General features: G+C 75.4%; 49 protein-coding genes. 26 read left to right on the top strand and 23 right to left on the bottom strand.

Annotated features, from left to right (window positions below):
- Window positions 1-64: 64 nt before the first annotated feature.
- Both H505_RS0127755 and H505_RS52015 read right to left on the bottom strand, forming a co-directional pair.
- The gene (locus H505_RS0127755) at window positions 65-1,069 is read right to left on the bottom strand and encodes a mechanosensitive ion channel family protein (protein WP_026404593.1); all 1,005 of its coding nucleotides are present in this window, start codon (window positions 1,067-1,069) and stop codon (window positions 65-67) included.
- Window positions 1,070-1,297: 228 nt separating this feature from the next.
- A complete protein-coding gene (locus H505_RS52015) occupies window positions 1,298-1,744 on the bottom strand; it encodes a hypothetical protein (protein ID WP_245592643.1) in 447 nt (148 codons plus the stop codon).
- Between the two features lie 410 nt (window positions 1,745-2,154).
- On the opposite strand from H505_RS52015, the gene H505_RS0127745 reads away from it, so the two are divergent.
- Entirely contained in the window at window positions 2,155-3,816 is a 1,662-nt protein-coding gene (locus tag H505_RS0127745; protein WP_026404592.1) for an NsdA family TPR-like regulatory protein, read from the top strand.
- A 7-nt stretch (window positions 3,817-3,823) separates the two neighbouring features.
- Window positions 3,824-4,429: a GNAT family N-acetyltransferase gene (locus tag H505_RS0127740; RefSeq protein WP_026404591.1), complete on the top strand. Its 606-nt coding sequence runs from the start codon at window positions 3,824-3,826 to the stop codon at window positions 4,427-4,429.
- On the opposite strand, the gene H505_RS0127735 is transcribed toward H505_RS0127740, so the two are convergent.
- Complete coding sequence (locus H505_RS0127735) at window positions 4,405-4,965, bottom strand: DUF488 domain-containing protein (RefSeq protein WP_026404590.1); 561 nt, start codon at window positions 4,963-4,965, stop codon at window positions 4,405-4,407. The genes H505_RS0127740 and H505_RS0127735 overlap by 25 nt on opposite strands.
- Window positions 4,966-4,995: 30 nt before the next feature.
- Window positions 4,996-7,083 (bottom strand): prolyl oligopeptidase family serine peptidase, encoded by a 2,088-nt coding sequence (locus H505_RS0127730; RefSeq protein ID WP_034520123.1) that lies wholly within the window; start codon window positions 7,081-7,083, stop codon window positions 4,996-4,998.
- Between the two features lie 268 nt (window positions 7,084-7,351).
- On the opposite strand from H505_RS0127730, the gene H505_RS0127725 reads away from it, so the two are divergent.
- A complete protein-coding gene (locus H505_RS0127725) occupies window positions 7,352-7,861 on the top strand; it encodes an HNH endonuclease (RefSeq protein WP_026404588.1) in 510 nt (169 codons plus the stop codon).
- Window positions 7,862-7,908: 47 nt separating this feature from the next.
- Window positions 7,909-8,133: an FmdB family zinc ribbon protein gene (locus H505_RS49315; RefSeq protein ID WP_084550902.1), complete on the top strand. Its 225-nt coding sequence runs from the start codon at window positions 7,909-7,911 to the stop codon at window positions 8,131-8,133.
- A gap of 31 nt (window positions 8,134-8,164) precedes the next feature.
- On the opposite strand, the gene H505_RS0127715 is transcribed toward H505_RS49315, so the two are convergent.
- From H505_RS0127715 to H505_RS44695, 3 genes are all read right to left on the bottom strand, one after another.
- Window positions 8,165-8,512, bottom strand: a complete 348-nt coding sequence (locus H505_RS0127715) for a DUF1330 domain-containing protein (RefSeq protein ID WP_026404587.1) — start codon at window positions 8,510-8,512, stop codon at window positions 8,165-8,167.
- A gap of 103 nt (window positions 8,513-8,615) precedes the next feature.
- Window positions 8,616-10,475, bottom strand: coding sequence for a dihydroxy-acid dehydratase (gene ilvD / locus H505_RS0127710; RefSeq protein ID WP_026404586.1), 1,860 nt, complete (start codon window positions 10,473-10,475; stop codon window positions 8,616-8,618).
- A 306-nt stretch (window positions 10,476-10,781) separates the two neighbouring features.
- Complete coding sequence (locus H505_RS44695) at window positions 10,782-11,687, bottom strand: nuclease-related domain-containing protein (protein ID WP_084550900.1); 906 nt, start codon at window positions 11,685-11,687, stop codon at window positions 10,782-10,784.
- Window positions 11,688-11,928: 241 nt separating this feature from the next.
- On the opposite strand from H505_RS44695, the gene H505_RS0127700 reads away from it, so the two are divergent.
- Window positions 11,929-13,353, top strand: coding sequence for an amidase (locus tag H505_RS0127700; RefSeq protein WP_026404585.1), 1,425 nt, complete (start codon window positions 11,929-11,931; stop codon window positions 13,351-13,353).
- A gap of 51 nt (window positions 13,354-13,404) precedes the next feature.
- Entirely contained in the window at window positions 13,405-15,495 is a 2,091-nt protein-coding gene (gene malQ / locus H505_RS0127695) for a 4-alpha-glucanotransferase (RefSeq protein WP_026404584.1), read from the top strand.
- Here the strand turns inward: malQ and H505_RS0127690 are convergent.
- Together H505_RS0127690 and pepN are read right to left on the bottom strand one after the other, a co-directional pair.
- The gene (locus H505_RS0127690) at window positions 15,476-16,474 is read right to left on the bottom strand and encodes a hypothetical protein (RefSeq protein ID WP_026404583.1); all 999 of its coding nucleotides are present in this window, start codon (window positions 16,472-16,474) and stop codon (window positions 15,476-15,478) included. The two genes, malQ and H505_RS0127690, sit on opposite strands and share 20 nt — an antisense overlap.
- Before the next feature lie 72 nt (window positions 16,475-16,546).
- Window positions 16,547-19,084, bottom strand: a complete 2,538-nt coding sequence (gene pepN / locus H505_RS0127685; RefSeq protein WP_026404582.1) for an aminopeptidase N — start codon at window positions 19,082-19,084, stop codon at window positions 16,547-16,549.
- 171 nt (window positions 19,085-19,255) lie between these two features.
- Between pepN and H505_RS0127680 the strand changes: the two genes are divergently transcribed.
- The 8 genes from H505_RS0127680 to H505_RS0127645 all read left to right on the top strand — a co-directional run bounded on the left by H505_RS0127680 (window position 19,256) and on the right by H505_RS0127645 (window position 25,312).
- Window positions 19,256-19,870 carry a DsbA family oxidoreductase gene (locus H505_RS0127680; RefSeq protein WP_026404581.1) on the top strand — a complete coding sequence of 205 codons (615 nt, stop codon included), beginning with the start codon at window positions 19,256-19,258 and terminating at the stop codon, window positions 19,868-19,870.
- 89 nt (window positions 19,871-19,959) lie between these two features.
- Window positions 19,960-20,673: an energy-coupling factor ABC transporter permease gene (locus H505_RS44690; protein WP_051301238.1), complete on the top strand. Its 714-nt coding sequence runs from the start codon at window positions 19,960-19,962 to the stop codon at window positions 20,671-20,673.
- An 11-nt stretch (window positions 20,674-20,684) separates the two neighbouring features.
- Complete coding sequence (locus tag H505_RS51200) at window positions 20,685-21,032, top strand: PDGLE domain-containing protein (RefSeq protein ID WP_026404580.1); 348 nt, start codon at window positions 20,685-20,687, stop codon at window positions 21,030-21,032.
- A complete protein-coding gene (cbiQ, locus tag H505_RS0127665; protein WP_026404579.1) occupies window positions 21,032-21,796 on the top strand; it encodes a cobalt ECF transporter T component CbiQ in 765 nt (254 codons plus the stop codon). Before H505_RS51200 ends, cbiQ begins: the two co-directional genes overlap by 1 nt.
- A complete protein-coding gene (locus H505_RS0127660) occupies window positions 21,793-22,545 on the top strand; it encodes an energy-coupling factor ABC transporter ATP-binding protein (protein WP_026404578.1) in 753 nt (250 codons plus the stop codon). The genes cbiQ and H505_RS0127660 overlap by 4 nt, the downstream gene beginning before the upstream one ends.
- Window positions 22,546-22,698: 153 nt before the next feature.
- Window positions 22,699-23,673: an ATP-binding protein gene (locus H505_RS0127655; protein ID WP_026404577.1), complete on the top strand. Its 975-nt coding sequence runs from the start codon at window positions 22,699-22,701 to the stop codon at window positions 23,671-23,673.
- 90 nt (window positions 23,674-23,763) lie between these two features.
- Complete coding sequence (locus H505_RS0127650; protein ID WP_157433150.1) at window positions 23,764-24,777, top strand: hypothetical protein; 1,014 nt, start codon at window positions 23,764-23,766, stop codon at window positions 24,775-24,777.
- A 70-nt stretch (window positions 24,778-24,847) separates the two neighbouring features.
- Window positions 24,848-25,312, top strand: coding sequence for a ribose-5-phosphate isomerase (locus tag H505_RS0127645; protein WP_026404575.1), 465 nt, complete (start codon window positions 24,848-24,850; stop codon window positions 25,310-25,312).
- Between the two features lie 18 nt (window positions 25,313-25,330).
- On the opposite strand, the gene H505_RS50120 is transcribed toward H505_RS0127645, so the two are convergent.
- Window positions 25,331-25,501 (bottom strand): hypothetical protein, encoded by a 171-nt coding sequence (locus H505_RS50120; RefSeq protein WP_157433149.1) that lies wholly within the window; start codon window positions 25,499-25,501, stop codon window positions 25,331-25,333.
- A 160-nt stretch (window positions 25,502-25,661) separates the two neighbouring features.
- Between H505_RS50120 and H505_RS0127635 the strand changes: the two genes are divergently transcribed.
- Window positions 25,662-26,780: a PP2C family protein-serine/threonine phosphatase gene (locus tag H505_RS0127635; RefSeq protein ID WP_026404574.1), complete on the top strand. Its 1,119-nt coding sequence runs from the start codon at window positions 25,662-25,664 to the stop codon at window positions 26,778-26,780.
- A 32-nt stretch (window positions 26,781-26,812) separates the two neighbouring features.
- On the opposite strand, the gene H505_RS48125 is transcribed toward H505_RS0127635, so the two are convergent.
- Window positions 26,813-28,120: a serine/threonine-protein kinase gene (locus H505_RS48125; protein ID WP_051301237.1), complete on the bottom strand. Its 1,308-nt coding sequence runs from the start codon at window positions 28,118-28,120 to the stop codon at window positions 26,813-26,815.
- A 272-nt stretch (window positions 28,121-28,392) separates the two neighbouring features.
- Between H505_RS48125 and H505_RS44680 the strand changes: the two genes are divergently transcribed.
- Both H505_RS44680 and H505_RS0127620 read left to right on the top strand, forming a co-directional pair.
- Window positions 28,393-29,772 carry a sensor histidine kinase gene (locus tag H505_RS44680; RefSeq protein WP_051301236.1) on the top strand — a complete coding sequence of 460 codons (1,380 nt, stop codon included), beginning with the start codon at window positions 28,393-28,395 and terminating at the stop codon, window positions 29,770-29,772.
- Window positions 29,773-29,796: 24 nt separating this feature from the next.
- Window positions 29,797-31,347 carry a carboxyl transferase domain-containing protein gene (locus H505_RS0127620; RefSeq protein WP_026404573.1) on the top strand — a complete coding sequence of 517 codons (1,551 nt, stop codon included), beginning with the start codon at window positions 29,797-29,799 and terminating at the stop codon, window positions 31,345-31,347.
- Window positions 31,348-31,358: 11 nt separating this feature from the next.
- On the opposite strand, the gene H505_RS0127615 is transcribed toward H505_RS0127620, so the two are convergent.
- Both H505_RS0127615 and H505_RS44675 read right to left on the bottom strand, forming a co-directional pair.
- The gene (locus H505_RS0127615; RefSeq protein WP_026404572.1) at window positions 31,359-31,997 is read right to left on the bottom strand and encodes a response regulator; all 639 of its coding nucleotides are present in this window, start codon (window positions 31,995-31,997) and stop codon (window positions 31,359-31,361) included.
- Window positions 31,994-33,121: a sensor histidine kinase gene (locus H505_RS44675; protein WP_051301235.1), complete on the bottom strand. Its 1,128-nt coding sequence runs from the start codon at window positions 33,119-33,121 to the stop codon at window positions 31,994-31,996. Before H505_RS44675 ends, H505_RS0127615 begins: the two co-directional genes overlap by 4 nt.
- Window positions 33,122-33,253: 132 nt before the next feature.
- Between H505_RS44675 and H505_RS48120 the strand changes: the two genes are divergently transcribed.
- Entirely contained in the window at window positions 33,254-34,126 is an 873-nt protein-coding gene (locus H505_RS48120; RefSeq protein WP_157433148.1) for a hypothetical protein, read from the top strand.
- Here the strand turns inward: H505_RS48120 and H505_RS0127600 are convergent.
- Together H505_RS0127600 and H505_RS0127595 are read right to left on the bottom strand one after the other, a co-directional pair.
- Window positions 34,119-35,054: a hypothetical protein gene (locus H505_RS0127600; protein ID WP_026404571.1), complete on the bottom strand. Its 936-nt coding sequence runs from the start codon at window positions 35,052-35,054 to the stop codon at window positions 34,119-34,121. The genes H505_RS48120 and H505_RS0127600 overlap by 8 nt on opposite strands.
- Before the next feature lie 45 nt (window positions 35,055-35,099).
- Window positions 35,100-37,187 (bottom strand): methylenetetrahydrofolate reductase, encoded by a 2,088-nt coding sequence (locus H505_RS0127595; protein ID WP_026404570.1) that lies wholly within the window; start codon window positions 37,185-37,187, stop codon window positions 35,100-35,102.
- 122 nt (window positions 37,188-37,309) lie between these two features.
- On the opposite strand from H505_RS0127595, the gene H505_RS0127590 reads away from it, so the two are divergent.
- A complete protein-coding gene (locus H505_RS0127590; protein WP_026404569.1) occupies window positions 37,310-38,353 on the top strand; it encodes an alpha/beta hydrolase in 1,044 nt (347 codons plus the stop codon).
- Between the two features lie 37 nt (window positions 38,354-38,390).
- On the opposite strand, the gene H505_RS0127585 is transcribed toward H505_RS0127590, so the two are convergent.
- The 5 genes from H505_RS0127585 to H505_RS0127565 form a co-directional block, all read right to left on the bottom strand.
- Window positions 38,391-39,818 (bottom strand): aldehyde dehydrogenase family protein, encoded by a 1,428-nt coding sequence (locus H505_RS0127585; protein ID WP_026404568.1) that lies wholly within the window; start codon window positions 39,816-39,818, stop codon window positions 38,391-38,393.
- A 4-nt stretch (window positions 39,819-39,822) separates the two neighbouring features.
- On the bottom strand, window positions 39,823-41,343 hold the full coding sequence (locus H505_RS44665; protein WP_051301233.1) for a PucR family transcriptional regulator: 1,521 nt from the start codon (window positions 41,341-41,343) through the stop codon (window positions 39,823-39,825).
- 307 nt (window positions 41,344-41,650) lie between these two features.
- The gene (locus H505_RS0127575; protein ID WP_026404567.1) at window positions 41,651-42,637 is read right to left on the bottom strand and encodes a hypothetical protein; all 987 of its coding nucleotides are present in this window, start codon (window positions 42,635-42,637) and stop codon (window positions 41,651-41,653) included.
- A 46-nt stretch (window positions 42,638-42,683) separates the two neighbouring features.
- A complete protein-coding gene (locus tag H505_RS0127570; RefSeq protein ID WP_233617417.1) occupies window positions 42,684-43,661 on the bottom strand; it encodes an LLM class flavin-dependent oxidoreductase in 978 nt (325 codons plus the stop codon).
- A 63-nt stretch (window positions 43,662-43,724) separates the two neighbouring features.
- The gene (locus tag H505_RS0127565; RefSeq protein WP_026404565.1) at window positions 43,725-44,048 is read right to left on the bottom strand and encodes a hypothetical protein; all 324 of its coding nucleotides are present in this window, start codon (window positions 44,046-44,048) and stop codon (window positions 43,725-43,727) included.
- Between the two features lie 185 nt (window positions 44,049-44,233).
- Here H505_RS0127565 and H505_RS48115 point away from each other — a divergent pair, with 185 nt between their 5' ends.
- Complete coding sequence (locus H505_RS48115) at window positions 44,234-45,046, top strand: IPT/TIG domain-containing protein (RefSeq protein WP_051301232.1); 813 nt, start codon at window positions 44,234-44,236, stop codon at window positions 45,044-45,046.
- 78 nt (window positions 45,047-45,124) lie between these two features.
- Here H505_RS48115 and H505_RS0127555 read toward each other — a convergent pair whose 3' ends face one another.
- Window positions 45,125-46,576 (bottom strand): carbon-nitrogen hydrolase family protein, encoded by a 1,452-nt coding sequence (locus tag H505_RS0127555; RefSeq protein WP_157433146.1) that lies wholly within the window; start codon window positions 46,574-46,576, stop codon window positions 45,125-45,127.
- A 101-nt stretch (window positions 46,577-46,677) separates the two neighbouring features.
- On the opposite strand from H505_RS0127555, the gene H505_RS0127550 reads away from it, so the two are divergent.
- Window positions 46,678-47,481, top strand: a complete 804-nt coding sequence (locus tag H505_RS0127550; RefSeq protein ID WP_125614684.1) for a helix-turn-helix domain-containing protein — start codon at window positions 46,678-46,680, stop codon at window positions 47,479-47,481.
- On the opposite strand, the gene H505_RS0127545 is transcribed toward H505_RS0127550, so the two are convergent.
- Complete coding sequence (locus tag H505_RS0127545) at window positions 47,482-48,642, bottom strand: MFS transporter (protein ID WP_051301231.1); 1,161 nt, start codon at window positions 48,640-48,642, stop codon at window positions 47,482-47,484.
- 186 nt (window positions 48,643-48,828) lie between these two features.
- On the opposite strand from H505_RS0127545, the gene H505_RS0127540 reads away from it, so the two are divergent.
- The 3 genes from H505_RS0127540 to H505_RS0127530 all read left to right on the top strand — a co-directional run bounded on the left by H505_RS0127540 (window position 48,829) and on the right by H505_RS0127530 (window position 52,956).
- Window positions 48,829-50,103, top strand: coding sequence for a lipase family protein (locus H505_RS0127540; RefSeq protein ID WP_026404561.1), 1,275 nt, complete (start codon window positions 48,829-48,831; stop codon window positions 50,101-50,103).
- Window positions 50,104-50,180: 77 nt separating this feature from the next.
- Entirely contained in the window at window positions 50,181-51,128 is a 948-nt protein-coding gene (locus tag H505_RS0127535; RefSeq protein ID WP_026404560.1) for an acyl-CoA desaturase, read from the top strand.
- Window positions 51,129-51,210: 82 nt separating this feature from the next.
- Entirely contained in the window at window positions 51,211-52,956 is a 1,746-nt protein-coding gene (locus H505_RS0127530) for a fatty acyl-AMP ligase (RefSeq protein WP_026404559.1), read from the top strand.
- A 44-nt stretch (window positions 52,957-53,000) separates the two neighbouring features.
- On the opposite strand, the gene H505_RS0127525 is transcribed toward H505_RS0127530, so the two are convergent.
- Window positions 53,001-54,233, bottom strand: coding sequence for a PucR-like N-terminal domain-containing protein (locus H505_RS0127525; protein ID WP_051301230.1), 1,233 nt, complete (start codon window positions 54,231-54,233; stop codon window positions 53,001-53,003).
- Between the two features lie 239 nt (window positions 54,234-54,472).
- Between H505_RS0127525 and selA the strand changes: the two genes are divergently transcribed.
- Together selA and H505_RS0127515 are read left to right on the top strand one after the other, a co-directional pair.
- The gene (gene selA, locus H505_RS44655; RefSeq protein ID WP_034520117.1) at window positions 54,473-55,774 is read left to right on the top strand and encodes an L-seryl-tRNA(Sec) selenium transferase; all 1,302 of its coding nucleotides are present in this window, start codon (window positions 54,473-54,475) and stop codon (window positions 55,772-55,774) included.
- A partial coding sequence (locus H505_RS0127515) for a GTP-binding protein (RefSeq protein ID WP_026404557.1) occupies window positions 55,774-56,922 on the top strand: 1,149 nt, incomplete at its 3' end. The genes selA and H505_RS0127515, both read left to right, overlap by 1 nt.

The raw sequence follows: 56,922 nt of genomic DNA, 5'->3' as shown, positions 1-56,922 counted from the left end.
CCGTCATAGCGCGTCCCACCCTATGCGAGAGATCGCCTTTCCCGGCGCCGGTCCGGCACCGCGGTCACGGGGAGGCGGGGGTCGCGACGGCGACGCCCGCCTCGTCGAACGAGCGCTTGACGCGTTCCCGCAGCTCGCGGGCGACGTCGCCCTGCCGTCCGGGGGCGGTCTTGAGGACGACGCGGATGACGACGGCGTCCCCGGCGAGGGCCTGCACGCCCCAGACCGACGGCTCCTCCAGGACGAGGTCGCACCACGACGCGTCCGCCGCCAGCTCGTCCGCGGCGCCCTTCAGCAGCGCCTTCACCTTGTCGGTGTCCTCGTGGACGTCGACCGGGACGTCCAGGACGGCGCGGCCCCAGTTCTGCGACTCGTTGCCGACCTTCTTGATCTCGCCGTTCGGGACGTACCAGACGACGCCGTTGACGTCGCGCATCCGGGTGACCCGCAGCGTGACCGCCTCGACCGTCCCCTTGGCGGTGCCGACGTCGATGACGTCGCCGACGCCGTACTGGTCCTCGAGCAGCATGAACAGCCCGGCGAGGAGGTCCTTGACGATGTTCTGCGCGCCGAACCCGACGGCGACGCCGATGACGCTCGCGCTCGCCAGCACGGGCGTCAGGTCGAGCCCGAGCGAGCCGAGGATGCTGAACGCGGCCGTCCCGATGATGACGACGGACGCGATGGAGCGCAGCACCGACCCGAGCGTCTGCGCGCGCTGGGAGCGGCGCCGGTTGAGCAGGACCGGGCTGCCGGCGAACGCGGACCGCGACCGCTCCCGGGCGCGCTCCGTCATCGTGCCCTCCGCCATCCGGAGGGTCACCCGGGTGATCGCCCGGTGGGCGAGGTTCCGCAGGACGAGCGCGGCGGCGAACGTCACGACGACCCAGAACAGGGTGGTGAGCGGGCCGTCGAGCCAGGTCGCGTAGAAGCGGGTGAAGTCGGGGTTGTGGGAGACGTTCCAGACGATCCGGCACGCGGCGGACGGCGACCGGTCGCCGCACGCCGTCTCGGGGGACCCGGCCTGCGCCCAGGGAGGCGCGGCGGACGCGATCGAGGCGAGCGGCATGACGAACCCTCCCCGGCCAGTGTGGGTGTCGTGACACCTCGCCGTGGACGCGCGGCGGGCTCGATCTTGATCGTAGGGGACGGTCACGATCGGATCGCGCGCCGCGCCCGAAGTGTCACGGCAGGGGAAGCATCACGTCCTGGCCGGGGAGGGCCGGCTCGGCGAACGCGCCCCGCGTTCCGCGGCCACCGCGCCGTTCCGGCCGCGGCCCGCGGGGCGCGCCCGGTCTCAGCAGCGGCTCGGCGGCCGCTCTCCCGCGGGCACCGGCGCGCGGCGCTCGCACGCCGCCGGCTCCCGGTGCTCGCGGACGTCGGGGTGCTCGCGGACCGGCTCCCGGCCGGGCCCGCGGGCGTCGAGTGCGCGGTCGAGGGAGGTGTCGACGGGGAGGTCGCAGGCGGGGGCCAGCGGCTGCAGGACGTGCGCGAGTTTGCGCGCGGCGGCGTCCGGGTCGCCCACGCGGACCATCCGCTCGCCCCACGACCACCAGTAGTAGTGGTCGCGGCCGTCGGGGACCGGCGCGCAGGTGACGTCCTCGGCGAGGCTCGCGGCCGCCGGGTTCACCACCCGCAGGAACGCCGGCCCGGAGCGGGTCCGGACCACGCGCGCGACGAGTCCGCGCGTGCCGAGCTCGCGCTCCAGCTCCTGCAGGTAGCCGACGCGTTCGTCGCTGCCCACCTTCGCACCCCTTCCTCCATCGCGGCGCCGCGGGGGTTCCCGCGCCGCGCCCCGGCCGCGCCCGTCGATGATCGACTCAGCGGATCCGGTCCGTTACTCCCGGCGAGAATTGCAATTCTCACACTGCCGGGTCAAGGGCCCGCGCGCACGCCGAAGTACAGAGGTTTCACCCGGTGGGAGAAGCTTCCCCTCCCTCGGAGGAAGAATCTCTACCCTGGGTGGCGAGGATCACCCCGAAGCCCTTCCTCTCGACGGGAAAAGCTTGGCCGGCCTTGCCCCCGGGGTTACGCTGCGTGCGCGAGAGATTATCTCTCGTGGCCAATTGGTAACCGGTCGCTGTGGCAGGGACGATCACCTCTCCCCGGGGTGACGACGAACGTGTCGGCAGGACGGTGAGGAGGCCGGAGGCGATGTCGGAACCCCCCCGGAAAGAGACGGACGTCGCGCGCCGGATCCGCGCGCACGGGCTCGCCCGCGGGCGCGGCCCCGCGCAGATCGCACGCGAGATCCACGAACAGTGCGCCCCGCTGTTCGGCACGAGCCGGATCAAGTCGCACCGGCTCTCCCACGGCGTCGCGCTCTCCGACATCGTCGCCCAGGTCAAAGCGCTGTACGAGATCGACGGCAAGCCGCTGCCCCGGCTGGGGGAGACGCTGCTGTCGGCCTACGAGAGCGGCTACAAACGACCCGGCCCCGAGTACCTCCACTACCTCTGCGCCGTCTACCGGGTGGAGCCCCACGAGCTGGACTACCAGGGTCCCTGCATCTGCGGCCGCGGCCACGCGGCCCGTGCCGGCGCCGCCGCCGCGGCGCCCCCGCCGCGCGCGCCCGAGCGGCCCGCGGCGGTCCGGGAACCCGACGGACGTCCGCTCGTCGGGGCGATCGTGCCCCGGGCCGGGGACGGTCCCCGGCCCGCCGCCAACGACCTCCGGGGCCCCGACCGCGCCGACGGCCCCCTGACCATTGATGTGGGAGAGGAGGACATCGTGCTCCGCAGAACCCTTCTGCAGTTGCTGGCCGGAGCGGGCGTCACGCTCGACGGCCAGATCCTCGGGACGGTCGACAGCCTGCGACGCAAGATGGACGACACCCTCGTCGGCGCGACCGTTTCGCCGACCATGCTCGACCAGTGGGAGGAGACCACCTACGGCTACGGCCGCCAGTACCAGGCGACGCCGTCCCTGCGGATGCTGTGCGACGTGCTGCTGGACTTCAGCGAGGTGCGGCGCATGTGCGACCAGCGGCAGCCCGTGGAGCTCCAGGAACGGCTGTGCCGGATCGCGGCGCAGCTGTCCGGGCTGTCCGGGCTGATCATGATCAACCTGGGCGACCACCGGCTGGCCCGCTCGTTCTTCCGGACGGCGCGGACCGCCGCCGACGAGACCGGCGACCGGCAGCTCCGCGCCTGGGTGACGGTCCGGGAGTCGCTCGTCCCGATGTACTACGGCGACCCCCGCGAGGCCCTGCACCTCGCGCGCAAGGCGCAGGACCTCGCCGGCCGCACCCCGGGGGTGGCCGCCGCGATGGCGCCCGCCGTGGAGGCCCGCGCGCTGGGCATGCTGGCGATGCGCGGCCGGGGCGACGCCGCGCCGAGCGCCCGCCGCGCCCTGGTGCGCGGACGCTCGGTGTTCGACCAGCTGTCCAAGTCCGACACCGGCGACCTGGTGTTCGGCTTCACCGACCGGCAGATGGCGTTCTACGAGGGCGACACCTTCACCAGCCTCGGCGACCACAAGAGCGGCGACGAGGTGCTCAGCCACGCCCTCACCCTGTACGAGCCCACCGACCGCGTCGACCGGACGCTCGTCCGCCTCGACCGCGCCACCTGCAGGCTGCACGCGGGCGAGCCGGAGGCGGCCCTCGCCGCCGGGCAGGAAGCCATCCTCGACCTGCCCGCCGACCACCGGTCCGACATCCTCGTGCACCGCGCGCGGCAGATCGGCGCGGCCGTCGCCGCCAAGCACGGCTCCGACGCCCCCGGGCTGCAGGACTTCTACGAGGCGCTGTCCGGCCCGTGGGTGACGAGCCCCGCGCAGGAGACCCCGTCCGTCCCGCCGGCCGAACAGGTCTGACGCCGGCATGACGACCTCGGAAGACGCCCCCTGGCAGGGCGCCCGCACCCTCGTCCGCCTCGCGGACGAGCCCCCCGAATGGCGGTTCGGCGAACTGCGCCTGCGCCGCTACCGCGCCGCCGACCACGGCGTCGTCCTCGCGCTGCACCGCGAAGGGCTCGCCCAGGTCGGGCTGCGCCCCGGCGACGGCGTGTACTACGACCACGACTTCTTCCGGATGGAGGACATCTACCTCCGCAACGACGGCGAGTTCCTCGTCGGCGAGGCCGGCGGCGGCATCGTCGCCATGGGCGGCCTGCGCCGCGCCGACCTCGTCCCCGGCGGGCACGCGCGTGCCTTCGGCGGCTTCTCGCTCGGCGGCGCCGGCCTCGACGCCGTGGAGATGGTGCGGCTGCGGGTGCTGCCCGCGGTGCAGCGCCGCGGCTACGGCGCCGCCGTCGTCACCGCCCTCGAGCAGCGCGCCGCCGAACTCGGCTACCGGGTCCTGCGCGCCGACACGACCGAACTCCAGGAACCCGCGCTCGCCCTCTACCGCCGCTTCGGCTGGACGGAGAAGCGCCGCGAGATGATCGGCGGCATCGTCAACATCTACATCGAGAAACCGCTGCGCTGAGCGGACGGGTCGCCGTCGTAGACGAGCAGGCCGTCGCCGCGCAGCCGCGCGCCCGGCGTGGGCGGATGCTCGGTGAGGCGCCCGTCGTGCGCGAGATGCAGGACGGGACGGCCGCGCGCCAGGACCGCGAAGTCGGCGATGAGGCGCCGGTGGCACCGCCACCACACCGACTCGCCGCACATGACGGCCGTCCGGTCCCGCTCCGCCTCGCGCAGCAGGCCGTCCATGGCGGCGAGGAAGTCCGGGTCGCGGGTGTGCCCGGCGTAGCCGCGGAAGGAGGCGTTGCGCCAGAACGTGTCGGGGGAGTCGGGCGCGGCCCGGCGGAAGCCGCCGAGCCGCTTCTCCCAGCGGTACCGGACGCCCGCGTCCGGGAGCCACGCGGACAGCGCGTCGCGCCGCACGTCCGGGTTGCGGCGGCTGCCCGGCGCCGTCCGCACGTCCACGACGGCGCGCACGCCCGCGCCGTCCAGGAGCCGGGCCAGCTCGTCGCGCCCGGCCGTCCCGTGCCCGAACGTCAGGAGGGGTGGTGCCGCCATCACCGGCCGTTTACCCGGTGAGGGCGGCTCCTACCGCCCGAGATCGAGTCCGGTCTGGGCCGCCATGAACGACAGGGTGTCGGTCGTCAGGTCCACCGAGCGGGACACCGACCGGGCGGAGTGCCCGACCTCCGACTCGTTCCGCAGCAGGATCGGGGCGTCGGACGCGGTCGCGTGCTGCAGGGCCGCGCACAGCTTGCGGGCGTGCAGCGGGTCGACGCGGGTGTCGCTGCCGAACGTCGTGAACAGCGTCGCCGGGTAGGCGGTGCCCGGACGGACGCGGTGGTACGGCGAGTAGCCGATCAGCCAGCCGAACTCCTCCGGGTCGTCCGCCGTCCCGTACTCGTCGTTCCACGTCTGGCCGAGGCCGAACCGCTCGTACCGCACCATGTCGAGGAGGGGCGCCGAGCACACGACGGCGCGGTAGAGGTCCGGACGCTGCGTGAGCGCGGCCCCGACGAGCAGGCCGCCGTTCGACCCGCCGGAGATCGCCAGCCGGTCGCTCGCGGTGAGCCCGTCGGCGATGAGCTTCTCGGCGGCGGCGTGGAAGTCGTCGAAGACGTTCTGCTTGTGCTCCCGCATGCCCGCGCGGTGCCACTCCTCGCCCTCCTCGGAGCCGCCGCGCAGGTTCGCGATCGCGTAGACGCCGCCCGCCTCCACCCAGGCCAGGATGCTCGCCGAGTACGCCGGGGTGAGCGAGATGTTGAACCCGCCGTACCCGTACAGGATCGCCGGGCGCGGCCCCGGCGCGTCCGGGCCCGACCCGGGCCCCGACATGACGAGCATCCGTACGTCCGTGCCGTCCCGCGACGTGTAGACGACCTGGCGGGTCTCGATCTCCGGCACCTCGACGCGGCCGGGCGCGCTCGCCCACGTGGTCGTCTCGCCGGTGCGCGCGTCGTAGCGCAGGACGGAGGAGGGGGTGACGTTGTCGGTGTAGCCGAACCACGCCTCGTGCCCGCCCTCGGGCCGCTCGACGATCCCGCCGATCGAGCCGAGGCCCGGCACGGGCACCTCCCCGAGCCGCTCCCCGGTCTCCAGGTCGTGCACGGTGATCTCGCTGATCGCGTGCCGCGTCCAGCCGACGAGGAGCCGGGGGCGCTCCAGCCCGTCGAGGATCGCGAAGTCGCTCAGGACGGCCTCGGGGTCCTCGGGGACCAGGTCCGTCCACGTGTCGGGCGACGGGTCCGCCGGGTCGGCGACGCACAGCCGCCCGCGCGGCGCGTCCCGGTCCGTGAAGACGTACGCGCGCCCGTCCCGCCCGACGTGCAGGCCCGTCTCGGCGTCCACGCCCTCCTGGACGGCGCGCAGCTCGGGCCGCTCGGGCGCGGACGCGGACAGGTCGGCGATCCACAGGTCGTTGCGGGGCGCGGTGCCCTGCGAGGACGAGATCGTGAGCCAGCGGCCGTCGCGGCTGACGCCGACGCCGTAGTAGTTCGTCTTGTCGCGGCCCTCACCGAAGATCAGGACGTCGTCGGTGTCGGGCTCCGTGCCGACGCGGTGCAGGTAGACACGCCGGTGGTACTGCTCCTCGCCCTCGGGGACGTCCCGGGCGTGCAGCCGCCGCGTGTAGTAGTACGCCTCGCCGCCGGGCAGCCACGCGACGGCCGAGTAGCGGGCGCGGTCGATCGGCCCCTCGATCGTCTCGCCGGTCGCGACGTCCATCACGTACAGCAGCGACTCCTCGTCGCCGCCGTGGGAGATCTTGTAGGCGAGGCGGCGGCCCTCCTTGTCGGGCTGCCAGCCGTCGAGGGTGGTGGTGCCGTCCGGGTCGAGCGCGATCGGGTCGACGAGGACCCGCTCGGCGCCGTCCGGGTCCACCGTGTAGAGGACGGGGTGCTCCTGGTCGGCGGTGCGCCGGGTGAAGAACCGCCGGTCGCCGCGCCAGACCGGGGCGCCGACGCTGCCGGCGCCGAGCAGCTCGCGCAGCCGCCGCCGCAGCCGGTCCCGCCCGGGGAGGTCGTCGACGACCTTGCGGAACAGGGCGTCCTGGGCGGCGAGCCAGTCGCGGGTGTCGCCGGAGTCGGCGTCCTCCAGCCAGCGGTACGGGTCCGCGACCCGGTGTCCGTGGATCTCCTCGACGATGTCCTGGCGCTGCGCGGGCGGATAGGGCGTCATGGAAGGCACTTTATTGGCCGCGGGAGACCGCTCGCCCCGCGCCGCTCCGGTCGGACGAAGTGGGCTTTTGCGTTCGATCTGACCCACTGATGGGAATTATTGGGGTAGCCGAACGGGCCTCCCACAGGCCACACTGATGGAGTCGGTTCGCCCCCGAGGAGGTCCTCATGGCGGGTTCACAGGTGCCGGAGAAGATATTCCGGCCTCGGTGGGACGTGCGTGCAGCCGCGCCCGCCGAGGCGACACCGAACGCGACGGAGGCCGTCTGATGCGGCAGGTCCTCCTCCTGAACGCGACGTACGAACCGCTCACGACGCTCCCGCTCCGCCGGGCGGTCTGCCTCGTGCTCCGGGAGAAGGCCGAGATCGTCCATCACGACGTCGGCGGCGCGGTGCTGCACTCGGCCACGATGGCCGTCGAGGTGCCGTCCGTCATCCGGCTCCGCCGCTACGTGCGGATCCCGTTCCGCACCCGCGTCCCGCTGACCCGCGCCGCCCTGATGCGGCGCGACAACTTCCGCTGCGTCTACTGCGGGCGCCGCGCCGAGACGATCGACCACGTCCACCCCCGCAGCCGCGGCGGCGCCCACTCGTGGGAGAACTGCGTCGCGTCCTGCACGACGTGCAACCACCGCAAGGCCGACCGCCTGCTCGACGAGCTGGGCTGGACGCTCCCGGTCACGCCGGGCGTCCCGCGCGGCGCGCACTGGCGGCTGATCGGCATCGTCCACGACGGCGACCCCCAGTGGGCCCCGTACGTGACCGAGCCCGCCGCCTGACCGGGATCGGCGTGGCCGGAACGGGCGGCCGAGCCTATATTTGAGGCGTGCCACGTTATGACTACCGCTGCCGCGCCTGCGGGTCGACCTTCGAGGTCTCCCGGCCGATGATCAACGCGTCCGACCCGGCGCCGTGCCCGGACGGGCACGACGACACGGTCAAGCTGCTGTCCACGGTCGCCGTGACCGGTTCGTCCCGCGGCGGCGCTCCGCAGCCCCCGCCGTCCGCCGGTGGCGGCGGCGGTTGCTGCGGCGGAGGCTGCTGCTCCTGACGGCCCGCCCGACGACGACCCGCCGGGCGGGTCAACGGGCCTGCGCGGCGCGCATGGCGCGGCCCGTGGCGGCGGCGTCGTACCCCGGCGGGACGCCCTGCAGCAGCACGGCCGTGCCCGGGATGTTGTCGGTGCGCATCCGGACGATCGCCTGGTAGGCGTCCGACGCGAACCAGGCGCGGGCGTTCTCCATGTCGGGGAACTCGATGAGGACGTACCCGCCCTCGAACGGGCCCTCCATCACCTCGGGGTCCGTGCCGTGCACGAGGAAGCGGCCGCCGAACGGGTCCATCGTGTCCTGGATCCGCTCGATGTAGGTGAAGACGTCGTCGTGCAGGGGCGGCTGCGGGCGCAGGTGGGCGAGCGCGTACGCGGTCATGGCGGTCTCCCTGGGCGGTGGTGCCGGGGCCCCGGTCGGCGGCCCCGGCCTTGCGTGCTCCACTCTGCCCGGGGAGGGGTAAGGCGGTCGATTACCTGTCAGGTCATGCCCGCTGCTCGAGCTGCGAGACGTCCCGCGCGGCGCCGGTGGAGGCCGAGGTGGCCATCGCGGCGTAGGCGCGCAGCGCGGCGCTGACGGGGCGCTGCCGGTCGCGGGGCCGGTAGCCGCCGAGGTCGGCCAGCAGCTTCTCGCGCCGGATCTCCAGCTCGTCCTCCGGGACGTCCAGCTCCAGGACGCGGTTCGGGATGTCGATGACGACGCGGTCGCCGTCCTCGACGAGGGCGATGATCCCGCCGCCCGCGGCCTCGGGGGACGCGTGCCCGATGGACAGCCCGGACGTCCCGCCGGAGAACCGGCCGTCGGTGATCAGCGCGCACGCCTTGCCGAGCCCGCGGCCCTTGAGGAAGCTCGTCGGGTACAGCATCTCCTGCATGCCGGGGCCGCCGCGGGGCCCCTCGTAGCGGATGACGACGACGTCGCCGGGCTTCACCTTGCCCGCGAGGATGCCCTCGGACGCCTCGTCCTGGCTCTCGAACACGACGGCCGGGCCGGAGAACGTCCAGAGCTCCTCCTCGACGCCCGCGGTCTTGACGATCGCGCCGTCGGGGGCGATGTTGCCGCGCAGGACGGCGAGCCCGCCGTCGGCGGTGTAGGCGTGCTCGGCGTCGCGGATGCAGCCCTCGGCGCGGTCGAGGTCGAGGTCCTTCCAGCGGTTGCTCTGGCTGAACGCGGACGTGCTGCGGACGCCGCCGGGGGCCGCGTGGAACAGCTCGACGGCCTCGGGCAGGACGTCGGGGGAGCGGACGTCCCACTGGGCGACGAACTCGGCGACGGACGCGCTGTGGATCGAGTGCGCGCCGGAGTTCAGCAGCCCGGCGCGGTGCAGCTCGCCGAGCAGCGCGGGGATGCCGCCGGCGCGGTGGCAGTCCTCGACGTGGTAGGTGGCCAGCGTGGGGGCCAGCTTGCACAGGCACGGGACGCGGCGGGAGACGGCGTCGATGTCGTCGAGGCCGAAGTCGACGCCGGCCTCGGTGGCGGCGGCGAGCAGGTGCAGGATCGTGTTGGTGGAGCCGCCCATGGCGACGTCCAGCACCATCGCGTTCTCGAACGCCTCCCACGTCGCGATGTTCAGCGGCAGGACGGACTCGTCGTCGCCCTCGTAGTACCGCTGGGCGATCTCGACGACGGTGCGCCCGGCCTTCTCGTAGAGGGCGCGGCGGGCGGTGTGGGTGGCGAGGACGGTGCCGTTGCCGGGCAGCGCGAGGCCGATCGCCTCGGTGAGGCAGTTCATCGAGTTGGCGGTGAACATGCCGGAGCAGGACCCGCAGGTCGGGCAGGCGCTCTCCTCCATCGCGGCGAGCTTGTCGTCGGCGACGGACGCGTCGGCGGAGGCGATCATCGGGTCGATGAGGTCGAGCTTGTTGCCGTCCATGACGCCCTCGACGGGCTTGCCGGCCTCCATCGGGCCGCCGGAGACGAACACCGTCGGGATGTTGAGCCGCATCGCGGCCAGCAGCATCCCCGGGGTGATCTTGTCGCAGTTGGAGACGCAGACGAGGGCGTCGGCGCAGTGCGCGTTGACCATGTACTCGACGGCGTCGGCGATCAGCTCGCGGGACGGCAGCGAGTACAGCATGCCGCCGTGGCCCATCGCGATGCCGTCGTCCACGGCGATGGTGTTGAACTCGCGGGGGACGCCGCCGGCCTCCTTGACGGCGCCGGCGACGACCTTGCCGACCTCGTCGAGGTGGACGTGGCCGGGCACGAACTGGGTGAAGCTGTTGGCGACCGCGACGATGGGCTTGCCGAAGTCCTCGCGCTCGACGCCGCTGGCCCGCATGAGCGCGCGGGCGCCCGCCATGTTCCTGCCGTGGGTGACCGTGCGTGACCTGAGCGGGGGCATCGTGACCTCTCTGACCTGTGACGTGCGCGAGCCCGGGTGCGCGCCGCGCCGGGGTCGGCGGGGCGGGCGATCGTCGCCCGGGTATCGCGTTGTGTGTGCCGGGACGCTCGCAGCGGCGGATCGCGGCGCTGCCGCCGGCTCAGCGGAGGTCGCGCCCGGGCCGGCCTTTCCAGGTCCCCGATGGTATCAACGCACGGCGGGCGCGCGAATTCCCGGGACGGCGCGGCCGGCCCGGTGATCTGTGCGAAAAGGTGCGGAGAGGTGCGGCACCTCGGGCGGTCGAGGTGCCGCGTGTCGCGTCGGGGTTCAGACGGGGTACTTGGGCGGCAGCGCCTTCTCGGCCGCCTGGAAGATCCGCTGGACGTCGATGTCGGTGAGGATCTTCGGCCGGCGGCGCAGGTAGGCGCGCGCCCGGTTGCCCGCGTAGACGTCCACGTCCCGCACCCGCATGACCTTCCACGGGATGGACGGCCCGTAGATCGCCACGGAGGGCTGGACGGGGACCTCGAAGCCGACCCGGCCGGCGAGGATCTTGCTGGCCTGCTCGGCCTCCCAGCGGGCCTCGTCGAGCCGGTCCTTCTTGTTGACGGGGCCGTGGAACAGCTTCAGGTGGGACAGGGTGCGCACGGGGAGGCGCTTGTCCCACTTCTCGGAGTCGATCGCGTAGACGCCGCTCGGCCCGATGACCAGGTGGTCGATCCGGCCGTCGCTGACGCCGTCCTTGTCGTGCGGCACCGCGCGGGCGTGCAGCACGAGGTAGCCGCGGCGCTCGAGCGCCTTCAGCTGCTTCTCGGTGCGGCGTTCGGCGGCCGAGGACTTCTGCCACGCCGGGACGCTCGAGCTCTTGCGGGTCACCCGGACGACGTCCGCGATGACCGCCAGGACGGCGAGCGTGAAGCCGGCGCGCAGGTCGACCAGGACCCAGCCGACGGCGAGGGCGGCGACGGCCGCGGCGCCGCGGACGAGCCAGCGGCGGGCGCGGGGGTCGCCCAGCAGCCCGTCGAGGGCCGCGGCGCGCCCGTCCGCGCGCTCGGGCGCCGACTCCTCTCCGTGGTCGTCGAAGCGGTCGTCCCCGAGGTCGTCGGCGCGGCCGCCCGGGGGGTCGTCCGGCCGGTGGTTCAGGGGAGGTTCACGCTGGTCACGCCTCTCTTCGGGTTCGGGCCCGGGACGCACCCGGGCCTCCTGTCCGTCGCCCCGCTCCGTGATCGCCATGAGTGACGCTCCGTATTCCTTTCCGATCGGGGGCATGATCCTCCGTGCGCAGAGTAATCAGTCGTGCCGGGGTCGAACCAGTCATCGGGGGTGAACAGTTTTGTCCCCGGTCGTGAGTGATTCACTGACGCGCCCGGTGGGTAGGGTGGTAATTCACCATCCTTCCGTCCCGGGGCGTCCGCCGTCGCGGAGGGCCGTCTCCCGTTGATGCCCGCGCACGGGACGTCTACGGTTCCTTTTCGTGACACATCCCCATGACCTCGGCGTCAGGGAGACGGCCGCGGCCGTCCGGGCCCGAGAGCTTTCCCCGGTCGAACTCGCCGACCACTACCTCGAGCGCATCGAACGCCTGAACCCGCGGGTCGGGGCGTTCGTGACGGTGACCGCGGACCTCGCGCGCGAGCAGGCGCTCGAGGCCGAGAAGGCGGTGCTGGACGCCGCCGACCCGGCGGAGCTGCCACCGCTCCTCGGCGTCCCGATCCCGATCAAGGACCTGAACCTGGTGGAGGGCGTCCGGACGACGTTCGGCTCGTCCGCGTTCGCCGACCTGAAGGGCTTCGCGGACGACTCGGTCGTGCGGCTGCTGCGCGAGGCGGGGGCGGTGATGCCCGGGAAGACGACGACGCCCGAGTTCGGCTTGCCCTGCTACACCGAGGGCGCGGTGGCCCCGGCGGCCCGCACCCCGTGGGACCTGTCGCGGTCGGCGGGCGGGTCGAGCGGCGGCGCGGCGGCGGCCGTCGCGGCCGGGCTGGCCCCCGCGGCGCAGGGCAGCGACGGCGGCGGGTCGATCCGGATCCCGTCCAGCGCGTGCGGCCTGTTCGGCATCAAGCCGACGCGCGGCCGGATCTCGCAGGGGCCGATCAACGCGGACCTGTTCGGCCTGGCGACGAACGGGCCGATCGCGCGCGGCGTCCGGGACGCGGCGCTGCTGCTGGACGTCATGGCCGCGCCGATGTACGGGGACCTGTACCGGGCGCCGGCGGCCGACGGGACGTTCCTGTCGTTCGCGGACCGGCCGCCGGGGCGGCTGCGGATCGCGCGCAGCATCGAGTCCGCGGTGCCGGACGCGACCGTCCACCCCGACTGCGTCGCCGCCTACGAGGAGGCGACGGCGCTGCTGGTGGAGCTGGGGCACGAGGTCGTGGACCTCCCATCGGTCGACGCGTCGGAGCTGCTGCCGCACTTCGAGACGCTGTGGGCGGCGATGGCGACGACGACGCCCGTCCCGCCGGAGAGCGAGCACCTGCTGCAGCCGCTGACGCGCTGGCTGCGGGCGCGCGGCGCGGCGATCACGGCGCCGGAGCTGCTCAACGCGCAGGCGACGCTCCAGGGCGCGTTCCGTCTCGCGCTGGAGATGATGGACGAGTACGACGCGATCCTGCACCCGACCCTGGCGCAGCCCCCGGTTCCCGTGGGGTACTTCCACGACCAGGAGCCCGAGGAGAACTTCGCGCGGCAGACGCGCTTCACGCCCTTCTGCGCGATGTACAACCTCTCGGGGCAGCCCGCGGTAAATGTCCCGCTGCACTGGACCGACGAGGGCCTGCCCATCGGCGTCATGCTCGCGGGGCGGATCGGCGGCGAGGGCACGCTCATCTCCCTGTCGGCGCAGCTCGAGGAGGCGCGCCCCTGGGCCGGTCGCAAGCCGTCCGTCTGGAGCGAGTAAGACCGGGCGCGCGCGGCGGATGAGCCCGCGCGGACGGGGCAGTGGTACAGCGTGGTGGAAGAGGAACTCGCCGCGCTGGCGCGGCGGTACGGCGTCGCGACCCGCTACACCGACTGGCGGGGGCGCGAGACCGGCGTCTCGCCCGGCACCCTCGGCTCCGTCCTCGCGGCGCTCGGCGCGGACGTGTCGTCCCCGGCGGCGGTCCGGGAGGAGCTGGAGCGCGAGCGGGAGCGGGACCGGACGCGGCTGCTCCCGCCGGTCGTCGTCGCGCGCCGCGGCGCGGACCCGCCGCGCCCGCCCGGCCGTCCGGACCTGGCCGTCGAGCTCGCGGACGGCACCGAGGTCCCGGTCGACGGCGACGTCCCGCTCGGCTGGCACCGGCTGCACGCGCGGCTGGGGGAGCGGCACGAGAGCGTCCCCTTCCTGATGGCCCCGAGCGCGCTCGCGCGTCCCGAGCGGGCGTGGGGCTTCACCGTGCAGCTGTACTCGGTGCGGTCGAGGGCGTCGTGGGGGGTCGGCGACCTGCACGACCTCGCCGACCTCGCGTCCTGGAGCGCCCGCGACCTCGGCGCGGGGTTCCTGCTCATCAACCCGCTGCACGCGACCGAGACGGTCCCGCCGGTCGGCCCGTCGCCCTACTCGCCGATGAGCCGCCGCTTCGCCGCGCCGCTCTACCTGCGCGTCGAGGACCTCCCCGAGTACGCCGCGCTGCCCGCCGCCGACCGGGAGCGGCTGGACGCGCTCGGCGCGCCGCTGCGCCCGGACGGCGCCGCGGCCATCGACCGGCCCATCGATCGGAGCGCGGCCTGGGCGGCGAAGCTGCAGGCGCTCGAGTCGCTGTACCGGCTCCCGCGCGGCGCCGCCGAGCAGCGCGCGTTCGCGGAGTTCCGGGCCCGCGAGGGCGGCGCGCTCACCATGTTCGCGACCTGGTCGGCGCTCGCGGAGAAGCACGGCCCGGACTGGCGGGCCTGGCCCGCCGAGCTGCGCGACGCCGGGAGCCGGGCCGTCGCCGCCGAGGCCGCGCGGCTCGCCGCCCGCGTCGAGTTCCACGCGTGGCTGCAGTGGCGCCTGGACGGGCAGCTCGCGGCGGCGCAGGCGGCGGCGCGGGACGCCGGCATGCCGATCGGGATCGTGCACGACCTGGCGGTGGGCGTCGCGCACGGCGGCGCCGACGGCTGGATGTACCGGGACCTGTTCGCGCCCGGCATGAGCGTCGGCGCGCCGCCCGACGAGTTCAACCAGCGCGGGCAGGACTGGGGGCAGCCGCCGTGGCACCCGCGCCGCCTCGCCGAGACCGCCTACGCGCCGTTCCGGGACATGCTCGCGGCGGCGTTCCGGCACGGCGGCGGGCTGCGCCTCGACCACGCCATGCAGGTGTCGCGGCTGTGGTGGGTGCCCGAGGGCGGCTCGGCGGCCGACGGCACGTACGTCCGCTACGACCGGGACGCGCTGCTCGGCTGCCTCGCCTGGGAGGCCGAGCGGGCGGGCGCCGTCGTGGTCGGCGAGGACCTCGGGACGGTCGAGCCGGAGGTGCGGGAGGCGCTCGCCGCGCACGGCGTCCTCGGGACGTCGCTGCTGTGGTTCGAGCGGGACGACCGGGGCCGGCCGAAGCCGGCGCGGCGCTGGCGGGAGCCGTCGCTGGCGACGGTCGGGACGCACGACATGCCGCCGGTCACCGGGTTCCTGCACGGCGACCACATCGACCTGCGCGACCGGCTCGGCCTGCTCGCCCGCCCCCGCGCCGAGGAGGAGGACGAGCACCGCGCGCGGCTCGCCGACTGGCTCGCGCTGCTGCACGCCGAGGGGCTGCTGTCCCCGCCGCCCGAGACGGTCCTGCGGGCGCTGGCCGAAGGGTCCGGCGACCACGACGAGGAGGTCGTCGCGGCGCTGCACGGCTTCCTCGCCCGCACGCCCGCCCGGCTCGTCGGCGTCTCGCTCGCCGACGCCGTCGGGGAGCGCCGCACCCAGAACCAGCCGGGCACGGTCGACGAGTACCCGAACTGGCGGGTCCCGCTGGCCGGCGCGGACGGGCGGCCCGTCCTGCTCGACGACCTGCCGTCCCGCCCGCTGCCGTCCGTCGACCCGGTGCGGCCGCCGGCGGGCGCGCGGCCCGCCGGCGGGGTCAGCCCAGGGTCGCCGTGATGCGCGCCGTGACGTCGCGCAGCAGGGTGTCCGGGACGATCGGCGCCGCGGCGATCGCGGAGAACAGCCCGGGCAGCCCGGGCAGCGGGTAGGGGTCGTCGTCGGCCGCGCCCATCGCGGCGGCCCCGAGCGGGCGGCGGCGTAGCGAGGTGCGGGCCCGGTCCCAGGCCGCCTGGACCTCCTCCGGCGACGGCACCCCGAAGCCGTGCCCGACGGGCGCGGCGTGCCGCAGCTTCACGAGGGCGCCGTCGGCGAAGTCGTTCGCCAGCCCGCAGCGTTCGGCGAGGCCGGCGCGGACGGCGCCGTCAAGCCGGGTCACGACCGTGCAGGGGGTGCGGCAGCGGGCGGCGCAGTCGCCGAGCGCGGACGAGACCTGGCTGTGCTGCCGGTCGAGGTAGGCGCGCCAGCCCGGCGGCGGCATCGTCGCGACCCGCAGCGCCCGCTCGCACGCGGACCGCTCGGGCCGCGTGTGGTCGCACTCGCGCGGCGCGTCCGGGTCGACCGGCACGCCCCACCGGCTGCCCTCGCCGCCGACGGCGGCGGCGAGCAGCGCCGGGTCGCCCGCGTGGCCGAGCACCGGCTCCCACGCCAGCATCGCCAGGTACTCGCCGGCGATGTGCACGGCGGCGACGAGCGCGGCCATCTCGCGGCGGTGCCAGCGCACCGCGATGACCTCCAGCAGCAGCGCGTACGCGGGCCGCAGGCTCGCGAGGGCGCCGCGCGGCCGCTCCCGGGGCGCCTGCGGCATGCGGCTGGCGCGCGCCCGGTCCAGCAGGTCGGGCGGGACGTCCCCGGCGGCCTCGGGCATCCCGAAGTCCTCGGCGTCCAGGTCGAGGACGCGCTGCCCGAACGCGCACAGCGCCGCCACCTCGCGGGTGCGGCCGTCGGCGGCGAGCGTGCCCGCGTCCAGCAGCGCCTCCAGGTCGCCGAACGCGTACCGGCGCGCCAGGGCGGTCAGGACGTCCCCTGCGGTCTCCATCCCGCCGGTTCCTCTCTTGTCGTTCGGGGGGGCCGTGGCCGTGCGGGGACCCGCACGGCCACGGATGGGCCGTCAGGACGCCGAGGCGTCCTGCGCGCGCGCCCGCAGCGCACGCGCGACCCCGTCGCGTCCCTCGGACAGCAGCCGGACGAGCGCCGCCGGGGGCGTGTTCTCCTCGATGTACGCCTCGGTGCGGTCGATCGTGGACTGCTCGATCACCAGGAAGGGGTAGGCGCTCTCGGCGAATGTCTGCGACATGTCGCTGCTCCACTCCTTCCAGATGCGGCCGATCTCGGCGAAGTACCGGTCGGCGTACGGGACGAGCAGCTCGGCCTGGTCGGGCTCGACGAACCCGCCGAGCGTCGCGCGGTACACGGCGTTCGGCAGGTCGCCGGACACGATCCGCTCCCACGCGGCGGCCTTGGCCTCGGCGGTCGGGATCGCGGCCGCGCAGGCGGCGGCGTGCCGCTCGCCCGCCGCCGTCCGGTCCCGCCCGTGCTCGGCGTCGATCTCCTCCTGCCCGGCCCTGCCGGTGACGACGAGGCGGCGCAGCAGCGTCCAGCGCAGGTCGGTGTCGACGGTGAGGCCGTCGAGCTTCTCCGACCCGTCCAGCAGGCCCCGGACGGACGCCAGGTGCGCGTCGGTGATCGCGGAGCCGGCGAACGCCTGGACGTACGCGAGCTGGAAGTCCGATCCGGCCTCGGCCTCGCGGGCCAGCTCCCACAGCGCGTCGGCCATGAGCGTGAGGCCCTCGTCCCGCCACGCCGGGTCGGCGTACTGCTGGACGGCGAGGCGCGCCTGCCGCAGCAGCGTCTGGGTGACCGAGATGTCGGTGACGCCCCGGACGCCCTTCGCGACGAGCCGGACGTAGTCGCGCGTCGCCATCTCGGCGTCGCGCGTCATGTCCCACGCCGCCGACCAGCACAGCGCCCGCGGCAGGCCCTCCCTGATGTCGCCGATCCCGTCGATGAGGGTGCTCAGCGAACGGTCGTCGAGCCGCACCTTCGCGTAGGTGAGGTCGTCGTCGTTGACCAGCACGAGGTCGGGCCGCTCGTGCCCGACGAGCTGCGGCACCTCGGTGCGCGCCCCGACGACGTCGAGCTCGACGCGCTCGCGGCGGACGATGCCCTCGGGCGTCCGGTCGTACAGGCCGATCGCGACGCGGTGCGACCGCAGCGTCGGGTAGTCGGGCTTGGCCTCCTGCAGGACGGCGAACGACGTGAACTTCCCGTCGCCGTCGACCTCGTAGCGCGGCCGCAGCGTGTTGACGCCGGCGGTCTCCAGCCACTCCTTCGACCAGGCGCCGAGGTCGCTGCGCCCGGACGTCTCCTCCAGCGCGCCCAGCAGGTCGGTGAGGACCGTGTTGCCCCACGCGTGCCGGTCGAAGTAGCGGCGGACGCCCTCGAGGAAGTTGTCGCGGCCGACATAGGCGACGAGCTGCTTCAGGACGCTCGCGCCCTTCGCGTACGTGATGCCGTCGAAGTTCACCTCGACGGCCCGGATGTCGGGGATGTCGGCGGAGATCGGGTGCGTGGACGGGAGCTGGTCCTGCCGGTACGCCCACGCCTTCATCAGGTTCGCGAACGACGTCCACGACGTCGTCCACTTCGTGGCCTCCGACTGGCACAGCACGCTCATGTACGTCGCGAACGACTCGTTCAGCCACAGGTCGTCCCACCAGCGCATGGTGACCAGGTCGCCGAACCACATGTGCGCCATCTCGTGCAGGATCGTCTCGGCGCGCCGCTCGTAGGCCGCGTCGGTGACCCGCGACCGGAAGACGTAGTCCTCCAGGAAGGTCACGGCGCCCGCGTTCTCCATCGCGCCCGCGTTGAACTCGGGCACGAACAGCTGGTCGTACTTCGCGAACGGGTACGGGCGCCCGAAGACCTTCTCGAAGTACGCGAACCCCTGCCGGGTGACGTCGACGATCGCGGGGGCGTCCAGGTGCTCGGCCAGCGACGCCCGGCAGTACACGCCGAGCGGGACGACGGTGCCGTCCTCGCGCCGGTACTCGTCCCGCACCACGTGGTACGGCCCGGCGATCAGCGCGGTGATGTAGGTCGAGATCTGCGGCGTCGGCATGAAGTGCCAGACGCCGCCCTCCCGCTTCTCCGCCGCCTCGTTGGTGACGACCTCCCAGTCCTCGGGGGCGCGCACCGCGAACTCGAACGTCGCCTTGAGGTCGGGCTGGTCGAAGCAGGTGTACATGCGGTGCGCGTCGGCCGTCTCGAACTGCGAGTACAGGTAGACGCCGCCGTCCACGGGGTCCACGAACCGGTGCAGGCCCTCGCCCGACCGGGAGTAGGCGCAGTCGGCGACGACGCGGAGCTCGTTCTCGGCGGCCAGGCCGGGCAGGGGGAGGCGGCCCTTCTCCGCGTCGTAGGACGCGGGGTCCAGCGCGGTGCCGTTCAGCGTGGCCTCCCGCACGACCGCGCCGTGCAGGTCGACGAACGTGGACGCCCCCGGCTCGGCGCTCCCGAACCTGATCACGGTCGTGGAACCGAACCGCTCCTCACCGGTCGTGAGGTCCAGTTCGACCGCGTAGGACTCGACGGTGAGCAGCCGTGCCCGTTCCCGCGCCTCGTCGCGCGTGAGGTTGCCTGCCACATGAACTCCTCGGTCGGCTTATGGCTTGATCCCTCATGTCTACCAACAGGGCGGCCGACCCGTCGGGAGACAGGTCCTCCGCACGGAATTCCGGCCCGCCCCATCCCGGGGAAATGCGGACGGCCGGGGATGAGTTGTCGCTCTTGTAATCCGGACTAGGAGGAGACGTACATGACGCAGGAAGCCCGTACCCCGGTGGACTTCTGGTTCGACCCGCTGTGCCCCTGGGCGTGGATCACCTCCCGCTGGATCCTGGAGGTCGAGAAGCTGCGCCCGATCGACGTGCGCTGGCACGTGATGAGCCTGGCCGTCCTGAACGAGGACAAGGACATCCCCGAGGAGTACCGGAAGATGCTCGAGACGGCGTGGGGCCCGGTGCGGGTCTGCATCGCCGCCGAGCAGAAGCACGGCCCCGAGGTCCTGGGCCGGCTCTACACCGAGCTGGGGACGCGCCGCCACCACGACAAGCGCGAGTTCGGGCCGGAGGTCCTGGCGGAGGCCCTGACCGCCGCCGGGCTCGACCCGTCCCTCGCCGAGGCCGCCGACTCCGCGCAGTACGACGAGGCGCTGCGCGCGTCCCACCGGGACGGCATCGACCGCGTCGGCCAGGAGGTGGGCACCCCGGTCATCGAGGTCGAGGGCAGCGCGTTCTTCGGCCCGGTGGTGACGCCGATCCCGCGCGGCGAGGACGCGGTGAAGCTGTTCGACGGCGTGGTGGCCGTGGCGAGCACCCCGGGCTTCTTCGAGCTCAAGCGGACCCGGACCGAGGACCCGTCCTTCGAGTGACACGGTCCGCAGTTGCGAGGCTATTGCAACTGCAACCGTCGCGCCGCACACTGTCCCTGCTGTGGTCGCCAACGGCAGGGCGGTGAGGGATGCACGCACCGGACGGATTCATCGACGCGCCCGTCTCGATCGCGGCGGGCGCCGTCGCGGTCGCCGGGGTCGGGCTGGCGCTGCGCGGCGCCGCCCGCGAACTCGACGACCGGACGGCCCCGCTCGCGGGACTCACCGCGGCGTTCGTCTTCGCCGCGCAGATGCTGAACTTCCCGGTCGCGTCCGGGACCAGCGGGCATCTGCTCGGCGGGGCGCTCGCCGCGATCCTCGTCGGCCCGTGGGCGGGCGTCCTGTGCGTGGCGGTCGTCCTGCTGCTGCAGGCGCTGCTGTTCGCCGACGGCGGCCTCACCGCGCTCGGCGCCAACGTCATGACGATGTCGCTGGTCACGGTCGCGGTCGCGTACCCGCTGTTCCGCGCGCTCGTCCGGGTCCTGCCGAAGACGCGCCCGGCCGCGGCGGGGGCGGCGTTCGCCGCGGCGCTGGTGTCGGTGCCGGCGTCGGCCGTCGCGTTCACCGCGCTGTACGCGCTGGGCGGCACGACCGACGTCCCGATCGGGACGGTCGCGGGCGCGATGGTCGGCGTGCACGTCCTCATCGGCGTCGGCGAGGCGCTGATCACGGCGGCGACGGTGTCGAGCGTCCTCGCCGTCCGGCCCGACCTGGTGCACGGCGCCCGAGACCTGCGCAGACCGCCGGAACTGCGCGTGCGGGGCGCGGGCGGCGCCGACCAAGCCGAGCCGTCGCAGGCGTGAGGGGGAGAGCCGTGCGGACCAAGTACTTCTTCGCCGGGTTCCTGATCGTGTCGCTGGTCCTGGCCGGGATCGTCAGCCACTACGCCAGCTCCAGCCCCGACGGCCTGGAGAAGGTCGCGGCGGACAAGGGCATCGCCGCACAGGAGGAGGAGCACGCGCTGGCCGGCTCCCCGCTCGGCGACTACGGCGTCGAGGGCGTCGACGACGGGCGGCTGTCCGGCGGGCTCGCCGGGCTGATCGGCGTCGGCCTCACCCTCGCGGCGGGCGGCGGGCTGTTCTGGGCGATCCGGCGGCGCGGCGGCGGCGAACCTGCCGCGGAGCCCGGCGCGGGGGCCGGGACCGCGGCCCGGACGGACTAGTGGGCGCGGGCCACGCGCACCGGCTGTACCTGCCGGGCGACTCGCCGGTGCACCGGCTGCCGCCGCACTGCAAGCTCGTCGCGGTCCTGGCGTTCGTCCTGCTGGCCGTGGCGACGCCGCGCGAGCGGATGTGGGCGTTCGGCGGGTACGCGCTGCTGCTCGCGGCGGTCGCGCTCGCCGCCCGGGTGCCGTTCGGGACGGTCGCGCGGCGCGTCGTCATCGAGGTGCCGTTCGTCGCGTTCGCGCTGCTCCTGCCGTTCGTCGCGGACGGCGAGAAGGTCGCGGTGCTCGGGCTGCGGCTGAGCGGGGACGGGCTGTGGGGCGCGTGGAACATCCTCGCGAAGGGCACCCTCGGCGTGGTCGCGTCCGTCCTGCTGGCCGCCACCACCGAGCCGCGCATGCTGCTGCTCGGCCTCGAGCGGCTCCGCGTGCCGCGCCTCATCGTGCAGATCGCCGGGTTCATGCTGCGGTACGCCGACGTCGTGGCCGCCGAACTCGGCCGGATGCGGACGGCGCGCGCGTCCCGCGGGTTCGAGGCGCGCGGCGTCCGCGCCACGGGCGTCCTCGCCAAGTCGCTGGGCGCGCTGTTCCTGCGCTCGTACGAGCGCGGCGAGCGCGTGCACCTGGCGATGGTGAGCCGCGGGTACGACGGCCGCATGCCGGTGCTGCACGACATCGGCGCGACGCCCCGGCAGTGGACGGCCGCCGCCGCCCTGCCGCTCGCCGCGTCCCTGGTGACGCTGACCGCCTGGATGGGCCCATGACCCCTTCGCTGGACGTCCGCGGACTCGCCTACGCCTACCCGGACGGGACGCAGGCGCTCTTCGGCGTCGACCTGACGATCGGCCGCGGCGAGCGGGTCGCGCTGCTCGGGCCGAACGGCGCGGGCAAGACGACGCTCGTCCTGCACCTGAACGGCATCCTGCACGGCGGCGCGGGCGGGGTGCGGGTCGGCGGGCTCGCCGTCGACCCGGGCGACCGCGCGGCGCTGCGGGAGGTGCGGCGCCGCGTCGGCATCGTGTTCCAGGACCCCGACGACCAGCTGTTCATGCCGACCGTCCGCGAGGACGTCGCGTTCGGCCCCGCCAACCTGGGGCTGCGCGGCGCCGAGCTGGACGCGCGCGTCCGGTCCGCGCTCGACCGGGTGGGGATGGCGCACGCCGCGGACCGCCCGCCGCAGCACCTGTCCTTCGGGCAGCGCCGCCGCGTCGCGGTCGCGACCGTCCTGGCGATGGAGCCGGAGATCCTCGTGCTGGACGAGCCGTCGTCCAACCTCGACCCGGCGAGCCGCCGCGAGCTGGCCGAGATCCTGCTCGGCCTCGACGTGACCGTCCTGATGGTGACGCACGACCTGCCGTACGCGGCCGAGCTGTGCCCGCGCTCGGTGGTGCTGTCCGGCGGGGTGATCGCCGCCGACGCCCCCACCCCGGACCTGCTCGCCGACGCGGACCTGCTCCGCGCGCACCGGCTCGAGCTGCCCTTCGGGTTCGACCCCGCCGCCGCGCGCCGCTGAGCCGCCGCTCTCCCGCCCGCCGGCCCTCCCGCGCCGGGCGTCGGCCCTTCCGGCCTTCTCGGCCGTTCCGCTTGCCTGACGCGCCCGCCTCCGCCAGACTCGTGGTTCCGGAAGTGGCAATGATTTTCATATCCGAAACGGGGGCATTTCACCGTGAAGGTTGCGTTCGTCGGCAAAGGCGGCAGCGGCAAGACCACCCTGTCGTCGCTCTTCGTCCGGCACCTGGCGGGCCGCGGGCTGCCGGTGGTCGCCATCGACGCCGACATCAACCAGCACCTCGGCGCGGCGCTCGGCCTCGACGAGGACCGCGCCGCCAAGATCCCCGCGATGGGCGATCACCTCACCGAGATCAAGGAGTACCTGCGCGGGACGAACCCGCGCGTCTCGTCCGCGTCCGCCATGGTCAAGACGACGCCGCCCGGCGAGGGGTCGCGACTGCTCGCCTTCCGCGGCGACGACCCGGTCCACCGGCTGGCCGAGGAGGTGGACGCGGGCGCGGGCGGGGCCGCCGTCACGCTGCTCGCCACCGGCCCGTTCAACGACGACGACCTCGGCGTGGCCTGCTACCACTCCAAGACCGGGGCGGTCGAGCTGTACCTCAACCACCTCGTCGACGGGCCGGGCGAGTACGTCGTCGTGGACATGACCGCCGGGGCCGACACGTTCGCGTCCGGGCTCTTCACCCGGTTCGACCTGATGTTCCTCGTCGCCGAACCCACCCGCAAGGGCGTCGGCGTCTACCGGCAGTACACCGAGTACGCCCGCGACTACGACGTCGCCATCCGCGTCGTCGGCAACAAGGTGCAGACCGACGAGGACGTCGCCTACCTGCGCGAGCACGTCGGCGACGACCTGCTGACGTGGCTCGGCCAGTCCGCGTCCGTCCGCGCGCTGGAGCAGGGCCGCGCCGGCGTGGCGCTGGAGGAGGGCAACGAGGCCGCGCTGTCGCGGATGCGCGCCGAGGCCGACTCCCGTGTCAAGGACTGGGAGAAGTTCCAGCGGCAGGCCGTCGAGTTCCACGTGAAGAACGCCCGGAGCTGGGCGAGCCGCGCCGTCGGCGAGGACCTGGAGAACCAGGTGGACCCCGCGTTCCGGTTCCCGGAGCCGACCGACCTGCACACCGTCTGACCAGAATGCCCAGATTCGGGCGTTCTGTCGTGTACCCCGCGTGACTTAGGGCCTACCGGTGCGAGGGGCGGCGGCACTAACCTGCGCGCCATGACGACGCGGCGGATGGTGCTGACGGCCGGGGGCGCGGTGCTCCCGGTCATGCTGATCGCATTGCTCCTCGGCAACCAGTGGGCGGTCGACGGGCTCGGCGATGTGGGGGGTGAAGGCGGGCTGTGGCCGCTGGTGTACTGGCTCCAGCATCCGCAGTGGCGCCTCTACCCCGACGGGTCGTTCGAGAACTGGGGCTACGTCATCTCGCTGGACTTCGGCCTGCTCCTGTTCTTCGTGCTCCTCGCGGGCCTCGCCGCCGTGGGCGTCCGCGCCGTCGCCCCGGACCGCGGGATGCTCGGCGCGGTCGTCACGGGCTGGTGGGCGTGCGTCGTCGCCTCCGGCCTCGCGAGCATCGTCGTCGGGGTGCTGATCGGCCTGACGCTCGACCTCCCGCCGTCCAGCGGGAGCATCGTCTGGAACACGGTCGCGGGCGGCTCCGCCTTCGGATTCGCCTACGGCTGGATCGCGGGCCTCGGCGCCCTCGCCGGGTTCCACGTCGGCCGCGGGACGGGCGGGCAGGCGGCCGCGCAGCAGGGATACGCCCCGCAGGGCCACGGTCAGCAGGGTTACGGCCAGCAGTACGCCCCGCAGGGCCACGGCCAGCAGGGCTACGGCCAGCAGCAGCCCTACCCGGCGCAGCAGGGCGCGCCGGCGCAGCCGCCGCTCCCGCCCGTCCCCGGTCAGCCGCCCGTGCCGGGCCAGCCGCCCGTGCCGGGGCAGCAGCCGTACGTGCCGCCGCAGCATCCGGCGCACGTCCCGTACGTCCCGCCGCAGGGCGGGCCCCAGCAGCCCGCCTGGGGCGCCGCGCCGCAGCAGCCGCCCGCGCCCGAGCCGCCCGCGCCGGACGCCCCCACGCTCGACCCGCCGACGCAGGCGGACGACGAGAGCGGACCCGCCGAGCGGGCGCCCGCCGAGGGCGGCGACGCCGCCGCGGGGGACCTCGCCGACAAGACGATGCTCGACCACGAACCCGAGGGCGGCGACGACCGTCCGCGGCCGCCGTCCGCCTGATCCGGCCCCGCCGCCCCGCCCCGCCGCCCCGGGGACGAAGGACGGGCGCGGGCCTGCGAGAATCGGGCCCATGCGCGTCTTTCTTGGAACCGACCACGCCGGCTTCGAGCTCAAGGAGCACCTGGTCTCCTGGCTGAAGGAGAACGGGCACGAGCCCGTCGACTGCGGCGCGTTCGAGTACGACGCCGCCGACGACTACCCGCCGTTCGTCCTGCGGGCGGCGGAGCGGACGGCGGCGGAGCCGGGCACGTTCGGGATCGTCCTCGGCGGCTCCGGGAACGGCGAGGTCATGGCCGCGAACAAGGTGAAGGGCGTGCGGGCCGCGCTCGTCTGGAACGAGGACACCGCGGTCCTCGCCCGCGAGCACAACGACGCCAACGTCATCAGCATCGGCGCGCGCCAGCACGACGCCGCGACCGCCGCCCGCTTCGTCGAGCTGTTCCTCGCCACCGAGTACTCCAAGGAGTCGCGGCACACCCGCCGGATCGACATGCTGACGGCCTACGAGCGGACCGGCGCCGTCCCCGGCGCCTGAGGGGGCCCCGGGGCGGGCCTAGGAGCGGCCGCCGCGCTTGTCCTGGCGGCGGCGCTCGTTCTTCGCCGCGCGGCTGCGCTTCGGCGCCCGCGCGGGCGCGGGCGCGTCCTCGCCCGCGGGGCGGGGGCGCGAGACGTCGCGCGCCCGCATCGCCGCGTCCACCGTGATGCGCATGCCCGGCTGACCCATCCGCCGCCTCCTCGTGTCCCGTCCCGCGGGCACCGCCGGCCCCGGAAATCTCCTGAACAGTGCTCGTACCCGGAAATCTTGCGACTGGACCGTTGCAAAGAGTGACGGGTGGCGTGGATCCCGTCCAGGGCGGGTCATTGCTCGATACAGTGCCGGAGTCATGCTTCAACGTCTGGTGCAGCGCCTGCCGCCGAGAGTGCGGGCCTTCCTGCGCAGGATCCCGATCCTCGTGGTCCTGTACCGGTTGCTGCGCCGGGGGCGGCTGACCCGCGACCGGTACGTGTTCGCGGCGCTGGCGGTGCTCGCCGTGGTGATCGGGGCGGCGACGGCGAACGACACCCGGGGGCTGGCGCCCGCCGGCGTCCTGGTGCTGGTCGTGCTGGGCGGCGGCCTGCTGCTGCGGGTGCGGAGCCTGCTGGCCCTGCTGTCCATCGTCGTGGCGATGGTGTGCTTCGCGGCGTGGCACAACGCCCCCGCGATCGGGTGGGGCATGGTCGCGACGCTGGCGGTGACGGCGGTGCTGGCGCTCACCCTGGCGCGGACGCGGCAGCAGCTGGGCGTCCAGGGCCTGCGCGGCGACTCGATGCTGCTCGACCTGCGCGACCGGCTGCGGCGGCAGGGCGAGCTGCCGGAACTGCCGGACGGCTGGTCGGCGCAGGTCGTGCTGCTGCAGGCGGGCGGGTCGTCGTTCGGCGGCGACTTCGTGGTGTCGGCGTGCGAGGACGACGTGCTCGAGGTCGCGCTGGTCGACGTCTCCGGCAAGGGCACGGACGCGGGCACACGGGCCCTCATGCTGTCGGGGGCTTTCGGCGGGCTCCTTGGATCGATCCAACCCGACCGCTTCCTCCAGGCGTGCAACGTGTACCTGCAGCGCCAGCGGTGGGACGAGGGGTTCGTCACCGCCGTGCACGTGGTCGTCGACCTGCGGACGGGCGAGTACACGGTCGAGTCGGCGGGGCACCCGCCGGCCGTCCAGTTCGACGCGAGCAGCGGCGCGTGGCAGGTCAGCCCCGCCAAGGGCGTGGTGCTCGGGGTGGTGCCCGAGGTGGCGACCGTGCCCGAGCACGGGCGGCTGCGGCCCGGCGACGCGCTCCTGCTGTACACCGACGGGCTGGTCGAGTCGCCCGGCCTGGACCTGGACGCCGGCATCGACCGGCTGCTCGGCGAGGCGGAGCGGCTCGTCCCGCAGGGGTTCCGCAAGGGCGCCCGGGAGCTGGTGGAGCGGATGGCCGCCGCCCGCGACGACGACTGCGCGCTCGTCCTGATCTGGCGCACCTGACCCGACGCCCCCGGCCCGGACGCCCCCGGCCGTCAGCGGCGCCGCGAGCGCACCGGCGTCCGCCGCGCGTGGACCTGGACGGACGTCGCGCGCGGCTCCCCGCGGCTCTGCAGTCCCGCGAAGATCGCCCAGAGCAGCGCCGTGCCCGCGGCGGCGCCCGCGCCCGCGAGCAGCCGGGTGCGCGGCGACGACCAGCCGCCGGCGCCGCCGAGCGGCGCGAACGTCTTCGTCGGGACGCCCGGGTCGGCGGCCGTCGGCCGGGACCGGCGGGCGGGCCGGAACGGGCCGGGCGTCGCGCCCGCCCGCGGCACCCCGGACGGCGCCGGGGCGGCGCCCTGGACGGCGCCCTGGAGCGCGCCCCGGACGGCTCCCCGCACCGCGCTCTGCACGGTGCCCGACACGGCGCCCGGTATCGAGCCCGGCAGGGGGCCCGGCATCCCGCCGGACATCCCGCCGGACATCGCGCCGGACGCGGTGGCCGGCACCGAAACGCCCGCGGGCGCCCCGCAGGGCTGCGGCTGCTCCACCAGCGTCAGCAGCAGGTCGGCGGCGGTGGGGCGGGCCGCGGGGTTCTTCGCCAGCGCCGACCGGACGGCCGGGACGAGCGCCTCCGGGAGGCCGTCGAGGTCGGGTTCGCCGGTGCCGACGCGCGGCCGCGCCGGGTCGCCGCCGAACGGCATCCGGCCGGTGCCGGCGTGCGCGATGAGGCAGCCCCAGGCGAAGATGTCGGCGGCCGCGGTGGCGGCGCCGCCGACGAGGACCTCCGGTGCCATCCAGCCGGGCGTGCCGAGCACCTTCCCGGGCTTGCCGGCCCGCTCCGTCCTGCCGGCGCCGCGGGCGTCCTGGCTGCCGGCGATGCCGAAGTCGATGACGCGGCACCCGGACAGCGTGAGCATGACGTTGGCGGGTTTCAGGTCGCGGTGCACGAGCCCGGCGGCGTGGATGGCGGCGAGCGCGGACGCGACGCCGACCGCGACGCCGTGCAGGTCGCCGGGCGGCAGCGGGCCGTTCGCCGCGAGCCGGTCGTGCAGCGAGACGCCGCCGACGTAGTCGGTGACGAGGTACGGGCGGCCGTCCTCCTCGCCGTGCGCGAGCACGCGCGCGGTGCAGAAGGACGCCACGCGGCTCGCCAGGTACGCCTCGTCCTTGAACCGCCTGCGGTAGGACGGGTCGCGGGCGAGGTGCGGGTGGATGGTCTTCACCGCGACGCGGCCGCCCGAATCGGGGTCCGTTCCGAGGTACACGGTGCCCATGCCGCCCGAGCCGAGGCGGCCGAGCAGGGGGTGCCCGCCCACGACCCGGGGGTCCGCCGGCTCCAGCGGCCGGATGTCTGCGTCCATGGTGGTGTCCCGACTCCCTCGCGTATCTCCCGTCCGTCCATCCCCGCTCGTTCGCAAAATATGGCGCGTATGTGCAGGAAGTGACGGAAGAAGGGTCTCGGTGCCGCCCTGAGTGCAGTGTGCCCCGCCAGGATGGCGCGGGGGTTTCGGTGGGGTATGTGGGGATGTTTCGCTGCGCAATGGTTCGGTAACAACCTGTTCTGCGCACTCCTCCCGGGCGCTCGGCGCACGGCGGCCGCCGCGCGGCACGGAAAGGGGGAGGGGGCGCCGCAGTGTTCTTCCGGGGCGGCTGGGCGCCCTCGCGCTGGTCGGTGCGGGCCCGTGTCACCGCCGTCGCGACCGCCGTCGTCGCGGTGCTGCTGACGGCCGGCGTGGCTGGCTTCTACTTCTCGCTGCGCCGCACCGTCAACGCCCAGCTCCACGACCGCGGACTGGTCGTGGCGAACGACCTCGCCGCCCTCGTCCGGACGCGCGGCTGGCGCGGCGAGCTGCCGATCCGCGACCCCGACTTCTCCCTGCTGCAGGTCGTGACGCCGGAGGGCGACCTGCTCGCGGCCAGCGACGCGCTGCGCGGGCGCGGCCCGCTCCGCCTGCCCGCGCCGCCCGAACCGGGACACCACCGCTCCTTCACCACCGAGGTGCCCGGCGTGCAGGCGAACGTCTTCGTCGTCGTCGAGCGCGTCCAGACCCCGGACGGCCCCCGCATCGTCTACGCGGGCGCGCCGATCGCCATCTACACGATGAACCAGGGCTTCTTCATCGGGGGCCTCGCGACCGCCGTCGTGCTCGGCACCGCGCTCACGTCGTGGATCGTCGCGCTCGCGGTGCGCCGCGCGCTGCGGCCCGTCCGGGTGATGAGCGCGGAGCTCGCGCAGATCACCGGCGGCGACCACGGCCGGGTCACCGTGCCCGAGCAGCACGACGAGGTGTCGGAGCTGGGCCAGTCGGTGAACCTCACGCTGTACCGGCTGGAGCAGGTGCTGGCCCGGCAGCGCGCGTTCGTCGCGGACGTCTCGCACGAGCTGCGCAGCCCCATCACCGGACTGTGCGCGCAGCTCGAGGTGGCGCTGCAGGCCCCCGAGGACGAGGACTGGCCCGCGGTCGCGCGCGCCGCGCTGGCGGACGCCGACCGGCTGCAGGGCATCGTGTCGGACCTGCTGATCCTCGCCCGGCTCGGCTCGGGCGTCGAAGCCGAACCGCGGCCGCTGGACCTCGGCGCGTTCGTCCGGGAGGAGGCCGGCCGGCGTCCCCGGCGGGTGCCGGTCCGCGTCGACGCCGCCGAGGGCGTCACGGTCCTGGCGGTGGCCCACCAGCTCGCGCGGGTGCTGACGAACCTGCTCGACAACGCCGAGCGGCACGCGCGGTCGTGGGTGCGGGTCACGGTGGCGGCCGACGGGCCGGACGCCGTCCTGGAGGTGCTCGACGACGGCGCGGGCGTCGCCCGCGACGACCGCGAGCGGGTGTTCCGCCGCTTCACCCGGCTGGACGAGGGGCGGCGCCGCGACCGCAGCGGCACCGGCCTCGGCCTGCCCATCTCCCGCGACATCGCCGTCGCGCACGGCGGCACGCTCGTCATCGCCGACAGCGACGCGGGCGCGCGGTTCGTCATGCGGATCCCCCGCGATCCGCCCCCCGGCGCGACCCCCGCGTGACCGTCCGCGCGGCGCCCGGTCATCATGCTGGGGACCGCCGTCGAAGGGAGCCGTGTGTCGGAACGGGTCGGGGCGCGCGAGCTGCTGCGCCGGGTGCTGGACGGAGGCGCGTGGACCTCGTGGGACGAACCGGTCGGCGCGGGAGCGGAGACCGGGGCCGCGTCCGGGGCCGCGCCGGGGTACCGGGCGGAGCTCGCCGCCGCGCGCGAGCGCAGCGGGTGCGACGAGGCCGTCCTCACCGGCGAGGGGCGGCTGCGCGGGCGCCGCGTCGCGTTCGTCGTGTCGGAGTTCCGGTTCCTCGCCGGATCGATCGGGCGGGCCACCGCCGACCGGATCGTCGCCGCCGTCGAGCGCGCCACCGCCGCGGGACTGCCGCTGCTCGCCGCGCCGTCCTCGGGCGGCACCCGGATGCAGGAGGGCACGGCCGCGTTCGTGCAGATGGCGCGGATCACCGGGGCCGTCATGGCGCACCGCGCCGCCGGGCTCCCGTACCTGGTCTACCTGCGGCATCCGACGACCGGCGGGGTGTTCGCGTCGTGGGGGTCGCTCGGGCACATGACGGCCGCCGAGCCGGGCGCGCTCATCGGGTTCCTCGGCCCGCGCGTGTACGAGGGGCTGCACGGGGAGCCGTTCCCGCCGGGCGTGCAGGTCGCGGAGAACCTCGCCGCGAAGGGCCTGCTGGACGCCGTCGTGCCCATCGACGACCTGGCCGGTGTCGCCTCGGGCGCCCTCGCGGTCCTGTGCGGCCGCGCCCCGGCCCCCCGCCCGGAGCCCCGGGAGGCCGCGGAGCCGGAGGCCGTGCCGGAGGGCCCGGCGGGGGCGAGGGACCGCGGCGGTGACGCGTGGGACTCGATCGAGCGCTCGCGGCGCCCCGGCCGTCCCGGCGTCGCCGAGCTGCTGCGGCACGGCGCGTCCGACGTCACGCCGCTCTCCGGGACGGGGCAGGGCGAGGCCGACCCGGGGCTGCTGCTGGCGCTCGCCCGGTTCGGCGCGGCGCCGTGCGTCCTCGTCGGGCAGGACCGCCGGTCGCAGCGCGCCGGGCATCCGCTCGGCCCGGCCGGGCTGCGCGTCGCCCGGCGCGGCATGTCGCTCGCCGCCGAGCTCGGCCTGCCGCTGGTCACCGTCGTCGACACGCCCGGCGCCGTGCTGTCCGCCGAGGCGGAGGAGGGCGGCCTGGCGGGGGAGATCGCCCGCTGCCTCGCCGACCTGCTCACCCTCGCCGCGCCGACGCTGTGCCTGCTGCTCGGCGAGGGCAGCGGCGGCGCGGCGCTCGCGCTGCTGCCCGCCGACCGCGTCCTCGTCGCCCGGCACGGGTGGCTGTCGCCGCTGCCGCCCGAGGGCGCCTCGGTGATCGTGCACCGCACCCCCGGCCGGGCCGCCGAGCTCGCCGCCGCCCAGGGCGTCCGGTCGGCCGACCTGCTGCGCGCCGGGACCGCGGACGTCCTGGTGGACGAGCTGCCGGACGCGGCCGACGAGCCCGCGGCGTTCTGCCGCCGCGCCGCCGCCGCGATCGAGCGCGAACTGTCCGGCCTCGTCGCGGGCAGCCCCGCCGCCCGGCAGGCCCGGTACCGCTGAGCCGGCCCGTGTCAGCCGTCGTCCAGGAGCCCGGCGCGGTGCGCGAGGATCGCGGCCTGCACGCGGTTGCTCAGCGCCAGCTTCGCCAGGATGCGGCTCACGTGCGTCTTCACCGTCGCCTCGCTCATGTGCAGGGCGGCGGCGATGTCGGTGTTGGACAGGCCGCCGCCGACCGCGACCAGGACCTCCCGCTCCTTGGCGGTGAGGACGTCCAGGCGCCGTTCGGCCTCGGCGCGCCCGGTGTCGGCGAACCGGCGCAGCAGCCGCCGCGTCACCTTCGGCGACAGCATCGCGTCGCCGCGCGCCGCGCTGCGGACGGCGGCGAGCATCTCCTCGCCCGAGGCGTCCTTCAGCAGGAAGCCGACCGCGCCGTGCCGCAGCGCCGTCCGCACGTACTCGTCGAGGTCGAACGTCGTCAGCACGACGACGGGGTACCGGGGCGCGAGCCGGGCGGTGGCGGCCAGGCCGTCCGCGCGCGGCATCCGGATGTCCATCAGGACGACGTCCGGGTCGTGCGCCCGGGCCCGCCGCACCGCCTCCTCGCCGTCGGACGCCTCGTCCACCACGGTGATGTCGGGCGCCGCGCCGAGGATGGTGCGCAGCATCGCGCGGACCATCCACTCGTCGTCGACGACCAGGACGCGGATCACGGCGCCGCCTCGCGGAGCGGCACCTCGGCCGCGACCTCGAAGCCGCCGTCCGGGGTGGGCCGGGCGGTCAGCTCGCCGCCGACGAGCCGGACCCGCTCGGCGACGCCGAGCAGCCCGTGGTCGCCGCTCGGCAGCACCTCCGCCGCCGGCGGCCGCGGGCCCGGCGGGCCGTTGGTCACCGACAGCCGCAGCGACCCGGGCGACCGGACGACCCGCACGACCGTCCGCGCGTTCCCGGCGTGCTTGTGCACGTTGGTGAGCGCCTCCTGCACCACCCGGTAGGCGGCGTGCTCCACGAGGGCGGGCGCCGGCTCGCCCGTCCCGTCCGCCGCCTCCAGCGTGACCGGCATGCCGATGCGGCGCGACTCGGCGACCAGCTCGGGCAGGTCGCCGAGGCCGCGCTGCGGCGCCAGCGGCGCGTCCCCCGCCCGCAGCACCTCGACCAGCGCGCGCAGCTCCGCCAGCGCCTCGCGGCCGATCCCGCCGATCCGGCGGCCGATCGCGACGGCGTCGCGGCCCTCCGCCGCCTCCAGCGCGGTCGTGTGCAGCACGATCAGCGCGACGCGGTGCGTGACGACGTCGTGCATGTCGCGGGCGATCTGGGCGCGCTCCTCGGCGCGGGCCGCCAGCACCCGGCGGTGCTGCTCCCGCTCGGCGCGCTCGACGCGCTCCCGCATGCCGTCGATCAGCTGCCGCCGGGTGCCGACGTAGAGCCCGAGCAGCGCCGGGGCCACGCAGACCGCCGCGGTGAGCGGCGCCGCGGCGTCCGGGCCGCCGACCCGCCAGAACGGGAGCCCGACCAGCAGGACGGCCGGGACCGTGCGCAGGACCGTCCGGCGCCACGACCGGGACCGCTCGCCGACGGTGTACTGCGCGAGCAGCAGCGGGGTGAAGGCGCCGGTGGTGAGCCAGCCGGCCACCGCGGCGGCCAGCAGCGCCTCCGGGCTCCGGCGCCGCCACCACGCCGCGGCGCCCGCCAGCAGGCCCAGCACGACCGCGGACCACAGCGGCGGATCCCACGACGTGTAGGCGAGGTCGGTGTCGCCGAACGAGCCGCCCGAGCCGCCGTCGCCGGACGCGACCGCGGCGGCGACGACGGCGGCGGCGAGCGCGTCCCGCTTCATGGACGTTCACGATAACCGCCGCCCGCCCGCCCGGGATCGGTAGAAAGTTGTACGCGGGCGCCATCGTTCCGCCGACCCGCCCGCGATGATCGGCCGATGCGCGGGCGGCCCCGCCGCGGCGACGCTGGGCGCATGTCCACACCGACCAGGCGCCCCCTCCACTACGCCTTCGCGGCGTACGCGGCGGTCGCCGCGCTCGCCTTCCAGACCGTCCCCGACCCCAAGTACCCGCTGATGCAGACGATCGCGACCGGCGGATACCTCGTGGCGGCCGCGCTGCTGACCGTCCTCGCGCTCGGCGGCGCCCGCCGGTCCCTGATCGGGTTCCACCTCGGGTTCCTGCCCGTCCAGTTCCTGTTCCTGTTCGGCGGATCGGAGGCGCCGCTGCCGGGCATGCTGTTCGGCGCGCTGACCGTCGCGGTCATGCGGCCCCGCTTCCCGAGGCTGAGGCGGACGCCGCGCCGCGTGTGGCTGACCCTGCACGTCGGGGTGAGCGTCGGCTGGCTCGGCCTGGCCACCGCGATGTCGACGCTCGCCATCGCCGGGGCCACCGCCGACGGGCACGCCGTCCGGCACGGCGCCTACGTGCTCATGCACGTGTTCGACCTGGCGATCGTCATCCCCAGCGTCGCGCTCGCCATCATCACCGGGCTCGTCGTCTCGCTGGGCACCAAGTGGGGCCTGGTCAAGCACTGGTGGGTGCTGCTCAAGTTCGCGATCTCGCTGGTGATCCCGATCATCGCGACCGTGCAGAGCGGCTGGATCGAGGAGCTGGAGCACCGGACGCTCGACCCGGCGGGCGACCCGGGCGGGCTCGGCCTCGTCCTCGTCTGCTGCATGCTCGGCTACACGGCGCTGCTGTGGACGGCCGTCGTGCTGTCGGTCGTGAAGCCGGGCGGCCGGACCCGCTGGGGGCGGGCGGACGCCCCGGCCGGGGCGCCCGCGGACCGCCGCGCCGGCGGGCCCGCCCGCCCGCCGGCGCCCGCCGGGCGGCGGCTCAGTTGAGGTTGCCCTCCATGCCGCTGTAGATCTCGGTCGCCTCGCAGAAGGCCGCGCCGAGCACCGCGGCGACGCCCATCGCCTCGTCGATCTTCCGCAGCTCGGTCGGGTCGCAGTCGAAGGCGTCCCGGTGCCGGGCGAGGTGGGCGCGGGTCCCGGCGACGGCGGGCGCCGGGACCATGCCGCCGACGGTGTAGTTGCCGGTGATGGAGCCGTCCGGGTACGGCCAGTCCAGGTCGGGGAACTCCGCGCGGACCGGCCCGGTGAGCGCGGCCGGGGCGGTGAAGCCCTCGTCCGCGACTCCCGCGTCGGCGCAGAGCGCGGTGGGCCAGGTGCGGCCGCGCGACATCCAGCCCGGCAGCAGCGCGGCGGCGAACGTCAGCAGGTTGAACGGGATCTCGCTCACCAGAATTTCGGCCGCGTCGAACTCCCGCCCGTCCGGGTGGCGGACGGTCCGCCGCCCCTCGCGCAGCGCGACCGCCGCCTCGCGCAGAATCCGCAGGGCCGTGCCCATGCTCGCGGCGAGCACCTCGTCGTCCGGCAGCCGCCCGCCGGTGTCGGGCGTGACGCGCGCCGCCAGCGCCGGGTCGATCCGGTCGATCATCTCCCGCGCGAGCGCGTCGACCTCGCCGCTCGGCGTCGCGAGGTACCGCCGGACGTCCTCGGCGATCCCCTCCGCCTCGTCGCCGACGATGAAGAACGGACGACCCCACACGTGCAGCCGGGAGTCGAACGCGACGCCGTCCAGATCGCGGGTCGCCTGGAGCACGCCGAGCGCCCACGCCTTGGCGCGGAAGCGCGTCTTGCGGATCTCCACCGCCCGGGCGATCAGGTCGTCGATGCCGTCGGCGTCCCCGTGCCCGGCGATGTACGGCAGCAGGCGGTCCTCGACCAGCGCCGTGTCGACCGGGTGGAAGCTCGTGTCATAACCCATGATCGGAAAGCGTAGGGGGGCCGGACGACGTTTCCGGCATTCCCGTCACGTGCCGCCCAGCGCGATGTCGTCCGGGCCGCCCGCGGGCGCGGACGCCCCGCCGAGCGCGACGTCCGCGCCGACCGGGGCGGCCTCCAGCACGTCGTGCAGGAGGCCGACGACCGTCCGGAGCGCCGACGCGCCCGGCCGGGCGCGCCGCCGCAGGTCGGCGAGGACGCCCAGGTCCGCGGCGGTCAGCTCGTCGAGCGGGCGGACGGCCGGTCCGGCGGCGGCCCGCACGGCCTCGTCCACGACGGTCACGGTCTCGCGGCCGACGGCGTGCACGGCGCCGTCCGGGGTCGCCCAGACGGCGCGGGCGGGCAGCCCGGCCGGCGGGCGCGGGTCCCGGACGGGTTCCAGCGTGGTGGCGTCCGCGTACCAGGCCGTCCCCGGGGCGTACGGCCGGCCCGGCGACGCGCCGAGCAGCTCCCCGGTCGCGGGCAGGTGGACGACGGCGCCGACGGTGTCGTGCGGGCGCGGCGCGAGCACCGCGACGTCGCGCAGGCCGCCGTCGGGCGTGCACGCGATGAGGCGCCCGTCGGAGAACAGGCGGTCCGGCGCGGTGAAGCAGCCGGGGGTCGCCCGCGCCCAGGGGGAGCCCTGCCGGGCATGGCCGGCCGCCGAGTCGGCGACGACCCGCGCGTCCGGTTCGATGACGACGATCCGCTTCGGGGCGCGGCTGTGGAACGCGACCCGCCCGCCGACCGGGTCGGCGAACACCTCGTACGCCCAGGCGAAGTCGGCCCGTGCGGCGATGCGGGCCGGGGGGAAGGCGGTGAGGAACGGAAGGTCGGCGACGGTGAGCGGACCGTCCGGGGAAGGGCGCCCGGCCCGGTCGAACCGGTGCAGCCGCACTTCCCGGTCATCGGTGACGCCCGCGACGACGAAGCCGCCGGGGACGGGGGCCAGGTGAGTGACGCGGTCGCGGACCGGCAGGCGCTCCGGCCGCCGGTCCGCGAACGGCAGCCACCAGACGGCCCGCTCGTCGTGCTCGGGGGCGATCGCGGCGCCGTGCTCGGTGAGGGCGAACCGCGGCGTGCCGCCGTCGACGACGTGCCGCCCGGCGGAGGACGCGACGCCGCCGTCCAGCGTGAAGACCTGGACGGTGCGGGGGTCGCTCGGCATGCCGCGGTGGAGGTGCCCGACGACCATGAACCGGGCGTCCGGCGAGAAGGCGCCGGCCTCCACCAGCCTGTCCGCCAGCCCGCCCACCCGCACGGTCCGGCGGTCGGCGTCGGCGAGCACCGCGACGTGGTCGTGCAGGCGCGGCGGGGCCGCGCGGAGCAGGGCGAGGACGCGGCGGTCCGCCGGGGCGGGCCGCCAGCCGGCGGGGAGGGCGCGGGCGACGGCGGCGGCGTCGGCGAGCGGGAGCCGCTTGGCCGTCCGCCACGCCTCCTCCCACCGGCGGCTCTCGAGCAGGGCCCGCGCGAGGTCCCGGCGCTCGCCGGCGCCGAGGCCGGCGTCCCGGTCGCGGGCGGTGACGACGCGGACGACGTCCAGGTCGCCCGCGCGCAGCATCGCCTCGCGCAGCCGCTCCCGGCGGTGCTCGCCCGCGGCCGCGTAGGCCCGCGCGAGGTGCGTCCCGTCGGGGTCGAGGGCGCGGTACCGGGCGCCGCGGCCGGTGACGAGGAACAGCTCGGCGAGCGCCGGCGGGTCGCGGGGGAGGTCGTCGCGGGCGGCGAGGACGCCCGCGAGCGGGGCGCCGGGCCCCGCGTCGAGCGCGGTGCCGAGCGCGTCGCGCAGCACGTCCGGGTCGGTGGTCCGCGCGAGCAGGTCCCGCGCGATCGCCCCGATCGGGTGGTCCCGGACGAGCGCGGCCGCGAGCAGGGCGGTGCGCTCGCCGCCGGGGCGGGTGCCGCCGCCGAGCGCCACCACGCTCCGCGCCCGCCGGTCGCCGCGCGCGGGACGGCCCCACGACCGCAGCGCGCGGAGCAGTGCGTCGTGGGGGTCCCGGTCGAGCCAGCAGGCCCACAGCGCGTCGACCACGCTCTGGTCGCCGCTCTCGCCCGCCTTCCGCAGCCGGTCCCAGCCCGGCCCCCGGAACTTGTCCCGGACGGCCCGCGCCAGCAGCCGCTCGCGCCGCCCGGATCGCATGCTCCGTACGGTAAGCCGGATCCGGCCCGCGGGGCCACGGGCGGCCCGTCCGGAGGGGGCCTACCGGCGGGTAGGCCCGCATCGTTACGATCGGCGGACGGTTCGCCCCCCAGGAGGTACAGATGTCCCGGCTGTCCGAACTCGTTCCGCCCGCGGTCGTCGGCGGCGTGCTGCGCTGCGTCTTCGCGCTGCCGGACCCCCTCCGGCGGGCGATCGCGGGGGCGCCGGTCGTCCGGGACGGGCAGCGGCTCGCGCTGGACGCGCAGCTCCTCCTGGCGCTGTCGCGGCTGGAGCAGCGCAACCTCGGCGGCGGGCGGCCCGCGGACGCCCGCCGCGGCATGGAGCGGTCGAACCGGCTGCTCGCCCGGGACCTGCCGCGGCCGGTGAAGACGCGCGACGTCGCCGCCGGGGACGTCCCGGCCCGGCTCTACACCCCCGCCGGACTGGCGGAGGGCTCGCCGCTGCTGGTCTTCTACCACGGCGGCGGCTGGGTCATCGGCGACCTCGACACCCACGACTCGGTGTGCCGGTACCTCGCGGTGAACGCGGAGGCGCGGGTGCTGTCGGTCGGGTACCGGCTGGCGCCCGAGCACCGGTACCCGGCGGCGGCGGAGGACGCCCTGGAGGCGTGGGCGTACGCGGTGGAGCACGCGCGCGAGCTGGGCGCCGACCCGGACGCCATCGCGGTCGGCGGCGACAGCGCGGGCGGGAACCTCGCCGCGGTCGTCGGGCTGCGCGCCGAGCGCCGCCCGGACTTCGCGCTGCTGTTCTACCCCGCGACCGACATGTCGGTCCGGCGGCGGTCCCGCGAGCTGTTCGCCGAGGGGTTCATGCTCACCGACGCCGACATGGTGTGGTTCAGCGACCACTACTGCCCGGACGAGGAGCGCCGCAAGGAGCCGGACGCGTCGCCGCTGCTCGCCGCCGACGTCGCCGGGTTCCCGCCGACCTACCTGGTGACGGCCGGGTTCGACCCGCTGCGGGACGAGGGCGAGGAGTTCGCGGAGCGGCTCGCCGGCGCCGGGGTGCCGGTCGCGCTGCGACGGCAGGACGACCTCATCCACGGCTTCGCGAACATGTGGGGCCTCGGCGGCCGGTTCCGCGAGGCGATGGCGGAGGCCGCCGGGGCGCTGCGCACCGGCATGGCGCGGGCCCGGCTCCGCTGACGGAGACCGGGCCCGGGCCGGACGGACGGGAGGCGGCTCAGAGCGGCAGCCCGGTGAAGACCATCACCTTCTCCTCGGTGTAGTCCTCCATCGCCGACCGCAGCCCCTCCCGGCCGACGCCCGAGTCCTTCACGCCGCCGTACGGCATCTGGTCGGCCCGGTAGGACGGCACGTCGCCGATGACGACGCCGCCGACCTCCAGCTCGCGGTGCGCGCGGAACGCGATGTCGAGGCTCCGGGTGAAGATGCCCGCCTGGAGCCCGAACTTGGAGTCGTTGACCCGCTCGAACGCCTCGTCCACGCCGTCCACCGGCCGGACCAGCATGACCGGGCCGAACACCTCCTCGCGCGACACCTTCGCGTCGTCCGGGACGTCGGCGAGCAGCGTCGGCGCGTACGCGGCGCCCTCCCGGGTGCCGCCGGCGAGGACCTTCGCGCCCGCCGCGACGGCCTCGTCCACCCACGCCTCGACCCGCTCGGCGGCCTTCTCGTCGACCAGCGGCCCCACCTGCGTCTTGTCGTCCCACGGGTCGCCGGTCACGAGGCTCTCGACGTTCTCCACCAGCTTCGGCAGGAACTCCTCGTAGACGGAGCGGTCGACGTAGACGCGCTGCACGGCGATGCAGCTCTGCCCCGCCTGGTAGTTGGCGAACAGCCCGATGCGCTTCGCGGCCCAGTCGAGGTCGGCGTCCGGCAGGACGACCGCGGCGCCGTTCCCGCCGAGCTCCAGCGTGACGTGCTTGCGGGGCGCCCGGTCCCGGATGGACCACCCGACCGGGACGGACCCGGTGAACGACACGATCGGCAGCCGCGGGTCGTCGACGAGACCGGACGCGCGGTCGTTCGGCACCGTCAGCACCGACCACATCCCGGCGGGCAGGTCGGTCTCGGCGAGCAGCTCGCCGAGCAGCAGCGCCGACAGCGGGGTGGCGGGGGCGGGCTTCAGCACGATCGGGGTGCCGGCCGCGATCGCCGGGGCGATCTTGTGGGCGGCCAGGTTGAGCGGGAAGTTGAACGGGGAGATGCCGAGCACCGGGCCCTTGGGGACGCGGGTGATGTAGGCCATCCGGCCCTCGGCGGCGGGGTCGGTGTCGAGCCGCTGGGTGGTCGCGCTGAAGCGGCGGGCCTCCTCGGCGGCGAACCGGAACGTGGAGACCGCGCGGGCCACCTCGCCGCGCGCCCACAGCAGCGGCTTGCCGTTCTCGCCGGTGATCAGCCGGGCGATCTCCTCGGAGCGCTCGGCGAGCCGCGCGGACACGTGCGCGAGCGCCTCGGCGCGGACGTGCAGCGGCAGCGCCGCCGCCTCGCGGCGCACCGCGTCGGCGGCCGCGACCGCCTCCTCCACCTGCGCGGGGGTCGGGACCGCGACGGTTCCGACGACGCGGCCGTCGTAGGGGTGCGTCACGGTCAGTTCGCCGTCACCGGTCTCGGGCCGGCCGGCCAGCCAGAATGGGGTCGCGTTCATACGCTCACGCTATCTCCGGAGGCCCCGCGGGGGAGTCTCCGACATGGCGAATCCGCTCGCCCGGGTTGGACGCGACGGCGAACGCGACCCACAGTTCGGCCCGGACGGCCGGGTCGTCCAGGTCGCGGCCCAGGACGCCGGCCGCCTTGCGCAGCCGCGACCGGAGCGTGTGCCGGTGGACGCCGAGCGCCCGCGCGGCCGTCTCGCCCTGCCCGTTGGCCTGGACGTACGCGCGCACCGCGCCGTCCAGCCCCTCGGCGCGCAGCGGGGCGAGCAGCGCCTCCGCGAAGGCGCGCGCGGGCCCCGGATCGAGCACGCCCAGCACGCCCTGCCCCGGCAGGTCGGCGTGGTGCATGACGGGCCGGTCCGCGCGGACGGCCGCCGCCAGCGCCTCCTCGGCCTGCCGCAGCGCCGGCGCGAGCGCGCCCGGACCCGGCGGGACGCCGTCCGCGCCGGCCGGGCCGCTGACGCCGACCGGCCCGACGCCCGCCAGCAGCGGCACGACCGTCCCGGCGAGCGCGTCGGGGACGACGACCGCGACGCTCCCGGCGGCCGGCAGCGGCAGGCACCGCTCGCCCGCCGGGTCGGACTCCAGCGCGTCCAGCACCGCCCGGCCCCGCTCCGGCGCCGCGCACGCCAGCACCCGCACCGGCCCGCGCGGCACCGCGCCGCCCCCGGCGGGCCGCCCGAGCAGCACCCCGGCGAGCGCCGCCCGCAGGTCGCGGGCGGTGCGCGGGGTCTCCGACTGGAGCGTGAGCAGCGCGACCGCCGCGCCCACGATGGTGTGCGCGGTCGGCGGCAGCGGCGCGTCCGTCCCGATGGCGAGGAACCCGCGCGGCCGCCCGCCGAGCCCGATCCGCTGCGCCACGACGTGCTCGCCGGGCAGCGACAGCGCCAGGCTCGCCGGGGACCCGTCCGGCCGGTCCGCGGGCGGGCGGCGGCGCAGCCGCGCCAGCTCGGGCGCGAGCGCCTCCGCGTGCGCGCGGGCGCGCGCGGGCTCGGCGTGCCGCACGTCCCCGGCGGCGTCCAGCAGCAGCGCCCAGCCGCCGAGCAGCCGCGCCAGCCGCGCGACGAGCCGTCCGGGCCCGGTGAGCGCGGCGCGCGTCAGCTCCCGCTGCGCCTGGTACGCGCGGGTGACGTCCTCGTACCACTCGGCGGCGAGCAACCGGGACACGGCCTTGCCGATCGCGATGAACGGGACCGGGCGCGGCACCTCCAGCACCGCCAGCCCCTGCGCGCGGGCCGCGGCGAGCAGCTCGTCCGGGACGGTCGCGTGGATGACGCCGACCCCGAAGCCGAGCCCGGCGACGCCCCGCTCCACGAGCCGCCCGACGTACTCCGCGGCGTTGCGGGGGGTGAGCCGCATGCCCGTGGTGAGCACCAGCTCGCCGCCCTCCAGGTACGGCGTCGGGTCCTCCAGCTCGCTGACCGCGACCCACAGGACGGGCGTGTCCGGCGGCGGCCCGGTCGGGGACGTGAGCCCGAGCTGCGGGATCGCCGCCACGGCGGCCAGGCTGGGCGGCACCGCGCTCCCTCCGGCTCGGGGACGGTCAATGTCCGGGGTGTCCAGTCGGGACCGCGCGATTCGCCGCCCCGTACGTTCATCCTAGGCGCGGGCGCCGCCTAGGTTCGGCGCATGGGCAGCACGGACCCGGAGCGCACGGGCCGCCTCCGGGGCGAGCGGTGAGGCCCGCCGGCCCCGGCTTGGGCGGGCCGGCGGCCCTCGCCCGGCGCCCGCCGGACCGGCGCCGCTCCGCGGACCGCGTGCGTGCCCATGCCCGTGCCCATGCCCGTGGGCTGTGACCGTGTTCGTCCGCGCCGGGTCCTCCCGGTCAGCGGCCCTGCCCGCGCGCCCGCGTCCACTCCCGGACGTCCGCGCGGGCGAGCAGCCGTCCGGCGGTGAAGACGGCGGCGCCGGGCAGCGCGAGAAGCAGGACGACCCAGTCCTCGCCCGGGTCGGGCGGGTGGCCGCCGCTGTAGCCGGCGGCGGCGATGAGGAGGACGCCGAGGAAGAGCACCGCGCCGAGGGTCGGCGCGAACCTGGCCATCTGCCCGGTGGCGAGCGGGCCGCCCAGCCAGATGCGCACGAGCCACAGCGTGAACGCCGCCGTCCAGAAGGCGCCCATCGCGAGGGTCCGGACCGAGGCGTCGTCGAGGACGGCGGCCGTCATGGCGGCGGCCCAGCAGAGCGCGAGGAGCGACACGCCGGCCGGCACCGCCCACGGGCGGCCGGGCACGGCGACCCACGTGCCCGGGGTGCGGTACAGGCCGGGCGCGAACCGGACGAGCGCGTCGTCGATCGGGCCGACGACCCGGTGGGCGTGGCCGAACGGCAGGCGGTAGGCGACGCCCGGCGCGCCCGCCTTCGCGACGGCCAGGTGCTCCATCTCCGGGTGGGCGTCGCGGAACTCCGGACCCGCCGGGTGCAGCAGGAGGTTCACCGTGGACGCCACCCGGGGCGCCCCGGTGTCGGGCTCCGGATCGACCAGGCGCACCCGGTCCAGCTCCGCCCAGCGCACCGCCCACGGCCGCCCGCGGGGGTCGTCCCAGCGCATCCCGGCCGCGTCGAGCACGAGGCGGCGCCGCCGGAACGCCACCCGCCACATCAGCAGGGGCAGGGCGCCGAGCAGCGCGAAGACGGTGCCGATCACGAACGCCGCCACGCGGACGCCGGTGCCGCCGTCCACGCCGCCGGTGACCGCGGCGGCGATCGCGACGACCCCGAGGGGGCCCGCGACCGCCGCGCCGACGATCATCTGCCGTCCGTGGACGTGCGCGACGTCGACGGTGACGGAATCCGGGGGGCCGTCCGAGTCCATGCCGATCGAAAGTAGACGACTTCGCCCGGCCGGTCGACCGCGCCCGCTACCGCGGTCCGAGCGACGACGGGTACAGCTCGGCGAGGATGTCGTAGGACTTCAGCCGGTCGGCGTGCTCGAACACCTGCGTGACGACCATGACCTCGTCCACGCCCGTCCGCGCGATCAGCTCGTCCAGCTGCCGCCGGACGCCGTCCGGCCCGCCGATGACCTGGTCCTGGAGCCGGGACTGGACGATCTGGCGCTCCAGCGGCGTGTACGGGTGGGCGGCCGTCTCCTCCGGGCTCGGCAGCGGGCCCGGGTTCCCCTGCCGCAGGCGGAGGAACGACAGCGCCTGCGGCGCCGCGAGCTCGCGGGCCCGCTCGTCCGACTCGGCCGCCGTGACGCCGACGCCGATCATCGAGTACGGCTCCTGGAGCGCGCCGGGGCGGAACGACTCCCGGTACAGGGACAGCGCGGGCAGCGTGTTCTCGGCGCTGAAGTGGTGCGCGAACGCGAACGGCAGCCCCAGCAGGCCCGCGAGCTTCGCGCTGTAGCCGCTGGACCCCAGCAGCCAGATGGGCGGCTCGTTCCCGGCCGCCGGCGTCACCGTGCTCTTGGCGTCGAAGTAGTTCCGCAGCTCGATGACCTGCTCGGGGAAGTCGTCCACCGACAGCGAGTCGGGGGAGCGGCGCAGGGCGCGCGCGGTGGCCTGGTCGGTGCCGGGGGCGCGGCCGAGGCCGAGGTCGATGCGGCCGGGGAAGAGGGCCTCCAGGGTGCCGAACTGCTCCGCCACCACCATCGGGGCGTGGTTCGGCAGCATGATGCCGCCCGACCCGACGCGCATCGCCGACGTCGCCGCCGCGACCTGCCCGATCAGCACCGCCGTCGCCGAGCTGGCGATGCCCGGCATCGCGTGGTGCTCGGCGAGCCAGTACCGGTGGTAGCCGAGCCGCTCGGCGCGCCGGGCCAGGTCCAGGGTGTTGCGCAGCGCCTCCGCGGACGTGGAGCCGCTGACGACGGGGGCCAGATCGAGAACAGACAAACGGACGGTCATGAACAGTGACAACCCGCGCGGACGGCGCGGTCTTCCCGCTTAGGCCACCGCTCAGGCCGTGACGGCCGCCACGATGGCCGCGGCCGCCGCGCCGGCGGCCACGGGCACCGTGATGCCGATCCACGACCAGTTCACGAGCGTGCGGGCGCGCTCGGGATCGTCCGCGAACCGTTCTTCGGCCCGGGCGTACAGGAGCGCGGAGACGAAGAGGCAGGGGAAGAACGCGACCATCGTCAGGAGGCCGAGGACGAAGGCGACCGTCTGCCCGAGGCGGGTGTACGTGCCGTCGGGGCCGATGCCGAACGCGCGGCGGGAAGCCGCCGAGGAGGGGGTCGCGGGGTGGGGGACTGCCGGGTGGGGAGCTGCTGCTGTCATGGCGCGCGTTCCCGTCACTAGAAAGCGGTTCGGGAATCGTACGTCCGGAATGCGAGACGGGAAAGGGGCCGGACCCGTCCGATCCGTCCGCCCGCGAAGTGCTGGGACCGGTGTGCCAGGCGGGGCGAAACGCCGATCTCCCCCCGCGCGATATGCCGCCGAGCCCCCCGGCGGAAAGGAGCCACGTGGCCCAGTCGTCGTCCGAGTCCGCGTCGTCGGAGTCGTCGTCCGGCGCCCGGTACGCCCGCACCCGCGACATCGTCGCCGCGTCGGCCGCCCTGCTCCTGCTCACGGCCGCGCTCCTGGTCGTCCTCGTGCAGGTGTGGCCCCCCGCCCCGGAGGTCTCCCCGGACGGACGGACGCAGCTCCCCGCGCGCGACACGACCGTGCACCTGTTCGGCTGGTCGCCCCGCGTGTCCCGGGAGACGTGCCTGTTCGTCGTCGTGCTGGCCGCCGGGGCGCTCGGCGCGGTCGTCCACGCGCTCCGCTCGCTGTACTGGTACGTCGGCAACCGCGCCCTCCGCCGGAGCTGGCTGATGATGTACCTGACGCTCCCGCTCGTCGGGGCGCTGCTCGGGCTCGTCGTCTACCTCGTGCTGCGCGGCGGGCTGACGTCGCCCACCGGCGCCGCGACCGACATCAACCCCTACGGCGTCACCGCGATCGCCGCGCTCGTCGGGCTGTTCTCCCGGGAGACCGCCGAGAAGCTGCGCGGCGTGTTCGCGGCCCTGCTCGCGCCCGCCCCGGCGGGCCGCGACCAGGCCCTGGGGCCCGCGATCGCCTCGGTGGAGCCCGCGTCCGCCCCCGTCGGCGCGTCCGTCACCGTGCACGGGACGGGCCTCGCGTCGGCCTCGGCGGCGCGGTTCGGCGCCGCCGAGGCGCCGGTCGCCGACGTCACGGACACGCGCGTCCGCACGACCGTCCCGCCCGGGGCGACCGGGCCGCTGACGATCCTCACCCCGTCCGGCCCGGCCGTGGCCCCGTTCACCGTCGAGTGACGCCCGCGGCCCGGACGCCCGCGCCCCGCTCGTCCGCGCCCCGTTCGCCCGGGTTCCGTTCGCCCGGGTTCCGCGCGGTCACTTCCCGTCCGGCCAGTGGCCGTGCCACGCGTCGTACGCGGCGCCCGGCAGCACCCGGGGCAGCGCCGACGTGCGCAGCCGCCCCAGCTCGGCGCCCGTCCCGGCCGCGCCGAACTGGAGCTCGGTCGCGTAGGCGGAGCGGTCGAGGCTCGCCGGGCCCGCCACCAGGCACGTGTACCGGGGGCCGGGCATCTCCTCGTCCGGGATCGCGTCGCCGACCGCGAGGCTGTTCGCCACCGTCACCCAGGTGCCGAGGCCGATGACCTGCCGCTCGGCGCCCTGCTGCTCCCACCGGAACGGCAGGATCGGCTTGGAGAAGATCGGCACGAGCAGGTGCGAGACGCCGCAGGACAGCAGCTCCCGCTCCCACCCGATCGAGCGGCCGAGGTCCTCGCAGATCAGCACCGCCAGCCGGCCGAGCGACGAGTCGAGCACGCTGATCCGCGACCCCGGCCGCGAGTACTCGTCGGCCGTCCCGTCCGCCGGCGCGTCCGGCAGCCGCCACAGCCGCATCTGCGCCGCGTCCAGCGTGAACCCGGACAGCTTGTCCTGGACGAGCAGTTCCCGGCCGGTCCACCGGTCGATCAGCACCGCCCGGTTCGGCGGCGGGTCCTCGTCGCCGAGCGGGCCGGTGCCGACCAGCAGGAACCGCAGCGGATGCCGCTCCCGGTCGCGCCCGGCCGTGTCGAACGCGACCTCCTTCCAGTGCTCCAGCAGCGAGTCCGACAGCGACGACTCCGGCATCACCGCGAGCCGCGCGCCCGACTCGTCCAGCCGCCGGATGATCGTCTTGATCCGGCTGCGGATCCCGGCGGTGTCCATCGGGCGCAGCCGGTACACGGTCATCCCGTGCTTCTCCTCGAACGCGATCTCCACGTCGTCGAACGTCTCCAGCACCGGGGCGCAGCCCACGGCGACCGGTTCGTCCCGGCTGAAGTGCGGGTCGTGCACCGACGGCAGGATCGTGTGGTCGATCCGGTCCCACTCGGCCTTCGGGACGCGGTGCACGCCGAAGAACTCGGCTTTCGTGCGCCGCCCGCGCGGCCGTCCGGGAAAGGCGCAGCGGGGGAGCAGCGCGCCCTCCGTCTCCGGCCCGTTGAACCGCCCCTCGGTCAGGTAGGTCACGAGCGTCCCGGCGAGCGCGGGCGCGTCGTAGTACGGCGAGTACGGGCTGGCGTGCGCGAGCGCGGCGTCCAGCCCGAGCAGCAGCGCGAACCGTCCGCGGTCGCCCTGCTCGCGGACGATCCGCGCGGTCTCGTCCGGGTCGAGCCCCCCGTCCTCGAGGACGGTCTCGGCGACGGCCTCCGCCGCGGCCCGCACCTCGGGATCGTCGTACCAGCGGGTGGCCGTCCAATCCTCGAAAACGTCGTCGGACACCGAGTCGTAGAGCCTGACGAAGAGATCAGCTGGTGCGGCCGGGTAGGCGGGAGCCCCCAACTGATCCTGCATGAGCACCCTCCGGGGGAAATCAACGAGCGGCGACATCTGGCGGTAACTCGATGCTAACCGGAGGGGCACCCTCCTTCCGTGGCATCGGATACACTCTTCACTTGACAATCACTTGGCACGGGCTCACCCTTGAGGGGTACGGCCACTTCGTCGACCCGGGAGCAGCCGTGAACCTGAGGGCAGAGCCGACCTCCCCGCCGGCCGGTCGCGCGCGCGACCGCCGCAACGAGGTTCGGCGACTCATCGAGACCATGGAGCACGCCAAGGTCATCAGCGACGGGCACTTCAGCGCGCTCGGCATGCTGATCACCGACGCGTCGCTCACCGCCGACGAGCCCGCGCTCGTCGAGGTGCAAGACGGTCTGCAGTGGCTGCACCGGCACTATCTCGACGTCGACGCGCTCGACGGCGCGCAGCGCGAGCAGCGCGGCCGCATCCTCGGCATGATCGACGTCGTGCACTGGGCGCTGCGCCGGCTGCCGTCCGGCCTGCAGCTCGCCCTGCAGCCCGACGGGCACGCGGCCCGCTTCCTCGTCGCCGTCTGCCGCCGCCGCGGCATGTCCAACCAGCAGCTCGCCGCCGAGCTCGGCACCGACGAGACCGAGATCAGCCGCGTCGGCCGCCGGCTGCTGTCGGCCGGCGTCGTCTGGAAGCGCAAGGAGTGGCGCCGCAACTCCTGGGAGATCACCCCGCGCGGGCGCGAGTACCTCGAGACGTCCGGCCTCCTGCCCGAGGAGCCCGACGAGCCCCGCGCCGAGACCCCGCGCGCCGAGCGCCCGGTCGTCCGCGCGTCCGACCCCGACCTGCACGAGCGCCGCCGCGAGCCGGGCCCCGACCAGCCGGGCCCCGACCGGCCCGCCCCCGGCCGGCCGGCGCCGTCGCGCGAACGGCCCCGCCGCGGCTGATCAGCGGCGCCGCCGCGCCAGCGGCAGCGCCAGGAAGATCAGCACGGCGGTCATGGCGAACGCGGCTTCGTGGCCCGCCCGGTCGGCGGCGACCCCGAACGCCGCGCCACCGACGCCCATGCCCCCGTCGAAGCCGATGTTCCAGATGGCGCTCACCGTCCCGTAACCCGACAGCGGCACCCGCTCGTACATCATCGCCAGGCTCGCGTTCTGCGCCACGCCGAACCCGGCGCCGAACAGCATCATGGCGGCGAACACCGCGGCCGGGTGCGGCGCGAGCACCAGCAGCGCGATGCCCGCCCCGGCGAGCGCGACCGCCGGCGCGAGCAGCCGCCCGGCCCCGTGCCGGTCCCCGGCGCGCCCGGCCCACCAGCGGGCCAACACCGTCGTGCCCGCCTGCACCAAGAGCGCCCCCGCCGCGAGGCCGGTGACCGCGGGCAGGAACGTGACGAGGACGCCCGACGCCATCGACGTCGCGCCGAACGCGAGCGCGGGGAGCACCAGCACCGCCGAGCGCAGCCCGGCCGCGATGCCGAACGCGGGTTCGTCCGCCCCGCCCGTCCCCGTCCGGCCAGGAAGGCCGGGCAGCACGGCCAGCGCGGCCAGCGAGAGCACCGCGCCCGCGGCGAACACCGGCGCGTACCCGATCCGGTCCGCGAGCCACACCCCGAGCGGCAGCGCCAGCACCGACGGCACGCCCGTCATGATCCCGTACAGCCCGAGGCCCTCGCCGCGCCGCTCCGGCGGGACGAGCGCCGCCGCCATCGCGCCCGTCACCACCACCGCGACCGCGAAGCCGAGCCCCCGCACCAGGCTCACCGCGACGATCAGCGGCATGCCGTCCGAGGCGGGCAGCACCAGCGGCGGCGCCCCGAGCAGCACCAGCCCGACCGCGAGCACCGCCCGGTGCCCGAACCGCCGGATCAGCCGGGGCAGCACCAGCTCGGCGAGCACCGTCGTCAGCATCAGCGTCCCGGTCGCCAGCCCCGCGCCGACCTCGCCCGCGCCGCCGGCCCGCGCGTACATCGGCACGACCGACATCAGCAGGAAGAAGCCGGTGAGGGAGGTCAGCGTGGCCGCGAACACCAGCGCCAGGTGCCGACCGACCAGCCGGGGGCGCCGGTCGGAGGTGGTATCGGAGTGTCGGAGGGCTTCGCTCATTACACCGACGTTAGAAGACCCGGGAGACCGGAGTCGCCGCCGGGTGTCGCGGGGGAGCGCTCCCGGTTTGTTGAGTCCGTTGCTAAGAGCGGCGCCCGACCATATGAGAGGACTTCATTTTCCTCGCGCGCCGCGTGGGACACAGTCGGCTGCATCCGTCTTCCCGGCCCACCCCCTGGAGCGAGGATGCGACTACGGACCCTGTTCGCCGCGGCGGTGCTCGGCGCGGCCGCGACGGCGGTGCCCGGCGCGGCCGCGGTGCCCGCCGCCGCCGCGCCGGCCGGGTGCACCGCCACCGACGAGGAGATCTACGCCGCACCGCCCGCGGCCGTCCAGGGGAACGCGGGCGACCTGCTCGCGTGCCGGGAGGCGGTGCTGACGAACATCCCCGGCGACATCCCGATGAAGGCGTGGAAGGTCCGCTACGTCTCGACGGACGCCGAGGGGAGCAGGAACGTCGTCACCGGGACGATCGCGGTGCCCAAGGCCGAGTGGACGAAGGGCGGTCCGCGTCCGACGGTCGCGTTCAACCCCGGCACCCTCGGCTCCGGGCCGCAGTGCGCGTTCTCCAAGCAGCTCGCGGGCCGGTACGTCGACATGTACGAGGGCGGGAACCTCGCGCTGTTCCTCAAGGAGGGGCACGCGGTCGCCGCGACGGACGGCGTCGGCTACCTCGACGGGCAGGTCCACACGTACATGGTCGGCGCGAACGCCGGGCACGCGCTGCTGGACATCGTGCGGGCGTCGCGGCGGATCCCCGGCGGGCCGCCGGCCGACGGGAAGGTCGGCATCTCCGGCTACTCCGAGGGCGGGGCCGCGTCGCTGTGGGCCGCGCAGCTCGCGTCGTCCTACGCGCCCGAGCTGGACGTCGCGGGCGCCGCCGCCGGCGGCGTCCCCGGCGACCTGAAGGTGACCGCGAAGGCGCTGAACGGGAGCCTGTTCGCCGGGTTCCTCGCGGACGCGCTCGTCGGCCTGAACGCCGCGTACCCGCAGATGCCGTTCACCGGGCTGATGAACGAGAAGGGCGAGAAGGCGGTCCGGGACGTCGGGTCCCACTGCCTGTTCGGGACGCTCGCGGTGTTCCTGGGCGCGCGGGTCGAGGACTTCACCACCGACGGCCTGTCGCTCGACGAGATCTACGCGCTGCGCGGCCCCGGCGGGACGACGTGGGGCGAGATCGTCGACCGGCAGCGGCTCGGCGAGGACATCGGCGGGCCCGGCTCGGGCGCCCGGTACGAGATCGGCTTCCCGGTGTTCCAGTACCGCGGCCGGTTCGAAGAGATCATCCCGCACGAGACGGAGGACGCCACGCGGCGGCGCTACTGCGCCGCCGGCGTCAACACGACCTGGAAGAACACCTACCCGACCGAGCACCTGACGACCGATTGGGGCGCCGCCGGGGACGTGACGAACTTCCTGGACGACCGCTTCGAGGGCAAGCCCGCCGAGGGCGACTGCTGATCGTCCCGGAGGCCGGGCCGCCGGACGGACCGCGGCCCGGTCTCCGGGGATCCATCCAGTTCAAGGAGAGCATCGAGATGACAGCGGATGTCGCCGAAGCCGGAAGCAGAACCCCGCAGCCGGACCTGTCCGGAACGGTCCCGTGGCCGGAGCGGATCGCGATCGCGGTGTTCGTGATCGGGCCGATCGCCGGGGTCCTGGGCGCGATCCCGTTCCTGTGGGGCTGGGGCATCGGCTGGACGGACGTCGCGATCTTCGCCTTCCTCTACCCGCTGAACGCGATCGGCGTGACGGTCGGGTACCACCGGCACTTCACGCACGGCGGGTTCAAGGCGAAGCGGTGGCTGCGGATCGCGCTCGCGATCCTGGGCGGGCAGGCGATGCAGGGGTCGGTGGTCCGGTGGGTCGCCGACCACCGGCGCCACCACAAGTACGCCGACCGGGAGGGCGACCCGCATTCGCCGTGGCTGTACGGGCCGGGCGTGTGGGGGCTCACCAAGGGCCTCTACCACGCGCACATGGGCTGGCTGTTCAGCAAGGACCGGACGTCCCGCAGCAAATACTGCCCCGACCTGCTGAAAGACAAGGACATCCGGTTCCTGTCGCTCGACCCCGTGTACGCGCTCATCGTGCTGTCGACGTTCGCGGTGCCGTTCGCGCTCGGGGGGCTTCTCACCTGGTCGTGGCACGGCGCGGTCACGGCGACGTTCTGGGCCGGGCTGCTGCGCGTGTTCGCCGGCGACCACATCACCTTCTCCATCAACTCCATCTGCCACGTGTTCGGCAGGACGGACTTCAAGACCCGCGACAAGGCCCGCAACGTGTGGTGGCTGGCGATCCCGTCGTTCGGCGAGTCCTGGCACAACCTGCACCACGCCGACCCGACGTGCGCGCGGCACGGCGTGCTGAAGGGCCAGATCGACATCAGCGCCCGCGTGATCTGGGTCTTCGAGCGGCTCGGCTGGGTCTGGGACGTCCGCTGGCCCGACCAGGAGCGCCTCGCCGCCCGCCGCGTCTCCCCGTGACCGCGCGTGCCCCCGTGACCGTGCGTCCCCCGCACAGCGTCTCCCCGTGAATCCGCGTTCCCCGTGACCCCAGGAGCCCACCATGAGCGACCTTCCCGCCCTCGACCGGACGCCGCTGATCGAGCGGCTCGCCCGGTTCGCCAAGGACTTCCCCGACGACCGCGCCTACACGTTCATGGACTACATGTCCGACCCGGACGGCGTCGCCACCGACCTCACCTGGGGCGAGCTCGACCGGCGGGCGCGCGCGCTCGCCGCCGCGATCCGCCGCGCCGCCGAGCCCGGACGCCGCGTCGCCCTCCTCGCCCCGCAGGACCACCACTACGTCGCCGGGTTCCTCGGCGCGATGTACGCGCGGGTCATCGGCGTCCCGCTGTTCTCCCCGGACCTGCCCGGCCACGGCGACCGGCTCCGCGCCGTCTACGCCGACGCCGAGCCCGACGTCGTCGTCACCACGAGCGCCGCGCTGCCGGCCGTCCGGACGTTCCTGGACGGCGACGGCGTGCGCCCCGCGGAGATCGTCGTCGCCGACGAGATCGACGCGTCGCCCGACTGGACGCCCGAGCCGATCGACCCCGACGACGTCGCCTACCTGCAGTACACGTCCGGCTCGACCCGCACCCCGGCCGGGGTGATCATCACGCACGGGAACTTCGCGACGAACGCCGAGCAGCTGTGGCGCGCGTTCGAGGGCGTCCCGCGCGAGTCGACCGGCGTGAACTGGCTCCCGGTGTTCCACGACATGGGCCTGGTGACGACGGTCGCGCTGCCGCTGGTGTACGGGAACCCGGGCGTGATCATGGACCCGGTCGCGTTCATCATGCGGCCGGTCCGCTGGCTGGAGCTGCTGAGCGGGCAGGACCACGCGTTCACCGGCGGCCCCAACTTCGCCTACGAGTACCTCACCGCGCAGGTCACCGAGGAGGAGAAGGCGTCGCTGGACCTCAGCGGCGTGCAGGTGTTCATGAACGGCGCGGAGCCGATCCGGGAGAGCACCCTCACCGGCTTCTACGAGGCGTTCAAGGGCTGCGGGCTGCGCAAGGAGGCGCAGGTGTGCGCCTACGGCCTCGCGGAGGCGACCGTGTACGTGTCGGCGTCGTCCAGGTTCCAGGAGCCGACGCGCACCGCGTTCGACCACGAGGCGCTGCGCAGGGGCACCGCCGACCCGTGCGCCGCGGACGCGGCCGGTGCGATCCAGCTGCTCGCCTGCGGCACGTCCTACGGCCAGCTCGTGGTGATCGCGGACCCCGAGACCGGCGTGCGGCAGCCGGACGGGACGGTCGGCGAGATCTGGGTGCACGGACCGAACGTCGCCGCAGGCTACTGGGGGCGTCCCGAGGCGACGAGGGAGACGTTCCAGGCGGAGCTGTCGGGCACGGTCGGGGACGTGCCGCGCGGCCCGTGGCTGCGGACCGGGGACCTCGGCGTCCGGCACGGCGGCGAGCTGTACGTCACCGGCCGCATCAAGGACCTCGTCATCGTCGACGGCCGCAACCACTACCCGCAGGACGTCGAGTACACGGTGTCGAACGCGCACAAGGCGATCCGGAGCGAGTACACGTGCGCGGTCGCGGTCGACACCGGCGACACCGAGGGCCTCGTGGTGATCGCCGAGCGGAACCGGCGGGTCCCGATCGCCCTGCTGGACGCCGAGGAGGTCGGGCGGGCCGTCCGGGCGGCCGTGAAGAGGGACCACGACCTGCGGGTGCACGACTTCGTCCTGATCGAGCCGGGCGGGCTGCTCCGCACCAGCAGCGGCAAGATCGCCCGCGCCGCGTGCCGGCGGGCGTACCTGGAGGGGGCGCTGCCGCGCACGGAGGCCGGCTGAGGAGGCCGGCTGAGGAGACCGGCTGACCCGTCCCGCACGTCCGCTCAGGGCCGCTCCCCGTCGGCGTCCAGCAGCCAGACGGGGAGCAGGAGCATCAGCTCCAGGCGCAGCTCCGGGTCCTCGATGTCGAAGTCGAACATCTCGTGGAGCTGCGCCATCCGGTACCGGACGGTCTGGGGGTGCACGCGCAGGGCGTCCGCGGCGTCGGTCGCGTTGAACCCGTGCTTGAGGCATTCGAGGAGGGTCCGCGCGAGCCGGGCGCCGCGGTGCGGCCCGGCGTCGGCGAGCGGCGCGAGGCGGCGCCGGGCGGCCGCCTCGGCGAGCGTCCGGCCCTCCTGCAGCAGCAGTTCCGGCAGGTGCCGGTCGGCGTGCAGCAGGCCGCCGCCCCGGGCCTTCGGGCAGTCCGGGGCGAGGTCGAGCGTCCGGTGCGCCCAGTGCAGCGACACCCCGGCCTGCTCGAGCGGCACCGAGGGCCCCGCCGCGCCCGTCCAGTCCCGCAGCGGCGCGGTGAGCCGGTCGATGCCGCCGGGCCGGTCCGGGTCGGGCACCACCAGGCAGGTGCGGCCCCGGTCCAGCCCGGACAGCAGGGCGGGCGGCAGCCCGCGCGGGCCCTCGCCGCCGTGGCCGGGACGGGTGTCGAGGACGATCACCGCGATCCGCTCGGGCAGCGGCCAGCCGGCCAGGGCGGCCTGCTCGACGAGCACGTCGCGCGGGGCGGGCGGGTCCGACAGCAGCAGCCCCAGCAGCCGCGCCCGCCGCTGCTCCCGCTCGCCCGCCGCCTTCTCCCGCGCCCGCGCGTACCCCTGGGCGGCGGCGGACGCGAGCAGGTCGAGGTACGCGAAGTTCGCCTCGGTCAGCCGGATGGCGAGGTCCCGGTGCTTCTTCAGCCGGTCGGCCTCCCGCGCCAGGTACCGCCAGGCCGTCCGCGACGCGACCCGCAGCGCGTTCTGGAAGTGCTCCAGCCCGCGCCCTTCCACGGCCTCGCCGTAGCCGATGTCGAAATAGAGCTGGTGCAGCTCCTTCCACGACGCGTCGGGGTCGGCGATGAGCCGCACGAAATGCTCCATGCCCCGCGCGATCGTCTTTCGGACGACCTCCACGTAGACGGGGTCTTCGAGGCGCGCGTACTCGGGGACGTGCCGCAGGACGCCCTCGACCATCGCGTCGCCCAGCGCGGGCAGGTGGGGGCGGATCCAGTCGGCCTCCTCGCGGGGGATGTCGCGCCAGGGCTGGTCCGACAGATCGTCGGCGGCGGGTCGGTCGGCTAGCTCGGTCACAGGGGCACCTCCGTGAGCACAAACCCGGGCCGCCAGGCTAGGCAGAGCGTGTCGCGCGCGACACTCACCGCGATGACAACACTCGCCGCGCTTTGCTCCCGGGGCGAGCGTTTTTCACGGCACGGAAACCCGCCACCGCCCATTTTTGGGTGGATTGCACAGAAAGTGGCGGCATATCCGGTGCCGTTTGCCGGTCAAGATCGCGGGTAGAGCACCGGCCGGTGAAGGAGGACCCCTGTATGCGGCACGACCAGGACGGGCGGCGGCGCGTCCCCCGGACGGACGCCGTGCTCGCCGACCCGCGGCTCGCCGAGGCCGCCCGGCGCCTCGGCCGCGGACCCGTGAAAGAGGCGGTCGCCGCCGCCCAGGCGCGCGCCCGCGCGGGCGAGATCCCGCCCGCCGCGGTCGCCGACGAGGCCGCCGCGGCGCTGCCGCCGACCGCGTCCGCGCTCCGCCCGGTGATCAACGCGACCGGCGTGCTGCTGCACACCAACCTCGGCCGCGCGCCCCTCTCGCGGGCCGCCCGGGACGCCGTCGCCGCCGCCTCCGGCGTCACCGACGTCGAACTCGACCTCGCCACCGGCGCCCGCGCCCGCCGCGGCCGCGGCGCGCTCGACGCGCTGGCCGGGCGCGTGCCCGCCGCCGAGGCCGCGCACGTCGTCGGCAACGGCGCCGCCGCGCTCGTCCTCGCCGCCACCGCCCTCGCCGGCACCCGCGAGATCATCGTCAGCCGCGGCGAGCTGGTCGAGATCGGCGACGGCTTCCGCATCCCCGACCTCCTCGCCGCGACCGGCGCCCGGCTCCGCGAGGTCGGCACCACGAACCGCACGTCCCCGGACGACTACGCGCGGGCCGTCGGCCCCGGCACCGGCTTCATCCTCAAGATCCACCCGTCGAACTTCCGGATCACCGGCTTCACCCGCGCGGCCGGCATCGCCGAGCTGGCCGGCCTCGGCGTGCCCGTCGTCGCCGACATCGGCTCCGGGCTGCTCGCCCCCGAACCCCTCCTCCCGGACGAACCGGACGCGCAGACGGCCCTCGCCGCGGGCGCGGGCCTCGTCACCGCGAGCGGCGACAAGCTCCTCGGCGGCCCGCAGTGCGGCATCGTCCTCGGCCGCGCGGACCTCGTCCGCACGCTCGCCCGGCACCCCCTCGCCCGCGCGCTGCGCGTCGGCAAGATGACCCTCGCGGCGCTCGAGGCCACCCTGCGCGGCCCCGCCGCCCCCACCGCGCGGGCCCTGCACGCGGACCCGTCCGAGCTGCGCGAACGCGCCGAGAAGCTCGCCGCGGAACTGACCGAGCACGGAATCGACGCCGCCGCCGTCGCCAGCGAGGCCGCGGTCGGCGGCGGCGGCGCGCCCGGCGTCGCGCTCCCCAGCGCCGCCGTGTCCCTGCCCGCGCCCTGCGCCGCCCTCCTGCGCCGCGGCGACCCGGCGGTGATGGGCCGCGTCGAGAACGGCCGCTGCCTGCTCGACCTGCGCGCCGTCCCGCCGGAGGACGACGCCGCCCTCGCCCGCGCCGTCCGGGAGGCGGCCCGCTGATGCACGTCGTCGCCACCGCGGGGCACGTCGACCACGGGAAGTCGACGCTGCTGCGGGCGCTCACCGGCATGGAGCCCGACCGGCTCGAGGAGGAGCGGCGCCGCGGCCTGACGATCGAGCTGGGGTTCGTGTGGACGGAGGCGCCGGACGGCGCCGCGATCGCGTTCGTCGACGTGCCGGGGCACGAGCGGCTCGTCACGACCATGCTCGCGGGCGTCGGGCCGGTGCCGGCGGTGCTGTTCGTCGTCGCCGCCGACCAGGGCTGGCAACGGCAGTCGGCCGAGCACCTCGCCGTGCTGGACGCGCTCGGCGTGCGGCACGCGCTGCTCGCCGTCACCCGCTGCGACCTCGCCGACGCCGCGACCGTCCGGCGCACCCGCGAGGACGCGCTCGCCCGCGTCGCCGCGACGTCCCTCGGGCGGGTCGAGGCCGTCGAGGTCAGCGGCGCCACCGGCGCCGGGCTGGACGCGCTGCGGGCCGCGCTCGGCCGCCTCGCCGCGGGACTCCCGGCGCCCGACCGGGACGCCGACGTGCGGCTGTGGACCGACCGGGTGTTCACCGTGCGCGGCCGGGGGACGGTCGTGACCGGCACCCTCGGCGCCGGGACGATCCGCGTCGGCGACCGGCTCGCCGCGCCCGGCGGCGGCACGTTCCGGGTGCGGGGCCTGCAGACCCTCAAGGAGGACCGGGGCGAGGTCGGCGCCGTCGCGCGCGTCGCCGTCAACCTGCACGGCGGCGGCGCGATCGGGCGCGGCGAGGCGCTGCTCGCCCCGGACCGGTGGCTCACCGCGGACGTCGTCGACGTGCGGCTGCGCGGCGACCCGGCCGCCGACCTGCCGTCCCGGCTCACACTGCACGCCGGATCGGCGGCCGTGCCGGTGCACGTCCGGCCGCTCGGCGCCGACACCGCGCGGCTGAAACTGCGGCGGGCGCTGCCGCTGCGCGTCGGCGACACCGCGCTGCTGCGCGACCCCGGGCGGCACCGGGTCGCGGCCGGGATCACGGTCCTGGACGTCCGCCCGCCCCCGTTCGCGCGGCGCGGCGCGGCCGCCGCCCGCGCCCGGGAACTGGACGGGCTCACCGGACGGCCGGACGCCGCCGCCGAACTGCGCCGCCGCGGGCTGGTGCGGCGCGCGGACCTGGTCGCC

Source organism: Actinomadura rifamycini DSM 43936 (genome assembly GCF_000425065.1).
In the GTDB taxonomy this organism is placed as follows: domain Bacteria; phylum Actinomycetota; class Actinomycetes; order Streptosporangiales; family Streptosporangiaceae; genus Spirillospora; species Spirillospora rifamycini.
Note: the sequence above shows the minus strand (reverse complement) of the source record. Positions and strands in the feature narration are given on the sequence as shown.

Excerpts from the sequence above, each read along its gene's own strand:
- H505_RS48120 (WP_157433148.1), top strand. The coding sequence starts at position 33,254 with ATGTCCACACCGACCAGGCGCCCCCTCCACTACGCCTTCGCGGCGTAC.
- H505_RS0127565 (WP_026404565.1), bottom strand. The coding sequence starts at position 44,048 with ATGACAGCAGCAGCTCCCCACCCGGCAGTCCCCCACCCCGCGACCCCC.
- H505_RS50120 (WP_157433149.1), bottom strand. The coding sequence starts at position 25,501 with ATGGGTCAGCCGGGCATGCGCATCACGGTGGACGCGGCGATGCGGGCG.
- H505_RS44695 (WP_084550900.1), bottom strand. The coding sequence starts at position 11,687 with ATGGCGATCACGGAGCGGGGCGACGGACAGGAGGCCCGGGTGCGTCCC.
- H505_RS0127540 (WP_026404561.1), top strand. The coding sequence starts at position 48,829 with ATGCGACTACGGACCCTGTTCGCCGCGGCGGTGCTCGGCGCGGCCGCG.
- H505_RS44675 (WP_051301235.1), bottom strand. The coding sequence starts at position 33,121 with ATGAAGCGGGACGCGCTCGCCGCCGCCGTCGTCGCCGCCGCGGTCGCG.
- H505_RS0127660 (WP_026404578.1), top strand. The coding sequence starts at position 21,793 with ATGACCCCTTCGCTGGACGTCCGCGGACTCGCCTACGCCTACCCGGAC.
- H505_RS0127650 (WP_157433150.1), top strand. The coding sequence starts at position 23,764 with ATGACGACGCGGCGGATGGTGCTGACGGCCGGGGGCGCGGTGCTCCCG.
- H505_RS0127620 (WP_026404573.1), top strand. The coding sequence starts at position 29,797 with ATGCTGGGGACCGCCGTCGAAGGGAGCCGTGTGTCGGAACGGGTCGGG.
- H505_RS48125 (WP_051301237.1), bottom strand. The coding sequence starts at position 28,120 with ATGGACGCAGACATCCGGCCGCTGGAGCCGGCGGACCCCCGGGTCGTG.
- H505_RS0127745 (WP_026404592.1), top strand. The coding sequence starts at position 2,155 with ATGTCGGAACCCCCCCGGAAAGAGACGGACGTCGCGCGCCGGATCCGC.
- H505_RS0127735 (WP_026404590.1), bottom strand. The coding sequence starts at position 4,965 with ATGGCGGCACCACCCCTCCTGACGTTCGGGCACGGGACGGCCGGGCGC.
- H505_RS0127730 (WP_034520123.1), bottom strand. The coding sequence starts at position 7,083 with ATGACGCCCTATCCGCCCGCGCAGCGCCAGGACATCGTCGAGGAGATC.
- H505_RS0127600 (WP_026404571.1), bottom strand. The coding sequence starts at position 35,054 with ATGGGTTATGACACGAGCTTCCACCCGGTCGACACGGCGCTGGTCGAG.
- H505_RS0127530 (WP_026404559.1), top strand. The coding sequence starts at position 51,211 with ATGAGCGACCTTCCCGCCCTCGACCGGACGCCGCTGATCGAGCGGCTC.
- H505_RS0127635 (WP_026404574.1), top strand. The coding sequence starts at position 25,662 with ATGCTTCAACGTCTGGTGCAGCGCCTGCCGCCGAGAGTGCGGGCCTTC.
- H505_RS0127575 (WP_026404567.1), bottom strand. The coding sequence starts at position 42,637 with ATGGACTCGGACGGCCCCCCGGATTCCGTCACCGTCGACGTCGCGCAC.
- H505_RS0127715 (WP_026404587.1), bottom strand. The coding sequence starts at position 8,512 with ATGACCGCGTACGCGCTCGCCCACCTGCGCCCGCAGCCGCCCCTGCAC.
- H505_RS0127690 (WP_026404583.1), bottom strand. The coding sequence starts at position 16,474 with ATGGAGACCGCAGGGGACGTCCTGACCGCCCTGGCGCGCCGGTACGCG.
- ilvD (WP_026404586.1), bottom strand. The coding sequence starts at position 10,475 with ATGCCCCCGCTCAGGTCACGCACGGTCACCCACGGCAGGAACATGGCG.
- H505_RS0127555 (WP_157433146.1), bottom strand. The coding sequence starts at position 46,576 with ATGCAGGATCAGTTGGGGGCTCCCGCCTACCCGGCCGCACCAGCTGAT.
- H505_RS0127725 (WP_026404588.1), top strand. The coding sequence starts at position 7,352 with ATGCGGCAGGTCCTCCTCCTGAACGCGACGTACGAACCGCTCACGACG.
- H505_RS0127535 (WP_026404560.1), top strand. The coding sequence starts at position 50,181 with ATGACAGCGGATGTCGCCGAAGCCGGAAGCAGAACCCCGCAGCCGGAC.
- H505_RS0127585 (WP_026404568.1), bottom strand. The coding sequence starts at position 39,818 with ATGAACGCGACCCCATTCTGGCTGGCCGGCCGGCCCGAGACCGGTGAC.
- H505_RS0127755 (WP_026404593.1), bottom strand. The coding sequence starts at position 1,069 with ATGCCGCTCGCCTCGATCGCGTCCGCCGCGCCTCCCTGGGCGCAGGCC.
- H505_RS44690 (WP_051301238.1), top strand. The coding sequence starts at position 19,960 with ATGCACGCACCGGACGGATTCATCGACGCGCCCGTCTCGATCGCGGCG.
- selA (WP_034520117.1), top strand. The coding sequence starts at position 54,473 with ATGCGGCACGACCAGGACGGGCGGCGGCGCGTCCCCCGGACGGACGCC.
- H505_RS0127590 (WP_026404569.1), top strand. The coding sequence starts at position 37,310 with ATGTCCCGGCTGTCCGAACTCGTTCCGCCCGCGGTCGTCGGCGGCGTG.
- H505_RS0127545 (WP_051301231.1), bottom strand. The coding sequence starts at position 48,642 with ATGAGCGAAGCCCTCCGACACTCCGATACCACCTCCGACCGGCGCCCC.
- H505_RS0127740 (WP_026404591.1), top strand. The coding sequence starts at position 3,824 with ATGACGACCTCGGAAGACGCCCCCTGGCAGGGCGCCCGCACCCTCGTC.
- H505_RS0127680 (WP_026404581.1), top strand. The coding sequence starts at position 19,256 with ATGACGCAGGAAGCCCGTACCCCGGTGGACTTCTGGTTCGACCCGCTG.
- H505_RS0127595 (WP_026404570.1), bottom strand. The coding sequence starts at position 37,187 with ATGCGATCCGGGCGGCGCGAGCGGCTGCTGGCGCGGGCCGTCCGGGAC.
- H505_RS0127645 (WP_026404575.1), top strand. The coding sequence starts at position 24,848 with ATGCGCGTCTTTCTTGGAACCGACCACGCCGGCTTCGAGCTCAAGGAG.